The 49,560-nt window shown below is 44.2% G+C and carries 41 protein-coding genes and 1 other RNA gene (1 of these 42 cut by a window edge); 26 read left to right on the forward strand and 16 right to left on the reverse strand.

Annotation, left to right across the window (positions count from 1 at the left end):
- Positions 1 to 1,648 carry the 3' portion of a SulP family inorganic anion transporter gene (locus GL182_RS22935; protein WP_163382184.1) on the forward strand. The gene continues 92 nt to the left of window position 1, outside the view, so only the last 1,648 of its 1,740 coding nucleotides appear in the window; the start codon falls outside the window, past its left edge; the stop codon is at positions 1,646 to 1,648.
- Positions 1,649 to 1,791: 143 nt separating this feature from the next.
- On the opposite strand, the gene GL182_RS22940 is transcribed toward GL182_RS22935, so the two are convergent.
- Positions 1,792 to 2,151 carry a response regulator gene (locus GL182_RS22940; protein ID WP_163382186.1) on the reverse strand — a complete coding sequence of 120 codons (360 nt, stop codon included), beginning with the start codon at positions 2,149 to 2,151 and terminating at the stop codon, positions 1,792 to 1,794.
- Positions 2,152 to 2,333: 182 nt separating this feature from the next.
- On the reverse strand, positions 2,334 to 3,209 hold the full coding sequence (gene rfbA / locus GL182_RS22945) for a glucose-1-phosphate thymidylyltransferase RfbA (RefSeq protein WP_163382188.1): 876 nt from the start codon (positions 3,207 to 3,209) through the stop codon (positions 2,334 to 2,336).
- Between the two features lie 297 nt (positions 3,210 to 3,506).
- Between rfbA and GL182_RS22950 the strand changes: the two genes are divergently transcribed.
- Together GL182_RS22950 and GL182_RS22955 are read left to right on the forward strand one after the other, a co-directional pair.
- Positions 3,507 to 4,226: a hypothetical protein gene (locus GL182_RS22950; protein ID WP_163382190.1), complete on the forward strand. Its 720-nt coding sequence runs from the start codon at positions 3,507 to 3,509 to the stop codon at positions 4,224 to 4,226.
- 89 nt (positions 4,227 to 4,315) lie between these two features.
- A complete protein-coding gene (locus tag GL182_RS22955; protein ID WP_163382192.1) occupies positions 4,316 to 5,329 on the forward strand; it encodes a pirin family protein in 1,014 nt (337 codons plus the stop codon).
- Positions 5,330 to 5,365: 36 nt separating this feature from the next.
- On the opposite strand, the gene GL182_RS22960 is transcribed toward GL182_RS22955, so the two are convergent.
- Positions 5,366 to 6,241 (reverse strand): sugar phosphate isomerase/epimerase family protein, encoded by an 876-nt coding sequence (locus GL182_RS22960; protein ID WP_205603718.1) that lies wholly within the window; start codon positions 6,239 to 6,241, stop codon positions 5,366 to 5,368.
- A 189-nt stretch (positions 6,242 to 6,430) separates the two neighbouring features.
- Here GL182_RS22960 and ppgK point away from each other — a divergent pair, with 189 nt between their 5' ends.
- The 4 genes from ppgK to GL182_RS22980 all read left to right on the forward strand — a co-directional run bounded on the left by ppgK (position 6,431) and on the right by GL182_RS22980 (position 9,855).
- On the forward strand, positions 6,431 to 7,192 hold the full coding sequence (gene ppgK, locus GL182_RS22965; RefSeq protein ID WP_163382194.1) for a polyphosphate--glucose phosphotransferase: 762 nt from the start codon (positions 6,431 to 6,433) through the stop codon (positions 7,190 to 7,192).
- Positions 7,189 to 8,202, forward strand: coding sequence for a phosphotriesterase (locus GL182_RS22970; RefSeq protein WP_163382195.1), 1,014 nt, complete (start codon positions 7,189 to 7,191; stop codon positions 8,200 to 8,202). Before ppgK ends, GL182_RS22970 begins: the two co-directional genes overlap by 4 nt.
- A gap of 33 nt (positions 8,203 to 8,235) precedes the next feature.
- Positions 8,236 to 8,838 (forward strand): DUF1080 domain-containing protein, encoded by a 603-nt coding sequence (locus GL182_RS22975; protein WP_240469940.1) that lies wholly within the window; start codon positions 8,236 to 8,238, stop codon positions 8,836 to 8,838.
- 189 nt (positions 8,839 to 9,027) lie between these two features.
- Positions 9,028 to 9,855, forward strand: a complete 828-nt coding sequence (locus GL182_RS22980; RefSeq protein ID WP_163382197.1) for a universal stress protein — start codon at positions 9,028 to 9,030, stop codon at positions 9,853 to 9,855.
- Between the two features lie 132 nt (positions 9,856 to 9,987).
- On the opposite strand, the gene GL182_RS22985 is transcribed toward GL182_RS22980, so the two are convergent.
- Positions 9,988 to 11,637 carry a Na/Pi cotransporter family protein gene (locus GL182_RS22985; protein WP_163382199.1) on the reverse strand — a complete coding sequence of 550 codons (1,650 nt, stop codon included), beginning with the start codon at positions 11,635 to 11,637 and terminating at the stop codon, positions 9,988 to 9,990.
- Between the two features lie 327 nt (positions 11,638 to 11,964).
- Here GL182_RS22985 and GL182_RS22990 point away from each other — a divergent pair, with 327 nt between their 5' ends.
- From GL182_RS22990 to GL182_RS23000, 3 genes are all read left to right on the forward strand, one after another.
- Entirely contained in the window at positions 11,965 to 13,350 is a 1,386-nt protein-coding gene (locus tag GL182_RS22990) for a DUF1080 domain-containing protein (protein ID WP_163382201.1), read from the forward strand.
- Positions 13,351 to 13,785: 435 nt separating this feature from the next.
- A complete protein-coding gene (locus GL182_RS22995; RefSeq protein ID WP_163382203.1) occupies positions 13,786 to 16,809 on the forward strand; it encodes a SusC/RagA family TonB-linked outer membrane protein in 3,024 nt (1,007 codons plus the stop codon).
- 25 nt (positions 16,810 to 16,834) lie between these two features.
- Positions 16,835 to 18,493 carry a RagB/SusD family nutrient uptake outer membrane protein gene (locus tag GL182_RS23000; protein WP_163382205.1) on the forward strand — a complete coding sequence of 553 codons (1,659 nt, stop codon included), beginning with the start codon at positions 16,835 to 16,837 and terminating at the stop codon, positions 18,491 to 18,493.
- 140 nt (positions 18,494 to 18,633) lie between these two features.
- On the opposite strand, the gene GL182_RS23005 is transcribed toward GL182_RS23000, so the two are convergent.
- The gene (locus GL182_RS23005; RefSeq protein ID WP_163382207.1) at positions 18,634 to 18,804 is read right to left on the reverse strand and encodes a hypothetical protein; all 171 of its coding nucleotides are present in this window, start codon (positions 18,802 to 18,804) and stop codon (positions 18,634 to 18,636) included.
- A 244-nt stretch (positions 18,805 to 19,048) separates the two neighbouring features.
- Between GL182_RS23005 and uxaC the strand changes: the two genes are divergently transcribed.
- Positions 19,049 to 20,482, forward strand: a complete 1,434-nt coding sequence (gene uxaC, locus GL182_RS23010) for a glucuronate isomerase (RefSeq protein ID WP_163382209.1) — start codon at positions 19,049 to 19,051, stop codon at positions 20,480 to 20,482.
- Positions 20,483 to 20,579: 97 nt separating this feature from the next.
- Here the strand turns inward: uxaC and fucP are convergent, their stop codons facing one another.
- Genes fucP through GL182_RS23030 form a run of 4 tightly spaced genes read right to left on the reverse strand, consistent with a single transcriptional unit; the run spans position 20,580 to position 24,768 of the window.
- Complete coding sequence (gene fucP / locus GL182_RS23015) at positions 20,580 to 21,884, reverse strand: L-fucose:H+ symporter permease (protein WP_163382211.1); 1,305 nt, start codon at positions 21,882 to 21,884, stop codon at positions 20,580 to 20,582.
- Positions 21,885 to 21,909: 25 nt separating this feature from the next.
- Positions 21,910 to 22,944 (reverse strand): aldo/keto reductase, encoded by a 1,035-nt coding sequence (locus GL182_RS23020; protein WP_163382213.1) that lies wholly within the window; start codon positions 22,942 to 22,944, stop codon positions 21,910 to 21,912.
- 37 nt (positions 22,945 to 22,981) lie between these two features.
- The gene (locus GL182_RS23025; RefSeq protein WP_163382215.1) at positions 22,982 to 23,941 is read right to left on the reverse strand and encodes a GNAT family N-acetyltransferase; all 960 of its coding nucleotides are present in this window, start codon (positions 23,939 to 23,941) and stop codon (positions 22,982 to 22,984) included.
- Positions 23,942 to 23,946: 5 nt separating this feature from the next.
- Positions 23,947 to 24,768: a 1-acyl-sn-glycerol-3-phosphate acyltransferase gene (locus GL182_RS23030; protein ID WP_163382217.1), complete on the reverse strand. Its 822-nt coding sequence runs from the start codon at positions 24,766 to 24,768 to the stop codon at positions 23,947 to 23,949.
- A 307-nt stretch (positions 24,769 to 25,075) separates the two neighbouring features.
- Here GL182_RS23030 and GL182_RS23035 point away from each other — a divergent pair, with 307 nt between their 5' ends.
- From GL182_RS23035 to GL182_RS23050, 4 genes are all read left to right on the forward strand, one after another.
- Positions 25,076 to 25,909 (forward strand): SDR family NAD(P)-dependent oxidoreductase, encoded by an 834-nt coding sequence (locus GL182_RS23035; RefSeq protein ID WP_163382219.1) that lies wholly within the window; start codon positions 25,076 to 25,078, stop codon positions 25,907 to 25,909.
- An 86-nt stretch (positions 25,910 to 25,995) separates the two neighbouring features.
- Positions 25,996 to 27,336 carry a TolC family protein gene (locus GL182_RS23040; protein ID WP_163382221.1) on the forward strand — a complete coding sequence of 447 codons (1,341 nt, stop codon included), beginning with the start codon at positions 25,996 to 25,998 and terminating at the stop codon, positions 27,334 to 27,336.
- Positions 27,336 to 28,436 (forward strand): efflux RND transporter periplasmic adaptor subunit, encoded by a 1,101-nt coding sequence (locus GL182_RS23045; RefSeq protein WP_163382223.1) that lies wholly within the window; start codon positions 27,336 to 27,338, stop codon positions 28,434 to 28,436. Before GL182_RS23040 ends, GL182_RS23045 begins: the two co-directional genes overlap by 1 nt.
- Positions 28,433 to 31,597, forward strand: coding sequence for an efflux RND transporter permease subunit (locus GL182_RS23050; protein ID WP_163382225.1), 3,165 nt, complete (start codon positions 28,433 to 28,435; stop codon positions 31,595 to 31,597). Before GL182_RS23045 ends, GL182_RS23050 begins: the two co-directional genes overlap by 4 nt.
- A gap of 30 nt (positions 31,598 to 31,627) precedes the next feature.
- On the opposite strand, the gene GL182_RS23055 is transcribed toward GL182_RS23050, so the two are convergent.
- Together GL182_RS23055 and GL182_RS23060 are read right to left on the reverse strand one after the other, a co-directional pair.
- Positions 31,628 to 32,458 carry a DUF4249 family protein gene (locus tag GL182_RS23055; RefSeq protein WP_163382226.1) on the reverse strand — a complete coding sequence of 277 codons (831 nt, stop codon included), beginning with the start codon at positions 32,456 to 32,458 and terminating at the stop codon, positions 31,628 to 31,630.
- 4 nt (positions 32,459 to 32,462) lie between these two features.
- The gene (locus GL182_RS23060; protein WP_205603719.1) at positions 32,463 to 34,871 is read right to left on the reverse strand and encodes a TonB-dependent receptor; all 2,409 of its coding nucleotides are present in this window, start codon (positions 34,869 to 34,871) and stop codon (positions 32,463 to 32,465) included.
- A 201-nt stretch (positions 34,872 to 35,072) separates the two neighbouring features.
- Here GL182_RS23060 and GL182_RS23065 point away from each other — a divergent pair, with 201 nt between their 5' ends.
- The 9 genes from GL182_RS23065 (at position 35,073) to GL182_RS23105 (ending at position 42,665) form a co-directional block, all read left to right on the forward strand.
- Complete coding sequence (locus GL182_RS23065) at positions 35,073 to 36,038, forward strand: vWA domain-containing protein (protein ID WP_163382228.1); 966 nt, start codon at positions 35,073 to 35,075, stop codon at positions 36,036 to 36,038.
- A gap of 18 nt (positions 36,039 to 36,056) precedes the next feature.
- The gene (locus GL182_RS23070) at positions 36,057 to 36,716 is read left to right on the forward strand and encodes a tetratricopeptide repeat protein (protein WP_163382230.1); all 660 of its coding nucleotides are present in this window, start codon (positions 36,057 to 36,059) and stop codon (positions 36,714 to 36,716) included.
- Complete coding sequence (locus tag GL182_RS23075; RefSeq protein WP_163382231.1) at positions 36,694 to 37,323, forward strand: hypothetical protein; 630 nt, start codon at positions 36,694 to 36,696, stop codon at positions 37,321 to 37,323. The genes GL182_RS23070 and GL182_RS23075 overlap by 23 nt, the downstream gene beginning before the upstream one ends.
- Before the next feature lie 46 nt (positions 37,324 to 37,369).
- Positions 37,370 to 38,551, forward strand: coding sequence for an acetyl-CoA C-acyltransferase (locus tag GL182_RS23080; protein WP_163382233.1), 1,182 nt, complete (start codon positions 37,370 to 37,372; stop codon positions 38,549 to 38,551).
- A 39-nt stretch (positions 38,552 to 38,590) separates the two neighbouring features.
- On the forward strand, positions 38,591 to 39,385 hold the full coding sequence (locus GL182_RS23085) for a toxin-antitoxin system YwqK family antitoxin (protein ID WP_163382235.1): 795 nt from the start codon (positions 38,591 to 38,593) through the stop codon (positions 39,383 to 39,385).
- Positions 39,386 to 39,505: 120 nt separating this feature from the next.
- Positions 39,506 to 40,441 carry a phosphoribosylaminoimidazolesuccinocarboxamide synthase gene (locus GL182_RS23090; protein WP_163382237.1) on the forward strand — a complete coding sequence of 312 codons (936 nt, stop codon included), beginning with the start codon at positions 39,506 to 39,508 and terminating at the stop codon, positions 40,439 to 40,441.
- A 113-nt stretch (positions 40,442 to 40,554) separates the two neighbouring features.
- On the forward strand, positions 40,555 to 40,935 hold the full coding sequence (locus GL182_RS23095) for an STAS domain-containing protein (protein WP_163382239.1): 381 nt from the start codon (positions 40,555 to 40,557) through the stop codon (positions 40,933 to 40,935).
- 12 nt (positions 40,936 to 40,947) lie between these two features.
- Positions 40,948 to 41,862 carry a ribonuclease Z gene (locus GL182_RS23100; protein ID WP_163382241.1) on the forward strand — a complete coding sequence of 305 codons (915 nt, stop codon included), beginning with the start codon at positions 40,948 to 40,950 and terminating at the stop codon, positions 41,860 to 41,862.
- The gene (locus GL182_RS23105; protein ID WP_163382242.1) at positions 41,859 to 42,665 is read left to right on the forward strand and encodes a queuosine precursor transporter; all 807 of its coding nucleotides are present in this window, start codon (positions 41,859 to 41,861) and stop codon (positions 42,663 to 42,665) included. The genes GL182_RS23100 and GL182_RS23105 overlap by 4 nt, the downstream gene beginning before the upstream one ends.
- Here GL182_RS23105 and GL182_RS23110 read toward each other — a convergent pair.
- The 3 genes from GL182_RS23110 to GL182_RS23120 are packed head-to-tail and all read right to left on the reverse strand — an operon-like array spanning position 42,658 to position 46,006.
- A complete protein-coding gene (locus GL182_RS23110; RefSeq protein ID WP_163382265.1) occupies positions 42,658 to 43,638 on the reverse strand; it encodes a bile acid:sodium symporter family protein in 981 nt (326 codons plus the stop codon). The two genes, GL182_RS23105 and GL182_RS23110, sit on opposite strands and share 8 nt — an antisense overlap.
- Before the next feature lie 2 nt (positions 43,639 to 43,640).
- Positions 43,641 to 44,543 carry a serine hydrolase gene (locus GL182_RS23115; protein WP_163382244.1) on the reverse strand — a complete coding sequence of 301 codons (903 nt, stop codon included), beginning with the start codon at positions 44,541 to 44,543 and terminating at the stop codon, positions 43,641 to 43,643.
- A gap of 44 nt (positions 44,544 to 44,587) precedes the next feature.
- Positions 44,588 to 46,006, reverse strand: coding sequence for an SLC13 family permease (locus tag GL182_RS23120; RefSeq protein WP_163382246.1), 1,419 nt, complete (start codon positions 46,004 to 46,006; stop codon positions 44,588 to 44,590).
- A gap of 206 nt (positions 46,007 to 46,212) precedes the next feature.
- Between GL182_RS23120 and GL182_RS23125 the strand changes: the two genes are divergently transcribed.
- Complete coding sequence (locus GL182_RS23125; RefSeq protein WP_163382248.1) at positions 46,213 to 47,232, forward strand: hypothetical protein; 1,020 nt, start codon at positions 46,213 to 46,215, stop codon at positions 47,230 to 47,232.
- A 351-nt stretch (positions 47,233 to 47,583) separates the two neighbouring features.
- Here the strand turns inward: GL182_RS23125 and GL182_RS23130 are convergent, their stop codons facing one another.
- Positions 47,584 to 48,144 (reverse strand): helix-turn-helix domain-containing protein, encoded by a 561-nt coding sequence (locus tag GL182_RS23130; RefSeq protein WP_163382250.1) that lies wholly within the window; start codon positions 48,142 to 48,144, stop codon positions 47,584 to 47,586.
- A 1-nt stretch (position 48,145) separates the two neighbouring features.
- Complete coding sequence (locus tag GL182_RS23135; RefSeq protein WP_163382251.1) at positions 48,146 to 48,484, reverse strand: type II toxin-antitoxin system HigB family toxin; 339 nt, start codon at positions 48,482 to 48,484, stop codon at positions 48,146 to 48,148.
- A gap of 191 nt (positions 48,485 to 48,675) precedes the next feature.
- Here GL182_RS23135 and ssrA point away from each other — a divergent pair.
- Positions 48,676 to 49,080, forward strand: a transfer-messenger RNA (tmRNA) gene (gene ssrA, locus GL182_RS23140).
- Positions 49,081 to 49,560: the final 480 nt, after the last annotated feature.

Genomic DNA, 49,560 nt, shown 5'->3' on the forward strand with positions numbered 1-49,560 from the left:
TGGCATCATGTTAATTCCTCAAGGCATGGCTTATGCCATGCTCGCAGGACTCGAACCCATTCATGGCTTGTATGCCGTGACAGTACCCTTGATTTTATATGCGATATTTGGTAGCTCCAGACAGCTGGCAGTAGGTCCTGTGGCCATGGTATCCCTGCTAACAGCCGCAGGAATCAGCAGCCTGGGCCCTACATCCGCAAGCGAATACCTGCTTTATGCCCTTACCCTGGCATTTCTGGTAGGATTAATTCAATTTGTTATGGGTGCTTTCCGCCTGGGTTTTGTGGTAAACTTTCTTTCCCACCCTGTAATCAACGGTTTTACTTCCGCTGCGGCCATCATCATCGGTCTAAGCCAGATCAAGCACCTCTTCAATATTTCGCTTCCCAACAGCGAGCACATTCAGGAAATGGTCATGGCCATCGCCCAAAACATAGGCAACACCCATTGGCTCACATTTGGTATCGGTGTCCTTGGGATACTCATCATCAAATTTGGCAAAAAAATACACCCAGCCCTTCCGGCTCCACTCCTGGCAGTGGTCATTGGTATTATGTTGGTATGGGGCTTCGGATTAACAGATCAGGGAGTAAAAATCGTGGGAGAAGTTCCCAGTGGTCTCCCCAGCCTATCTTTCCCATCTTTTGATATGAACGGATGGGCAACACTCCTACCTATAGCACTTACCATTTCATTGGTTGGGTTTGCTGAAAGCTTTGCGGTAGCCAAAACCATACAGGCCAAGCATAAAAATTATAAACTAGATGCCAACCAGGAGTTAATGGCTTTGGGCATGGCGAACTTTGGGGCGGCTTTTTTTAATGGCTATCCTGTCACCGGAGGATTTTCCAGAACAGCAGTCAACAACCAGGCTGGGGCAAAAACCACCATGGCTTCGGTCATCAGTGCCATTTTGATCCTATTGACCTTGCTATTCTTCACCGGCCTCTTTTACTACCTCCCATCCGCCATTTTGGCTGCTGTGGTGTTGGTAGCAGTAGCAGGATTGATTGATCTCAAAGAGCCTTTCAACCTTTGGAAGAAAGACAAAACCGATTTTGCCATGCTGATTTCCACCTTTCTGATCACCCTAACCATGGGCATTGAAACAGGTATCATCACAGGAATGATACTATCCCTTCTGGTGGTAATATACCGGGCTTCAAGACCTCACATGGCCCAGCTGGGCCGGGTACCAGGCACCAAAATATTCCGGAATACCCGAAGGTTCAAAGACCTGGAAATCAATAAAAACTTACTTATCGTCAGAATTGACGGACCCATTTATTTTGCGAATGTGGAATTTATCAGAGATAAAATGGACCAATGGCTTTCGGAAAGAAAAGACCAAACCCGAATGATTATTTTCAACATGGAAAGCGTCACCAGCATCGATAGTACAGGTGCTCACGCTTTGTACGAATGGATCCAAACCTGGAGAACAAATAAAATAGACATTTGTATCACCGGAACCAAAGGACCTGTCCGAGATGTACTGAACAAATGGAATCTGATCGAATGCATCGGGGCTGACCACATGTTTATGGATGATGATTCTGCCACGGCATTTTTTGAACAGACACTGGATTCAAAAAGCATGGAAAAATATGCCCCCTATGCGCTGCAAAGCAACGTAGGAAAAAAATAAAGTGTCTTTCGTCTCAGTAATATAGAAAAAAGGAGCATCCCGGAAAAAAACTTTTCCAGGCATCAAATAACATTGGCCTCGGGCAAAGCCTGAGGCCAATGTGCTTTCGATCAAAAATTAATCTTAAACCCTACAAAAAAACTTTAATCCCGGAATATCTCCGGCATGCTTTCCTTAACTGAAAGTTTGGAAAGAAATTTCTTTACATTCTGATTTCTTAAGGCCTTTTCTTTATCCACTAAATCCATGGAGCCACTTAAAATATAGATCTTCGAATTAAGGTTTTCAGGATTGATGCTATCCAGAAAGTCCCATCCGCTCATTTGCGGCATAAAAAGATCCAAAAACAAAAATTGTGGCTGAATCTCCTGGATTTTATCCAAAGCTTCCATGGCTGAGGAAAACTTAAATATCCTGAACGGAGATTGAATACTTTTTCGGATGTATTTTTCAGTTACAAAAGTACTTACCGCATCGTCATCTATCAACACTATATCTACCATTGAAATACGTTTATCATGCTACAAAAATCATTTTGTACATGACAAACATAAAACAAAAAATAAATACATCCAAAAATCCGAAGCTTTATTTATCGTCTTTTCTGTTTTTCAAATATTGTTTTATGCACTTAATATCAAAATCAGGCCCGGAAACCCATCATCAAAAAAAAGATCTATTTTTTTTAAAAGCTAAATTTCTGGGTAACCAGGTTCTTGAGGTACTCTCCATAGCCGCTTTTTCCCAGTTTCCTGGCAGCTTGTAAAAGCTTTTCTTCATTGATAAAACCATTCCGGAAAGCAATTTCTTCAATGCATCCAATTTTCAGTCCCTGCCTTTCTTCGATTACCTCCACAAATTGGGCCGCCTGTAGCAGGGATTGGTGTGTACCCGTATCAAGCCAGGCAGTCCCACGGTTTAAAATACCTACATTCAGTTTCCCCTTTTTCAGGTATACGTTATTTATATCGGTTATTTCCAGCTCACCCCGGCTACTTGGTTTGATGTTTTTGGCAATTTCCACTACTTCATTGTCATAAAAATAAAGTCCGGGTACTGCAAAGTTGGACTTAGGGACTTTGGGCTTTTCCTCAATACTGAGCACCTTATTATCACTATCAAATTCAACCACCCCATATCTTTGCGGATCATTGACATGGTAGGCAAACACCACTCCCCCATCGGGATCCGTATGTTCCTTCAAGGTTTTATACAAGCCTGTCCCGTAGAAAATATTATCTCCCAGAATTAAAGCTACCTTTTCCTTGCCTATAAACTGCTCACCTATGATAAAAGCCTGAGCCAGCCCCTCTGGTTTGGGCTGAATGGCAAAAGTAAATTCACAGCCTACCTCCGATCCGTCTCCCAATAGTTTTTTAAATGCTTCATTGTCTTCAGGGGTAGTGATGATCAGTATTTCTTTGATTTCCGCCATCATCAATACCGATAAGGGATAATAGATCATGGGTTTATCATAGATCGGCATTAATTGTTTACTCACAGCGATGGTCAAGGGGTAAAGCCTGGTACCCGATCCTCCAGCCAAAATAATTCCTTTCATGAATACAGCGATTTATGAGACTTTCTATTAAAATTCCTACGATTGCCTGAACAAAAGTTTTTCTATGGCTAACCAGTTAAAAACTAGTCAATTAAATTATTTATTTCCCAACCATAAAAATATGATTAATACTAAATTATAAATTATTTCTTATCCGGGGAAATTTACTTTAAAAATCTTCAATTTAATGTAATTGAAGTTCAAATTTCAGGCAAGATTTAATAATTTTGAGGGTTAGTTAAGCGTTTATCAATAGCTTTGACAATCCATTGCCCAATCCTACATTAAATATTACTCATGAAAAAAGGAATCATTATAACTGTACTGGCCCTGATTACCGGGTCTTTTTGCTCTCATACCCTATTGGCTCAGAATTTTTACAAAGAAAAAATCTCCAGAAACCAATACCTTCAGGGGGGGTTGGGCCTGGGAACCATGTATGCTGACAATTACGGAGGAATCCGTAAGTTCAACGTTAAGTTTGGCCCTACGCTGAGCTTTGCTTACGGGCGAAAGCTACACAATAATATCGACCTTCGGGGTAATTTCGGCTTCCAAAACATGCGGAGTCAGGATCAGGATTATTTTAACACGCAGGTAATCGATTCCTGGCAGGAAAATGGTCAGGCCGTTGGGAGTAAAAACAACATGCTTTTTCTGGACCTAATGCCTACTATTTACGTTTTCGGATCTGAAAATCACACCAGTAGGAAAAAGGTCAATATCTATACAGGTACCGGTCTGGGACTGTTGCTCAATTTTAACGAAGAAACCCGGCTCGGGTCAAATGGTTCACAAACAAGTAATCACACCCACCTGGTACCCTATATCCCTATCCGGGGAGGAATCAGTTATAAACTCAATATATATACTGATATTTCGCTGGAAGGAACCCTTATGATGGCATTCTCAGATAAGTTGGATGGCAACATTGGTTTTAACCGCTTTAATGATCGCCCCCTTACCGGACAGATCGTCTTCCGTCGCTACCTTAATCCCATTAAAGCGGTCGACTAATACCCTTTCTGTCAAAACCATCTTTAAAAATGAACTTTTTACTTCCAATACAACTTATTAAATGTATATACATATAAAATAAATTGTTTATGAATGCTACAATAAAAGCTATCCGTCCATTGGGATTTCACTGGCAAACTCAGGACCCATTTTTGTTCTGTGCTCATCACCATGATTTCTTTCCCAAAGGTTTACCGGACATGTCCCCCGAAAGCGGATTGGAAAATCGAATGATTGGCCAGGACTTTTCCGGAAAAGATGGTTGGAGCATGTATCACGGCAGTAAGGTGCCTGGTTTTCCTGCCCATCCACACAAAGGATTTGAAACAGTGACCATCGTGGAAAAGGGATTGGTGGATCACTCCGACTCATTGGGAGCAGCGGGTAGGTTTGGCAATGGTGACACCCAGTGGATGACCGCTGGCAGAGGAGTCATGCATTCGGAAATGTTTCCACTTCTCAATGAAAAAGAAGGGAATGAATTGCATTTGTTTCAGATATGGCTGAATCTTCCCAAAGCCAAAAAAAATGTGCCGGCACATTTCAAAATGATGTGGAAAGAAGAAATTCCGGTAATTAATGTCCCGGATTCAAGTGGTAAGCATACGGAAATTAAATTAATCGCTGGAAAATATGGAGACCGGACTGCACTGCCGCCTGCTCCTGATTCCTATGCTGCAGATCCCGCCAATGAATTGGCCATTTGGTTGCTGAAAGCTGAACCTGATGCAGTATTCACCCTACCGGAGGTATCCAAAGGGACAAACAGGAGCTTGTTCTTCTATGAAGGTGACTTTATAGACCTGGAAGGTGAACGAATCCCCAATGACCATTCCATAGATTTGGGTGAGGAAAAGGCCTTCGAAATAAAAAACGGTAGTAAAACAGGTTATTTCGCATTCTTACAGGGAAAACCTTTATCGGAAAAAGTGGTTCAGCATGGACCCTTTGTGATGAATAGTAACCAGGAAATTCAGGAAGCGGTAAATGAATTTCAGCGAACGCAGTTTGGGGGATGGCCCTGGAAAAGCCATGAACATACCCATGACAAGCAAAAAGGGCGATTTGCCATTCATGCCGATGGCAAAGAAGAGGTTAAGTAATCAAAAGCCGGCAGGGAATGCTGCCGGCTTTTGACATTATTTGACATATTTCGCATTTGCCAGGTAATCATAACTCATGGCCACACTTTTTATGGGTTCGTGGTTATACCGCTCCACTTCCACATAATAGCCTTTCATCCCCTGTGCATAAGCAGCCTTGAAAATGGGATTAAAATCCATCTCTCCGCTTTGTCCGATTTCTTCCTCATCTTTGATGTGTAATAAGGGAAATCTACCCTTGTATTTTTTCAGATAGTCTACCGGGTCATAACCTCCCTTGGTAGCCCAGTATACATCCAGTTCCATACAAAACAAATCCGGGTCGGTATTTTCCAACATGAAATCATACATGACTTGCCCCTCAATCTTCTCAAATTCTCTGGCATGGTTGTGAAATCCAAAGGTCAGGCCATTGGCCTTTGCAATGGCACCCACCTGATTGTAATAATTGCACCATAACTCCAATTCTTTCAAAGTGTCTGGTATGGGCATGGAAGGCTTGATCAGGAATTCGGCCCCAACGGCTGCATGTGCCTCTGATGCTTTTTTCCACCAGTCCATTGCAACAGTGTGTTGCGCACCCTGGAAATCCCTTGGTCCCCCTACATGGGCACTTTGCATGGTCATTCCCAAATCAGCCACCATCTTTCTGATTGCTGCAGGAGCCATCCCGTATATCTTCCCTTCTGAATAGTTTGCCGCTTCCAGGTTCTTAAAACCAATTGCAGCTACTTGTTTGAGTACCCCGGCTACATTTCCCTTAATATCTTCTCTGAGGGAGTACAATTGCAGCCCGATTTCTTTTTTGGCGGGCATGGCTCCAAAAGACCATTGGCTCCCCGAAGAAGTTGCCAGGAGAGTCAAAGCTCCTATTTTTTTAATAAATGACCTTCTTTGATTACTTTTTTGCATAGGAAATTATTTGATAGGTGAATGGTGAAATGAAAATTCAATTGAAGCCATAAAGCTACCTGGAATTTTACATTTATTAGTCGAAAACATTTGTTTTTGGATTTTCAGGGTCCCCGGGAACAAAATCAAGCGATTTTTGCTAACTTGAAAGGCAAAAATAAAATTAATTGAATTATTAATGGAAATTGGATGGAGATATTAGGATTGGACATAGGAGGTTCCGGCATCAAGGCTGCTCCGGTGAATATTGAAACGGGGGAGCTCACAGCTGAAAGATTCAGGGTACCTACCCCGAAGCCCACTAAACCGGAAAGTGTAGCGGATGCAGTCCTAACTCTGATCGAACATTTTGACTGGAAAGGACCTATTGGTTGCGGATTTCCGACAGTAGTGAATAATGGGCGATGCATGACCAAAAGCAATATTCACAAAAGTTGGGTGGGAGTACAGGTAGATCAATTGCTTTCGGAAAAGACAGGACTCCCGGTTACCGTCATCAATGATGCCGATGCCGCCGGTCTGGCTGAAATGACCTTTGGGGCTGGAAAAGGAAAAATGGGATTGGTAGTCACGGTTACCATAGGTACAGGGTTAGGTACGGGGGTATTTTATAACGGTCAATTGATCCCCAATTTTGAACTGGGAAGAATATATTATAAAAACGGAGAAATCATTGAGTATTTCGCAGCCGACTCGGCACGCAAAAGTGAAAATCTCAGCTACAAAACCTGGGGAAAACGCTTCAATAAATTCTTAAAGCACACCGTAAGGATCATCTCGCCTGACTTGTTCATTTTGGGGGGAGGAGCCAGTAAAAAACTGGACAAGTTCGAAAATGAAATCACCGTGGATGTACCTGTTATCGTTGCTGAGAATAAAAATGAAGCCGGCATCATTGGAGCAGCAGTGGCTGCTCATCTGAAAATGCTCAAAGAACAATCCGTCATATGAAAATCAGGATACTGATCGGAGGACTGATTTTTTCCCTGGCCTCAGTTTCCTGGGGACTATGCCAAAACACCATCATGACAGTCAAGGGGCCCATACCTGCAGAACAAATGGGGCAGACACTGATTCATGAACATGTACTGGTGGACTTTATTGGTGCGGATAGCATCTCCCCTTCCCGTTGGGACCAGGCAGAAGTGTTGGAAGTAGTCAGCCCTTATCTGAGTGAGCTGTCAGATCTCGGCATCCAAACCCTGGTAGAATGTACCCCAGCTTACCTGGGCAGAGATCCGGAATTACTGTTTGCACTTTCTGAGAAGACGGGCCTTCAGATCCTAACCAATACAGGGTTTTATGGGGCCGTAAATAACAAGTACCTTCCTGAAAAAGCTTTTTCCTTATCGGTAGATGAGCTGGCAGACATTTGGGTGGAAGAATGGAATGGAGGCATTGAAAATACCGGCATCAAACCGGGCTTTATCAAAATTGGTGTCAATGGTGACAGCCTTTCCGAAATGCACGAAAAACTCATCCTGGCAGCAGGTCTTACCCATAAACAGACCGGCTTGACCATTGCCTCACATACTGGTCCGGCCCTGCCTGCCAGACAGCAGATTGAAACATTAAAAACCATAGGTGTCCATCCTTCAGCCTTCATTTGGGTGCATGCCCAAAGTGAGGAAAGACTGGAAAACTATTCCCTGATGGCCAATGAAGGTGCCTGGATAAGCCTGGATGGTATACAGCCATCCAACCAAAAGGATTATTTAAAAAAATTAAAGTTTCTCCGGGACGAAGGCCATTTGGACCGGGTTTTGATTTCCCATGATGCAGGCTGGTACAGCCCCGGTGAGGAAAAGGGAGGCAATTTTAGGGAGTACATCACCATACCCAGGGAATTCATTCCCCTGTTGCTTGCGAATGGTTTTACTGATGCAGACATCCGGCAGCTTATGGTCACTAATCCTGCCAAAGCATTTACCATTAGAAAAAAGCTATTAGAAAACAATTGAATCAATTACTCGATTTATAAAAACCCAAATACCATGAAAATTAAAAGCATTGTACCAGGCCTGATGATCATTTTCTTTCTGATCAATCACAGTTACGCTCAGGAGCCAAAAATGAAAACCATTTTTAACGGAAAAAACCTGAAAGGATGGACCGTTGAGCCGGAAGACAACATGTGGTGGACCGTTGAAGACGGAAAGATAGCGGCGGAGAATGACCCCACTAAAACGGGATCCATCCTCTGGACCAAAAAAAAGTTTGGTGATTTTGTCTTTCAAATGGACTTCCTGATGGGTATCGGCACGGTTGACTCAGGCATATTCCTCAGGTCCGAAAAAGACCAGATACAAATTGGAATTTCCGGCTCCTTGCAACGGGACATGACCGGATCACCTTATATCCCCGGAAAGTCTTACCCTGTAGAAGCTGAGGGGGTAAAGGATATCCTACAACTCAAGTCTTGGAATACCATGAAAGTAAAACTGGTAAATCAAACCTACACAGTTTGGATCAATGGAGAAGAAGTGATGACCTACACTTCGGAAAACATGCCTGATAAAGGCCCGATTGGACTGCAACTTCACCCCAATAATGAAATGAGCATCCAATTTAAAAATATTCAAGTTGGTAAATTATAGGTCTAAATCTGCCGTTAAAAAATAAAAGAAAGGAGATTATCATTTCTTTAAGTGACATTGATCATGTTTTTTCAAAAAGCATTTTGTTTATTTTGAAATACATCGACAAAGCATCTGTCCGTGTATGTCTGGAAACAGCACTTTAGCTGTTTAAAATTTGAATAAAGCTTTTAACCAAAAACTATAATCATGAAACGCATCATTGTTCCCGTGGATTTTTCTCCCTATTCAGAAATTGCCTTTCTAAGTGCTGCCAAAATTGCCAGTAAGGGAGACGCCAGCATTTCTTGTGTAAATGTCATCAACTCAGATCTGGACTGGAAAAACCTTTCAGAAAAGGAAAAATCCAAGTATCCTGAAGTCCTTGACCTGGAGGCAGAGGCCAAGGACAAGCTAAAATCATTTATCAGCACCCATAAGGTAAAGAGCACTCCCATTGAAGCCCTGGTGGAGGTGGGTGTTCCCAATCAGGTATTGGCAGAAATCGCCAACAAACAAAAAGCCGACCTTATCGTAATAGGTGCCTACGGTAAAGGCTATGAAGAAGGAAAATTTATTGGTTCTACCACGCAAAAAGTAATGCGAAACGCCAATTGCCCGGTATTGGCGGTTAAAAAAGTGCTGGATGGCAGGGCCATGAAAAAAATGGTCTTTGCCTCCTTGTTCAATGAAGTGAGCAAACCTGCTTTTACCAGAATGAAGCCTCTGATAAAAAATATTGGCGCTTCAGTGTATTTTCTTTTTGTCAATACACCTTCTAAATTTACAGATAGCGGCAGGGCAGAAGAGCAGATGCGCCAATATGCCACTGGCCAGGAAGACCTGATCATTCACCGGCACATCTTTAACCATGAAGAAGCTGAAAAGGGCATTGTGGCCTTTGCCGAGAAAGAAAAAGCAGGTATCATTGGAATCGCTTCCAATGTGAGGAAAACAAATGCTTCCTACCAAATCGGGGTAACCGATACTGTGCTTTACAAGACAGATATTCCCGTATTGAGTGTGAAGTTTGAATAAATCTTTTTCCTGCGGCCGGTATTTTTGACCATGCCGGCCGCATTTCCTTATCCAGGAACCATCCTTTTATGTTCCTGCCAAATGCCTTTTCCATGGCAGTAAGACAAGCCCAACCGGATAAGGGCTTGTTTTTCAGGTTTTGCTAATAGCGTCGATTTCCTGTTTCCGGATAGATGAGATACCTTCCCAAATCAACTCCAAACCGGAAAATACCTGCTGGATCACATTGGCCATGGTAGAAATGCTAACATCAGTCTTTCTTGATTTAAGCTGTGTGTACAGCAATTGAAGCAGGGTTGAATAATTGGATTTTAATTTTTCTTTTACACTTTGGATGATCTCCGGATTTGCTTCATTCATGGCTAAATACTCCTCAAAAACGGTAAGGAAATCCTTTACCTCTGACTGCAGGCTTTCCAGGATTTCAGTTACAAAAGGTTCTTCCGCATTTTCCATTTCCACTAAATTATGCACAATATCTTTAAACTCTTTGGCCCCAACTACCAGGGACCTGAGGGTTTGTGTCAAATTACCTAGCAGGGCGGCATCGTTCAGGCTAAGTTTTTTCTCCTGCAAATACATGACAAAAAGGTACAGTTCTTCCTCCAGGTTTTTAAGGTTTTGGTAATCCTGCAACAAATCCCTTGGCTGGTAGGTTATTTTCTTCCAAACCGAAGCATCCTTTTTAGGCCCTTTATGCTTGTTAATGATTTTTCGAACAAATTTCAAAGCGTCTTTTAAGACCCAGTCCAATTCTTTTTCAAAAGCAAGAACTGCTACCGAAGGCACATCTAAAGGGACATTCTTAATGTACCTGGACCTACCTTTGGGTACATCGGCTTTAAATTTTTTAACCAGCCACCTTTCAAGGGTAGGTAAAAAGGGGAAAAAGCCGAGAATCATGATGAGGTTGATTAGGGAATTTAAAATTACCAATTCCATTAATGGATCCAATATATTAAACCAATGCATGGTCAGGTAGATCAATTGATCTATCCAAAAAAAACAAATCAAACCTGCTATCAAATTAAACATGAGATTAGCCAGAGCCAGTCGCTTTTTATCAGCTGAACCATCAAATGCCCCCAGGATCAGGGTAAATGTTGTCCCAATATTAGCACCAATGACCATGGCCAAAGCATGGTCTGTCCCTATCATCTGCGCATTTACGGCACTCAAAACGATTACAATCATGGCGGAGCTGGATTGGATCATCGCTGTAATGATTATTCCCGTAATTAAATACACCCAGAGTCCATAGGATTTAAGGGCACTGAGATCCATGGCCGCAGCATACCCCTCAATAGCCAGTTTCATATAATCCAATCCCAAAAACAATAAACCGAATCCCAATAAGAAAATCCCGGAGTTTTTCAGAACGGGCCTGCTGTTCATAAACAGGTAAGTCATAACCCCAATGGCCAAAAAGGGAAAAGCAAAATCAGACACACTGATTTTGAACCCAAAAGTAGCTACTATCCAGGCGGTGAAGGTAGTCCCCAGATTGGCTCCCAGAACCACACCCAGGGAATTCCGCAAACTGATCATCCCTCCACCTAAAAATGCCAGAACCAAAAGGGTAACCAGGGAGCTACTTTGGAGAATGGCAGTAATACCCGTACCTGCCAAAATGCCTTTCCAGGATTTATCGGTAAATCTATGTAACAGATTTTTAAAAGAATTACCGCCCAGTTGCCGGATAGCCTGTTCCAATTGGCTCATTCCCCAGAGAAACAGTCCTATACCTGCCAGAAACTCCCAATAGTCAAATCCTTCTTCCATAGTATCAATGATTTTAATTGGTAAAAGCAAAAAGCTTATGGCTGATTTTACAATACATGCGTGCCATTGGAATCAACAGCTGAAACCCGCAACAATTGACGCCTGAAGGCAAAATACCAAACCTTTTTGGTAAAATCAGCGCATTCCACCATTCTACTGGCGAAAACCAATAAATTAAAGTAGTTTTAAAGACTTTTTCTTCCTTGATGCAATCGATTGTCTCAGGATTATAAAATCAAAGTATAATGTTTATCTTTACTGCATACAAATTAAGAATTGATTTGATCACCAAATAATTACTATAAAACACTTAAAATGACCCCTATTATGAACAAACGAAATTATAGCCTGCTCATTTTGGTTTGCCTGCTTATGGCGGCCTGTGGGAAACCCACTGTAGAAACAAGGGAAGGATGGACCAACCTGTTTGATGGAGAAAGCCTGGATGGATGGAAACAACTGGATGGGGAAGCCGAATTCAGCATTGAAGATGGCGTCATTGTCGGATCGGCAGTTGCCAATACACCCAATACCTTTCTGGTGACAGAAGAGACTTTCGAAGACTTTATCCTGGAACTGGAAATCAGGGTAGACGATGAATCCAGTAATTCAGGAGTGATGGTAAGAGGGCAACATAATCCGGATGCCAATGATGGCAAAGGAAGGGTTTTTGGTTACCAGGTGGAATGTGATCCAAAAGAAAGGGCCTGGTCCGGAGGTATTTATGACGAAGCCCGCAGAGGCTGGTTGTACCCTTTGACTTACAATCCGGATGCAAGAAGTGCATTTAAATTAGGCGAGTTCAATACGTACAGGGTTGAATTCATTGACAACACTTTGAAAACCTGGGTCAACGGGCAGGAAGTAGCTTACCTGGTAGATGACATGGACCGTTCAGGTTTTATTGGCCTTCAGGTTCACGGAATAGGAGACAATCCCGAAAATGCGGGCAAGAAAACCTATTTCAGAAATATCCGCATCAAGACAGAAGACCTGTCCCCTACTCCTTTTGAAAACGATGTGTTTGTCGTCAGTACCATTGATAATGAACTCACTCCCCATGAAGAGGACAAAGGCTGGAAGCTCCTTTTTGATGGAAGGACCAGTGAAGGGTGGAGAAGTGCCAAAGCAGAAACTTTTCCCGAAGGAGGATGGACCATCAATGATGGTGTGTTGACCATTGAAGCTGCCGATGGCAGAGAATCCGCCAATGCCGGCGACATTGTCACCGTGGACAAGTACAGCGCATTCGACCTGGCCTTTGACTTTAAACTGACAGAAGGAGCCAATAGCGGGGTCAAATACTTCGTTACACTCAATGAAAACAATTCTGGCTCAGCCATTGGTTTGGAATACCAGATCCTCGATGATGAAAGGCATCCTGATGCCAAGCAGGGAAAAGATGGCAACAGAACCCTGTCCTCTTTGTATGACCTGATCAAGGCAGACAAGCAATCCCGCTTCGTCCGGCCAATTGGGGAATGGAATAAAGGAAGAATAGTGGTCCGTCCGGACAATACGGTGGAGCACTACATCAATGGCCTGAAAGTGGTGGAATATACCAGAGGATCTGAAGCCTACAGAGAGCTGGTGGCCGATAGCAAATACAAGGTTTGGGAAAATTTCGGAGAGGCTGAAGAGGGCCATATACTTTTACAGGATCATGGTGATGAAGTTCATTACAAAAACATTAAAATAAAAGAATTGAACTGAGTGCCAGCATCAAATGCTGTTTATCCTGGAAAAGGCAAACCGAATGGTTTGCCTTTTCTTTTTTCATTAATGTCCAGGATGCCAACAATTCTTTACACTTACCTTCAGTTGATTTCAAAAAAAAATCTAGCGATACCAGCTGGATCACAATTAAACATAAAACCTTGCAATTGTTCTGAAAAATTTATTAATTGCCTTTCATGTATAGAATATGCCGTTTGTGTATTAACATGCAATCGATTGCATGTTCTTTATTTTAAAAAATAGTTTTTATCAATAAATTATTAAATTCAAACCTGAAATAAGTTTAATACCTAACGAAAAGTTAATACATGTAAGAAAAAAGCAAGTAAATCAATGCAGGCAGGCTGGTATTTTACTTTAAGTACAAGCTTTGCGAAAAATTATCATTCAATTAACGTCAAACCAAAAATTATGACCTCGAAAAATTACCTGAAAACAGGGCTATTATTGTTTCTGATGGCCTTTAGTACCCACCTGGCACTGGCACAAAATGTGCAGGTCAGCGGGCAGATTACAGATGAAAATGAAATGCCCATCCCCGGGGCATCCGTGTTGGTAAAAGGCACCTCCACCGGTGCAGCTGCAGACCTTGATGGCAACTATAACATTTCGGCACCGGCAAATGCAACCCTGGTATTTTCCTTTATTGGTTATTCACCCAAAGAGGTGGCCATTGGCAACCAATCCCAAATAAACGTTCAGCTTGAACCTGATGTTTCAGATCTTGAAGAAGTGGTTGTAGTAGGCTATGGTACTACCCGAAAAAGCCAGCTGACGGGAGCCATTTCCTCCGTTGGCAGCAGAGAAATAGCTGAGCAACCCATAGTAGATGCAAGGCAGGCCCTTCAGGGTCGTGCCACGGGAGTAGATGTGACCCAGGCGGGTAGTAAGCCCGGTTCCGCTCCTCAGGTCAGGATCCGTGGAAGGCGATCCTTTAATGCCGGAAATGATCCCCTGTATGTAGTGGATAATATTCCAATTGCAGGTGGAATAAATGACATCAACCCCCAGGACATTGTATCCATGGAGGTATTGAAGGATGCTTCTGCTACTGCCATATATGGTTCCAGAGGAGCCAACGGTGTGGTACTTATTACCACCAAAAGAGGCGAGGTAGGAAAAACTGTAGTTTCTTTTGATTCTTATTATGGAGTCAACCAAAGTCTGGGAAGAATCGAAAACTTTAACGGCGAGGAATTTGCTGAATACAAGAGGGAATCCAGAAGAGCCGTAGGAGAATATCCTGAAGGTCCTGCCACCCAGGAAGCAGACGAAGGACTTTTTGAGCCCAACGAATTGGAAAGCATCCGACTTGGTAGGAGTTTTGATTATATTGATGCACTGACCAGAACCGGGAATATCCAAAGTCACCAAATCAGTGTTTCAGGTGGAAGTGACAAAACTACCTTTTTCCTCTCCGGAAACATGTTCCGTGATGTGGGTGTAGTGAAAAATCAGGATTTCAGTCGGTATTCTTTCCGGGCAAATGTAGACCATAAGATAAACGATAAATTCCGAATAGGTACTTCTACCCTCTTTACCTACAGTGAGCGAAACGGTGAAAATTTTAATCCTATCGGTGGAGCCCTTCAGGAAAACCCTTTGGGCAAAACCTTTAATGATGATGGGACAATCAATTTCCAGCCTACCAATGATGGCCTGAGGACCAATCCCCTGGCTGAAATTGTACCAGGTGCCCATGAAGACCTGACCAAAAGGTACAGGATCTTCAACAGTGTCTACGCCATGTGGGATATTGCCCCAGGCTTAAGTTACAGGGTCAATTTTGGTCCGGACATCACGATCAGAAGAAGTGGAAGGTTTATCGGTTCTCAAACCAATGCTCGCCGAGGTGGAGACCCAACCGGTAGTGTCAATGAAGAGTTTCAGGTCAATTATACCCTGGAAAACATTATCAATTATTCCAAAACATTTAACGACATACACAACTTTCAATTTACGGGACTACAATCCTTGCAAAAAGATAACCGGGAATTTACCAGCATCAACGTATTGGGAATCCCTGCAGAGAGCCAATTTTTCCACCGGCTGGGTGATGCCAGCCAGATTACAGGAGCCAATACCAACCTGATCCAATGGACATTAATGTCTTTCATGGGAAGGTTGAATTATGATTACAAAGGCAAATTTCTGTTAACAGGTACCATCAGGGCTGACGGATCTTCCAGGTTTGGAGAAAACAACCGATACGGTTACTTCCCCTCTGTGGCTTTTGGTTGGAACATAGGAGATGAAGATTTCCTTTCCGGAAGCGAGTTTCTGGATCAACTGAAGTTAAGAACCAGCTATGGATCTATAGGAAACCAGGGTATCGATCCTTACCAGACGCAACCTTTGCTGGCCAGAACTTCCTATGAATTCGGAGGAGATGCGGCATTTGGCTATCGGCCAAATACTATCGGTAACCCTGACCTGAGGTGGGAAACTTCTACTACCGCCAACGCCGGTTTGGATTTTGCCTTTTCACAAGGCCGCATATCCGGTACATTAGAGTACTACGTAACCACCACTTCAGATTTATTGGCTCCTCAGCCATTGCCCAATTCTACAGGATTTGGTGGGTTTATCACCAATATTGGTAAAACCCAAAACAGGGGTATTGAACTTACTTTAAATACCATCAACATCGACAGGGGTGGTTTCAGGTGGTCAACTGATTTTATTTTCAATAGAAACCGGGAAGAGATCCTTGAACTTGCCGATGGAGATGATATAGGTGCCGGAAGATTTATCGGAGAACCACTTACCGTGTTTTTCGACTGGAATAAGGAAGGTATCTGGCAATTGGATGAAGCAGATGAAGCAGCTGTCTACAGTGACCAGCCTGGTATCATTAAGGTGGAAGACATCAATGACGATGGACAGATCAATGCCGATGACCGACAGATTCTGGGTTCTGCCGTTCCTGATTTTTCCGGTGGTATCACCAACAGGATATCTTATAAAGGCATTGACTTTTCGTTCTTTGTCTTTGGCAGATTCGGCTCCATGATCAGAAGTGATTTCCACACCGGAGGTTTCAATGCATTGGCAGGACGTTATAACAACCTGAATGTCGACTACTGGACGCCAGACAACCCTACCAATGATTATCCGCGCCCTAATGTCAACCAGGAATTCCCCAAGTATTCTACTTCTTTAAGGTACTTCAATGGTACTTTCCTGAAGGTAAGGAACATCAACCTGGGTTACACCTTCCCTGCACCAATAGTAGAAAAACTTAAACTGAGTAGCCTCAGGGTTTATTCCAGTATTCAGCAGCCATTTATCTTCTCTGAATACAGAAGCAGGCATGCAGGTATTGACCCAGAAACATTCATCGATGGTGAGCAAGGCGTAGAGGGTGGTGTAGTCAATTCAAACATCGCCCCTGCTGTGACACAGATTACATTTGGCATTAACGCGAAGTTTTAAGCGGAAACTAAATTACTGAAACAACATGAAATCAAATATCAAAAATATATTTTCAAAATACTCCAGGATTGGCATGATGGGAGCTGCATTGTTTGCTGCCGCCAGCTGTGAAGGAATTCTTGAAGAAGAGGTAATATCCAATATCGGCAATGATTACCTCAACACCCCAAGCGGATTGAATGATGGCTTACACGCTGCCTACAGTTCATTAAGGGCCTGGTATGGAACCGAAAGGGGAAATAATTTCACCATATTCGGTACAGATACCTATACCAATGGTGCTGATGGCTCCTTCAAATACATGAATTTCTATACCTCAGATTTTGACTCCCAAAATTCTCACGTCAGGGAAATATGGGACCAGTTCTATCAGGGAATCAACACCTGCAACGCTGTGATAGACCGGGCACCTGAAGTCGAAGGATTGTCTCAGGAAATCAAGGACCAAAGGGTAGCGGAAGCCAAATTTATCAGGGCACACCATTACTTCATATTGGTTCAGCTCTTCGGGCCGGTTGACCTCCAACTGTCCGAATCTGTTATTCCTTCCACAGAAGTGACCCGCACTCCGGTTCCAGATATTTATGCAGCCATTATCAGTGATTTGGAAGATGCCATTCCTTTATTGGACCCTGTCTCTCAGGCAGATGATTATGGTAGAGCTACCAGGCCGGCTGCTGAGCACCTGCTGGGTAAAGTCTACATTACCAAGGCTACGTCAGAAGCTGCCGCTAGCGATGATTATGCCAAGGCAGAGCCACTATTACAGAATGTGATTAACAATTATGACTTCAGTTTGCTGGATAATTTTGGTGATATCCACGCATTTGGTAATGAAGTAAACGATGAGGTAGTTTTTGCAGTGCAATACGGAAGGAATCCCCTTACAAACGGAGGAGGTAACAACTCCCACGTCTTTTTCCTGATGGAATATGACGTTCAGCCAGGAATGAGAAGGGATACCCAAAACGGACGTCCATTCAAAAGGTATAAGCCTACTAATTATACCTACAATGTGATCTTTGCTGACCGTGAGAATGACAGCAGGTATTTCAATACCTTTCTGGACGTTTATTACTCCAACAATCCCGGCACCTACAACACCAACTTTGACCAGTCAAAGGATCAGGTAACGTTTGCTGCCGGGGATACGGCAATTTACATCCCAGGATACGAAATGCCGGAAGCCGAAAGGGCTCAAAAGCCGTATCAGGTGCTGGTACCTTCTGCTTACAGTGAGCGACTATTTACCAGCCTGAGAAAACACATGGATCCGGGAAGAGCTGATTTGACCCAATTTCAAGGTGGAAGGGATTATATCGCTTTCAGACTGGGAGATACTTACCTGCTCCTTGCTGAAGCACAGCTAATGCAAGAAAAAGTAGCTGAAGCCACTGAGACCATCAACGTTATCCGCAGGAGAGCAGCATTTCCTGGTAAAGAAGATCAGATGGAAATCACTTCTGGTGAAATGGACATGGAAATGATCGTTGAAGAAAGGGCCAGAGAATTACTAGGTGAGCAACAAAGATGGCTGGACCTGAAAAGGTGGGGTATCTTATTGGAAAGGGTAAGGGAGCACAACCCTCAGGCCTCAGGGCTGCAGGATTTCCACCTGCTTAGACCGATTCCTCAAAACCAAATCGACCGCGCTGACTCATTTAGCCAAAATCCGGGATATTAAATCATTTCCCATTCAACTGCAAAAGGGCTTGAAATTATTTTCAAGCCCTTTTTTTAATTTAAAACCCAGCCACAAAATGATAGGATGCCATAAATATTTACATGGTATACCTGGCCTTAGCCAAAAATCTACTGACTTTTTCAAAGGGATCCCTTGGATAAAGCCGTATTGAAAGAATAGGCATTCAGACTTAGTTTCAGGTTATTTTGGCTAACCGCAGGCTTCTCAGGTAGAGTAAGTGGATAAATTAACGGCAAGCCGGCAAGCTGTACTCCTTTCTTGACAAAGTCTCTTCTTTTGAATAAAAGCATGTTTCCTGGGTCAGACAAATATTTTGTGTGAGGATAGCAGTAATAAAATCAAATAAAAACATATTCCAGCTTTTCTCCATATTAATATACCGGCTATAAAGATTTAAAGGTAATAAAAATAAGAATAAGTAGATTTTCATAAAATTTTAATTTAATTTGTGCAATCGATTGCCTAAACCCGGAAATTACTGGCTTAAGATAAAATTAATTTTTATTATTGCTTTGACTTTAAAATTTATAGGAAATGGAGAACATATTGAATGCAACAAAAAATACATTTTTAACCGATGATTTTCTGCTAAAAAGTGATTTTGCCCGGAGACTGTACCATGATCACGCCAAAAAAATGCCCATCATCGATTACCATTGTCATTTGTCCCCGCATGATATCGCCACCGATCGTCAATTTAAAAACATGACTGCCATTTGGCTGGAAGGAGATCACTACAAGTGGAGGGCCATGAGAACCCTGGGAGTCAATGAAAAATTCATTACCGGAGAGGCATCTGACAAGGAGAAATTTGAGAGTTGGGCCAAATCTGTTCCCCATACCATGCGAAATCCCCTGTATCACTGGACACATCTGGAGCTATTGAGGTATTTTGGAATTGACCGCTTACTTGATGAAAGCTCTGCCAGCCAGGTTTATGAAGAAACTACCGGTTTGTTGCAGGAGGATTCCTACAGCACAAGGGGCTTGCTTTCCAGAATGAATGTCGAAGTGGTCTGTACGACGGATGACCCCATCGACTCCCTTCAATACCACCAAATGGCAAAAAACAAAAACCTGCCGCTCAAGCTCTTGCCAGCCTTCAGACCCGATCAGGCTTATGCCGTAGAAAACCCAAAAAACTATCTTTCCTACCTGGATAAATTATCGCAGGTGTCAGGAGTGGAAATAAACAAATACGAAGACCTGCTTTCGGCTCTGGAAAACCGGGTAGCCTACTTTCATGAAAATGGAGGCCGACTGGCGGATCACGGCCTGGAACAGTTGTATTTCTTTGATGAAAACAAATACGCCATCGCCTCCCTCTTTTCTAAAATCAAGGATGGGAAATCACTGGAACCTGACGAAGTGAGATTTTTTAAATTCAAAACCCTGACAGCATTGAGTAAAATGTACCATGCCAAAGGCTGGACACAACAATATCACCTGGGTGCTTTAAGGAACAACAACCGGAGAATGTTAAAGGTATTGGGACCCGACACAGGCTTTGATTCCATTGGGGATTTCCCTCAAAGTGTGGCCCTATCAGGCTACCTGAACAACCTGGACAGCAGCGATCAACTTGCCAAAACCATACTTTATAACCTCAACCCAGCTGACAATGAGGTAATGGCTACCATGATAGGCAACTTCAATGATGGCTCCATCAAAGGAAAAGTGCAGTTTGGATCGGGCTGGTGGTACATGGACCAGAAAGATGGCATGGAAAAACAAATGAACACCCTATCCAACATGGGCATTCTCAGTTGCTTTGTGGGCATGCTGACGGACAGCAGGAGTTTCCTTTCCTTTCCCCGCCATGAATACTTCAGAAGAATCCTTTGCAACCTTATTGGTCAGGATGTGACCAATGGCGAACTGCCTGCGGATGAAAAGTGGTTGGGCCAAATGGTGGAAAATATCTGCTACAACAATGCCAGGGAATACTTCGGCTTTTACGAATCCTGAAAACCTACCCGTAACCCCATAAACTTCACCAGAGCGCCCCCCGAAAGGATGGGGCGCTTTATTTTTTCCTCCTACCCGATCAAGTTGTAATCCGATCCTAAAGCACCATGTTGGCTGCCTTTGGTTCAGGTTTATGGAAATAGTGAGCAATGCCAAAATACATTACCACCACAAAACAAATCATAGGCACATAATAGGAAAGATGAATATTGCCGGAGATATCAGAAACCTGACCCTGAGCAGCGGTAATCAAGGCTCCCCCAAGAATGGCCATGATCAACCCCGAACCTCCCAATTTGGTGTCATTCCCTAATCCCTCAGCGGCCAGGCCATAAATGGTAGGAAACATCAAAGACATGCATACCGAGATTAAAACCAGGGCGACAACAGCTACCATTCCACTTGCATAAATCACCACAAAGCTCAGCAGGATAGCCAGAAAAGAGGAGGTAGCCAAAAGCAGGGAAGGCTTAAAGTACTTCATCAAGGCGGTAAATAAAAAGCGGCTGGCAGCAAACAGTATCAGGGAAACCAGGTAATAATCGGAGGCGTCACTTTCCATCATGTCCAACTCTGCCATCACATACCGGATGGTGAAAGACCAAACGCCAATCTGGGCTCCTACATAGAAGAACTGGGCCATTACACCCCGTACGTAGTTTTTGTTTTTCGACAGTCTCCTGAAGCCGGCTATGATTCCGTCCTTCTCTACCGTCTCAGAAGCCACCGGCATCCGCACGGCCTTGATTACAAACCAGACGAAAATCAGAAAAAAAGCCACTCCCACATAGGTACTCACTACCCCGGCCAACTCATCTGCCTGAATGGCTTTAAGGGCTTCCGGACTCATGCTGGTACGGTCTGAAGCTTCTGCGGTATTCAGTTGAGACAAAATAAAAACCTTACTGAGAAAAACACCTAAAACCGACCCAATAGGGTTAAAGGACTGCGCCAGGTTCAATCTCTGTGTCGCCGTTTCCGGAGGACCGATCACCAATATATAAGGATTTGCAGCAGTCTCTAAAATGGACAAACCTCCGGCCAGTACATACAAAGCCAATAGAAAAAAACCATAAGACATCATCATGCCTGCCGGGTAAAACAACAGCGAACCTATGGCAAATAAGCCCAGCCCGAGGAGAATACCCGACTTGTAGGTGTATTTTCTAATAAAAATAGCCGCCGGCAATGCCAGACAGAAGTAGGAGCCGTAAAAGGCCAATTGAATCCAGGAAGTCTGGAAATCAGTCATACTCATGATCCTTTTAAAGGCTGCCAGTAAAGTATCGGTCATGTTGTGGGCCACTCCCCAAAGCATGAATAGGGAAGTAAGCAGTAGAAAAGGCCAGAAGTCTCTCTTGGAAATCAATTCGGCTTTGGCCGGTGGTATTTGTTGACTCATGGGTTTATATAATTAATTTTTTAGGTTATATGAAGGACAATGCGGAAATTAAGGATTTATCTTTTAACTCCTCCCAAAATCGCTCAGGAATTTTATTTTCGGCTGCCTGTAGGTTCTTTTGGATCAAATCGGGCTGATTGATGCTGAGGGCTACACTACAGATTCCAGGAATGGAAAGGGCAAACTGAATGCAGGCATGAAATGGGGCCACATCATGGGTCTCACATACTTTAAAAAATTGCTCCCTCCACAGGTATTTTTCTCTTCCTTCAGGACTTTTTGGATCTAATTTTCTGTAGTCAAAATAGTCTTCCCCGACCAAAAATCCCGATTGAAAGATGGCAGCATTGATGATGCCGACTTGGTCTTGGCGAAGCAAGGCGATAAAATCCATCAATTCCGGAGGATGAGTGTAGAGGGACAAACTATTCGCCAGCATGATATAGTCCAGGGGAACCTCTCTATAAATCTTTCGGATGATGGTCCAATCCTTGGCTCCCACGCCTACTCCCTTGACTTTTCCTTCTTTTTTAAGTTTGATAAGTGCCCGAAAAGCTTCCATAACCTGCTGCCAGCGGAGCCTTTCTTCCTGCTCATCCCTGGCTGCACTTAAAAATTCATCCGGATCATGCAGGGAAACCAATTGAGGACTATATCCCCGGAGTAGCTGATTGTCCTTTTCGAAACATTCCAAAATCCCCTCATAACCGATTTTCTGCACTGCATCATGTTGTAGACCTTTCCAGATTCCCGGTTCAAAGCTGGGCTCCTCCCCCTCAAGTGGTACCCTCACCCAGCCCAGTTTGTTGGTAATGATTACCTGATTCTCAGGAATGGCAGATTCCCTTAAAAACTCTCCTAAAACTTCCAAAGCAAGTCCGGCACCATATTTTCCCGCCGTATCAAATACGGTATAGGGGGCTGTTTGGCGGAAAATTTCCTTTAAAATGGATTTTTTTTCAGCTTTGGGATAGGCATGAAAAAGATTGCCCAGGGCACTACTCCCAAATATGACAGGAGGGAACTTTAAACCGGTCTGACCCAAAGGTTTTACTTTCATTCGATTATATGCTCAAAGCCGATCCACGGTAATTTACTCAGTCTTTTTTATTTTTTACACCAAAGTGCCTGTCCCGTTCAAAGGTTTCCAGGTGCCGGTGTTTTTTGGATTCATAAATATCTGCGATGGTAATCAAAATCCCTGTTTCCTCCACGGCTCCAAATTCATAGTTCATGGCGGTCCCAAAGGTTTTCATGGTAGAGGAAAGGTTCATGTAGGTATTGATAAGGGGTGGGATATTTTCTCCCAGTGACCTTACAGTGGAATTGAGTAGCTTATACCCTTCTTTATAACTGAGTCCATCAAAAAACCCTTTGTAGTTATTTTCCTCTGTCTTATACCCCAGTGGATCAATGGGTACTATCAATTCATCCTTGTCAGGAAAATAATGGTTCATGAAATAAATCAGCAAATCCCTTGCCTTCGCCTGGTAATGGGGATACATGGTCACTTTGCCAAAAAGGTATTTCACATCCGGGTTGAGCATCACTACTGCACCGAGGCCATCCCACAAATTGTCCAAAGAAAAGATCCCTTTTCTGTTGTCTACGCTGGGCTGATATTTGGGCTGGACAAATGACCTGCCAAGCTCGATGGTATAGGGCAGGTAGTCCTTTACAAACCGATCTGAAAAATTAAATAAGTGGGCGGTAGAAAGGTTTACGGATCCATTGGAAGCAAGCCCTGCATTTGCACATTTGATCAGCCGGTAACCTGCTATGATCTCTTTATCTTCCGGGTTCCAGGCGATGAGCTGCTCGTAACAATTTTCACAGGTATCATTCTCATCAATATCCAGCGGAAGGCCCGTACCTCCACCTGCTGCTCTGAAAGACACCTCTCTTAACCTTCCGATTTCCTTGAGCACATTGGGCGCATTGTGCTGGTTCACCAGGTAAATCTCATTCTCTCCATTGTTTACATATCTCAAAAACCGCTCCGGCGTCAATTCACTATGTATAACCTCCCGGTCAATCGGGTTGATAATATCTTGCATAAATCCTACTTGTCTTGGACAATGTTGTAAACTATTTCTTTGACCTCTTCTGCCCAGTATTTATCCGTTTTAGAAGCATCAAAATACTTGTAAGAAATCGGTTTTCCTATGTGAACTACAATTTTTTTATTTTTTTGCCCGAACATTTCGTCAGCCAAATAAAACATTTCAATATTGGCCTTCACACCTATTTTTTTTCTAAGGTTGGCCAAATTATAAAAAAAAGATGAGTTTCTCCCCTCAATGTAAACGGGTACCACATCTTTTTTATATTTCCTGGCCTTATTTACGAAACTTTTCTTCCATTCCAGATCCCTGATCCCGTTCTCCTGCTTTCTGGACACCAAGCCGGCCGGAAATACAATTACGCCATTTTCAGAGGCATAGGTGTCTTCTATTACCTCTGCACCTTTCTTTCCATGAGTCCCGTGTTTGTTTACCGGAACAAAAAGTTTTCCAAAATGAGGAATATGCATCAACACATCATTGACAAGAAATCTCAGGTCTTTCCTGTACTTTCCCAACACATGCATCAACACCACGCCATCCAGTCCGCCGAGTGGGTGATTGGAAGCAAAAATCACACTTCCTTCCCTTGGAATATTTTCCTCTCCCTTGATTTCTATTTCTACTCCAAATTCCTCAATCAAAGCGTTTACAAAATCCAATTCTTTCAAATCCCCATGTTTCGACATGATTTGATTAACCTCAGATTCATGCACTATCCTTTTTACATAGCTCAAAACAAAACCTGGCATCCATTTAATCAAGGCAGGATTTTTGTCTCTGATTACTTTTTTAATGTCTATGAATTTTTTATCTTCCACGTAAGGTCTTATTGTCAGTCGGTTGGGCTACCACCTTTCAGTTCATATATGCTCTGATTCACAATCCCCTGTCATATATCCAACGCAATAGTAAAGCATACCAACCAAAAAGGCGTATTTTTTTCTAAGCAAAAATAGGGAAAATTAATTTATTGCCTTTGGTATTGATCAGTAACCTTCTGGTAAATGGTCCTGTCTATCCATCAAAAATGGGTATTGTAATCTGCCAAACCAGGATCAATCCCATAATTCTGTGAACAATCAACCGCCATACCGTGTTCTTTTACTTCACTTAAACTCCATCCACATGCAACTCGCAATTACAGGTCCCACCTCAGGTATTGGTGTAGAAAAAGTCAAGGCATTGGCTCCCAAATTTGATCAGGTATTTCTTTTGGTACGAGACATTGAAAAAGCCAAAGCACTTGTAAAAAAAATTAGTACTGAAGATACGGCGGGGAAATTCATCCCTGTTTTTTGTGACCTGGCCGACCTGGCTTCTGTAAAAAAAGCAGCAGAGGTGATCCGTACCCATACCGATAGCATTGATGTATTGATCAACAATGCCGGTGGCATTTTTCCGAAAAGAACCACTACCAAAGATGAATTGGAGCTGACTTTTTCGGCCAATCACCTGGGACATTTTTTACTAACAAAGGAGTTGATGCCCCTGTTGACAAATGGCAATGGCGCCAGGATCATCAACGTCAGTTCGGAAGCTCACAAAGCAGCTTCCGTAAATTTGAATGACCTTCAATTTGAAAAGGGATATAGCTCCTTTAAAGCATATGGCAATGCAAAACTTTTCAATATTCTTTTTACAAAATCGCTGGCAGAGAAATTTGGGGAACAACATATCGAAGCCTACGCCCTTCACCCGGGAGTGGTCAACACCAATTTTGGTCAGCAAAGCAAGGGATTTTTCAAAATGCTTATATCCCTGTTCAAACCCTTTATGATCAGCCCCGGAAAAGGAGCTGAAACAGGTATATTCTTAGCCAGTACAGCTGAAGTTCCAGGAAAAAACGGAGATTATTTCAAGAAATCCAAAGTGGCATCCCCCTCCAGGAAAGCCGAATCAAAAAAACTAAGGGATCAGATTTGGGAGAAAAGTGAAGAACTGGTGAAAAAACTGGCCTGAAATTTCGATTTTGGTAAATTCAATTAAATTTGAGAAAATGACCTTCATAAGTCCTTACCAATCTACTTGCCATTAACCTCCCCTTAATGAGAACACTGTATACTTTCCTTACTTTTTACTTGTGGTTTACAGTTCAGGTTTTCTCACAACAGGAAGAGGTGATGGAATTGAATTTGGAAAGTGCCCTTTCCCTGGCCTTTGAAAACCAACCTCTTTTGCAGCAGTTTATCAACGAGAGGGAGAAAACAACCTTCACCGTAAAGTCAGGAAAATCGGCCTGGCTGCCCCAACTGAACCTGGATGGGGCACTCAACCGGTATTTCCAACAGCCGGTGGCGATCTTTCCTGATTTTGATAACCCGGATTCCGGTGAATTCCAGGAAGTCAGAACCGGGGTTCCCCATAATGCCAATTTAAATTTTTCATTGAGCCAAAACCTGCTTAATAATGATCTTTTCCGGATAAGCGAACAGGCACCCTATTTAAACCAGGAAGCGTCACAAACACTGGAAGACTTTAAAATACAAATGGTGGCCGGGCTAAGCAAAGCATTTTATGAGGTGTTTCTGGCTGAAGAACAGGTCAGGTTGGCAGAAGAGGATATCAAAAGACAAAAAAGACAATTAGAAGACGCTGCCTTACAGCTGGAGGCAGGTTTAACGGATAATATAGATCTTAAAAGGGCAACCATAACCCTTCAAAATACCCAAAGCCAGCTGTACCAATACCTGCAAGAAAAACGAATAAAAATAGCTGCCTTAAGGTATTGGCTGGGCATGGAAGAGGACATTGAGATACATGTTCAGGCATCTGTCAGCCAACTGGAAGCGCAACTTTCGCCAGACACCCTGCTTGTATTTGAGGCAGAAAATCGCATCGAATACCAGCTATTGGAAAGTCAGAAAGACCTTCAAAAGGCGGAAATAAGCTATCAAAAAAGGCGATTTTTACCAGATATTTCGGCTTTTTATGATTACAATTTTCTTTTTTTAAGCCCTGTGGGTAGTCAACTTTTTGATCAGGTATATTCATTTTCTCTGATTGGCCTGCAACTCAACCTCCCCATTTTTTTAGGTGGAAAAAGAAGCTATGAAGCCAAAATGGCGGCTCTGGACCTGCGAAATTTACAACTGGCCCAAAAGAATCTTGTATTGGAGGTAAACCTGGAAATGCAGGAGGCCCTAAGTGCCTATAAGAACAGTGTTTACCTGTTGAAAATGCAAAAGAGCAACCGGGACCTGGCAGAAGAAATCTACGACACCATAAGCTTGCAATACGAGCAGGGGATCAAAAACTTTCTGGAAGTAATACAGGCAGAGACAGATTTGAGAACGGCAAGGATCAATTACCTGCGCTCCCTTTTCAATGCCATTACGGCGAGGATCGATCTGCAAAAAGCCCGTGGAGAAATAAAAACCGACTATTGATGAAAACAAAACTGTTACTTATCGGGCTGTTGGTCCTACATTATTCCTGCGATGAAAAAGAAAATACGGAAACCCAGGAAGTCAGGGTAGAGACCGCAGCCGTAAAAAAAGAGAAAATCGAACTATCGGATCAATATCCTGCGGTCACAGTGGCCTTGCAGGAGGTTGAGCTCCGGGCTGATGTTAGCGGTTACATCACCAATATCCTGTTTAAGGATGGGCAAAAGGTAAGAACTGGCCAATTGCTCTATGAAATTGACAAAAGTAGGTACCAGGCTACCCTGAATCAATCAGAGTCAAGACTCAAGATTGCGGCTTCCAACCTGGAAAGGGCGCAGAGAGATATGGACAGGTACCAGAAACTCAAAGAGGGGAATGCCATAGCCGGACAGGTATATGACAATGCACTAACGGACCTGCGCAATGCCGAATCGGAAATGCTGGCAGCCCAGGCTCAGGTAGACAATGACCTAACCAACCTCCAATATGCATCTGTTCGGTCTCCATTTACGGGTACCATTGGCTTTTCCTCCGTCCGTTTGGGAGCTTTGGTAAACCAGGGAGAAACACTCCTCAATGTCATCTCCTCCAATGACCCCATTGGTGTTGATTTTTTTGCCGGAGAAAAAAACCTTACAAAATTCCAAACCATGATGGAAGATAAAGAAAGGGTAAAGACGGATAGCACCTTTATGATCAGATTGCCCGGCGGAGAAATGCATCCCTATCCAGGTACCCTTGAAAACATGGACAGGGCTATCAATAGGGAAACTGGCACCATCCACATCAGGCTTCATTTTCCAAATCCGGATGATGTACTCAAGCCTGGCCTGAGTACCACCCTCAGGGTAAAAGCCATCAATGGCGATCCAGTGCTAACTATTCCTCAAAAAGCCACCATGGAGCAAATGGGGGAAATATCGGTTTTTGTCAGGGAGAATGACACTGCCCGGGAGAAGAAAATTGAATTGGGTAGAAAGTTTAAAGACCGGGTTATTGTTGAAACTGGTTTGGAAGAGGGACAGTCTATCGTTATCAGCGGCATGCAGAAATTAAACGACGGGGATAAAATCACCACGCAAAACAGGAATCCCGAATGATCTCATCCACTTTTATCCAGCGGCCCAACCTGGCCATTGTCCTTTCTTTGGTCATACTGCTTTTAGGAACGCTGGCCATAGTCAACCTACCCGTTTCTCAATATCCGAATATTACCCCTCCCATTATACAGGTGACGGCCACCTATACCGGTGCGGATGCCGAGACCATAGAACAAACGGTCGCTACGCCTTTGGAAACCCAGATCAACGGAACTCCGGGGATGGCATACATAGAAAGCACCAGTAGCAACGAGGGAAGAATGACCATGAACATCACCTTTGAGGTGGGGACAGACATTGATATAGCAGCAGTAGAGGTACAAAACCGGATCAATGTGGCAGAGGCTTTGCTGCCGGAAGAAGTTCGGAGACTGGGCATCACCATCCGAAAGCGAAACCCCAGCCTGTTGATGATTGTATCCATGTTCTCTCCGGAGGGAACCCATGACATTGATTTTTTAAACAATTATGCCAACATATTTGTCAAAAACGAATTACTCAGGGTGCCTGGGGTGGGGGATATTTTTACCCGGGCGCAGGATTTCAGCATGCGCATTTGGCTGCAGCCGGATAAACTATTTCAGATGGGCCTTTCGGCTGGTGAAGTCATCAATGCCCTCAGGGAACAGAACATACAGGTGGCCGCAGGGGCATTGGGCACCCCTCCGCAGCAGGGATTTCAATCCTTTGAATATACCTTGTTTACCAATGGGAGGCTAAACAGTGAGGAGGAGTTTGAAAATGTCATTGTAAAATCCGCAGCAGAGGGGGATCAATTGGTTTATCTCAGGGATGTGGCCAGGGTAGAATTGGGGAGGTTTGACTACTCGGTAAATAACTTTACCGATGGCAAACCAGCCGCTTACCTTATCGTCTATCAAACGCCAAACAGCAATATCCTGGATGTAGAGGAAGGAATAATCCAGGCCATGGATGAAATTCAGGAAAATTTCCCCAATGACATGGAATATGTCATTCCTTTCGAATCTGCCTCTGTGGTACGGGTATCCATTGGTGAGGTAGTGGAAGCATTGATCCTGGCCCTTTTACTGGTCTCCCTGGTTGTTTTTATATTCCTTCAGAACTGGAGAACTACGCTGATTCCGATCATTATTATCCCCGTCTCCATTATCGGCACATTTGCCCTGTTTATACCGCTGGGATTTTCCATTAATAACCTGACGCTTTTTGGTTTTGTGCTGGCCATAGGAATAGTCGTGGATGATGCCATCGTGGTAGTGGAAGCGGCCATGGGTTACATGGAAAAGGAAAAGCTAGCTGCCAGAGAGGCAGTCACCAAGGCCATGAAGGATATCTCAGGACCCGTCATTGCCATGTCCCTGATCATTGCCGCCGTCTTCATCCCGGTGGGCTTCATTCCAGGTATAGTGGGCCGACTGTACCAGCAATTTGCCATGGCCATCGCTGCTTCCGGCCTGATTTCAGGATTTGTGGCATTGTCCCTGACCCCTGCCCTTTGTTCTCTGATACTGAAACCCAAAAAAACATCCCAACAGGCCAAAGGCATTCAACGTTTTTTTAACTGGTTCAACCGAAAATTTGAAGCTTTTGGCAAGGGCTATATCCAAAGCATCGAGAAAAGTTTTTCACGTGCCAGGTACTATTTAGGGGGTCTGGTCCTTTTGATTCTGCTGACAGTGTTTTTTTTCAACATCAAACCATCCGGGTTTATACCCAATGAAGATGAAGGAAGGTTGTTCATCACCTATGAATTACCAGAGGGAGCCTCCACCGCCAGAAGCCTGGAAACCATCAAAAAATTGATGGAAATTCTGGGAGAAGAAGAGGATATTTTTCATTTTACTGCTGTGACTGGACTCAATGCGATTAATTTTTCCAGTAAATCAAATAGCGGAACGGTATTTTCCCAGCTTCAACCCTGGAGTAAACGGGAAGGCGAAGGACAAAACGCTTTTGAAATCCGGGACAGGCTGTTACGGGAATTAAACGAAAAAGTACCTGAAGCCAAAATAGTTATTGTAGCACCAGCTGCTATTCCGGGATTGGGCAGCACCTCCGGATTTTCGATGGTGGTGCAGGATCTTGACGGAACCTCAAGCATCACTGAGTTTGAAGCAGAAGTAAAAGCATTTGTTTCCAAAATGAACCAGACAGAAGAAATTGACAATGCTTTCACTTTCTTTAGTGCCACCACACCCTCCTACCGGGTGGAACTGGACCGGGAAAAAACGGCCAGGCTTGGTGTCAACATAGGTGATGCCTATGCCTCCATGCAAACCTACCTGGGAAGCACTTACGTCAATGATTTTATCCTCTATGGAAGAAATTTCAGAGTAATAGCTCAGGCAGATACCTCCTTCCGGGAGGATTTATCCGGTTTAGAGCAGATATTTGTCAAAAACAGCTCGGGGAACATGCTGCCATTGAGCAACCTGGTCAGTACCGAAGTCATTGAAAATGCCCCTTTAATCAGTCATTTCAACCTTTTCAGATCCAGTACCATCAATGGAGATGCAGCCCCGGGATACAGTTCAGGACAATCGATTGAAAAAATCAATGCCCTGGCAGCTACCGAACTTCCCCTGGGCTACGGCATTGATTTTGCCGGAGTAAGCAGGGAAGAAATCAAATCCGGAGGAAATACCCTACTGATTTTCGTCCTGTCCATTGTATTTGTATTTCTATGTCTGACGGCACTCTATGAGAGTTGGTCTGTGCCTTTTTCCGTATTACTGGCCGTCCCAACGGGGGTGTTTGGTGCCATTGTCACCCTGCTCCTGTTTCCCTCACTTACCAATAATGTATATGCCCAAATCGGTTTACTGACCCTTATCGGTCTGGCAGCAAAGAATGCCATCTTAATTGTGGAGTACGCCAAAGAGCGGGTAGACAAAGGCATTCCTATCCACAAAGCTGCCGCTATGGCTGCAAAATTGCGATTAAGACCCATTTTGATGACTTCTTTTGCCTTTATTCTTGGCGTTTTGCCACTTGCCTTTTCTTCCGGTGCAGGATCGGTAGCCAGGAGAACCATTGGCTGGACCGTAGCTGGAGGGATGTTTTCAGCTACCTTCTTCACCTTATTTTTGGTTCCGGTATTGTTCTTCCTGGTCAGTAAATTAGCCTATAGCAAAAAGGAATTGGCTCAGCTGGCAGCTTCGGCTAAGAAAGATAATTAGCAGCTAAATCAAAAATCTCCATTTGCCCATTCAGTCTTCTTCCTGTATGACTACTTTCCGGGTAAGCACCGGAGCAGTCATAAAATAACCCAGCACCCTGCCCTCTCCCTGCATCAGCGAAATATTCGATTGAGGATTTTCCGGGGGAGGGCTAAACAAGCCCCCATCCGAAAACAATAGAGAAACCACCTGATTCAGGTAATCATAGGCAGGTTTATTTAATCTGAGCATCTGCAATTTCACTTCATCATCCTTTTTAAAAGAAAAAGCAGTTAATTCAAAGCCATTGTTCAAGATGGAACTGCCAAAGGTATCATCAAAAAGAAAATAATCAGACCGGCGGTTCAGAATGGTATCGTTTCTGGTGAGTATCAACCTGTAATAATTATTCTCCTCAAAGGGAATTTTTCCATACAGTGTGAGGTAGTATCCTTCACTGGCAAAAAACCGCTCCTCCTTGAATTCATAGGTAATGCTGTCCAGCACAGGAGCCTCCAGGGTGGTACCGCCAGACACATAATCCTTTCCGTCCAGAGAAACATTCAATTGGTATTCCTGACCTATGGTGGCTGCCTTCCCGTTTACCGGCAGGTATCTGCCAAGATCTTCCTCAAACCTGAAAGGCACTATTTCACCGGTCTGCATGTCCTCAATATCAACTTCCGCATGGGCGGCTATCTCATTGGGCAAGGTGTCGTAATAATCCCTGGAATAAGCTACAACAACTCCATTCAAAGCGGCGTCATCTGTCCAGATGGCTTCAATTACGGGGGTTTTTCCGACATTCTCCAAATCAAGAAACACCTCCTCCTGACAAGCTTGCAAAAGCAGCACCATTGATAGTATTTTTATCAGCCTCATGAACTCAAAATTTAAAATTGTATGTAACCGAAGGCAGGATGCCGAACAGATAGGTCATCACCACCCCTGGCCGAACAGCGCTGACTTCCTCCCCCAGGCCAGGATCAAAACCGATATCGTTATTGTAAATATCCGTAAATTCGTAGGAAAAGGGGTTTTTCCTGCCATAAGCATTGTAAATACTAAAATTCCAACTTCCCTGCCACCACCTTCCCTTGTCCTTGTTTTTTAAGGTCAGGGACAAATCCATGCGGTGGTAATCCGGAAACCGATCACTATTTCTTTGCTCACCATACAGGGGGACCCGTTGCTCATCCACCTCGTAGGATCCAACAGGGAAAGTCACCGCAATTCCCGTGGTATAAATAAAAGTACCGGACAAGGAAACCCTTTCACTCAGTTGATGGGAGACTACCAGGCTGACATCATTGGGGCGGTCATACCTGGGCGGATAGGGAAAGCCGCCATTGATGCCTCGAATTTTCCTGAAAACCCTGGACCGGGTATAGCTCAGCCAGCCGGTGGTTTTTCCTACATTTTTCCGGAGCAAAAACTCCAACCCGTAGGACCAGCCGTTACCGGAAAGGATTTCGGTTTCAATATTATCGCTAAACAGCACATTGGCTCCCTGCTTCAGGTCTACAATGTTCCTGAAATCCCTGTAATAACCCTCAACAGAAACTTCCCACTGATTGTTGCTCAGGTTTTGAAAAATACCGGCAGAGACCTGGTCTCCCCTGATGGGGAGGATGTATTTCCCGGCAGGGACCCAACGGTCTATGGGAAGTCCGGCGGAACTGTTGGAGGCCACCTGAATGTATTGGTAATTCCTGTTGTAACTTCCTTTAATTGCGGTTCCTTTTCCTGCCAGGTACCTTACTGCCAGTCGTGGTTCCAGTCCCTGGTATTGCTGCATTTTTTCACCCAGCCTGTATTCCAGGGTATCTGTTACCTGCCCGGATCCCCCGGGATCATTGTTTTCGTACAGGTAGTTAACCCCTTCTCCTATTTGCTGGTAAAGCCCATAGCGCAGCCCTCCCTCTATACTGATCCGCTCAGAAATCTCCTCCTTCAGGGCGATGAAAAAGTTGTTTTGCAGACCGACCCGTGGATTCGTGACCAGAGGTTCTATCCCGCTCCCTTCAGCAGGTTGTAAATCCACAGGGGCGAAATAGTACAATTGACTGTGGATACCTGTCTTGATTTCTGTGCTCTCCCGGGGCAGATAAGTTAAGGCGGCCCTGATACCCGTCTCAGAAAAATAATTGGACCAATCAAAACCATTGTCCTCATCGCTAAAACCAATCAGGTATTTGTAATAGCTGTAATAGGCCGTTACATCCAGGTACAATTGCTCATTGATTTGCCTGTCCCAATTGAATGAATTGATCCAATTGTTCCATCCCAGACCAAACTGACCGCTCAGCCCCAGAAAGTCACTGCCGTAATAGGTAGAAAAAGTAAATTTGTTTTTCGTGCCTTTCCTCCACATCAGTTTGCCACTTAAATCATAAAAGTACAGTTGATTGTCCCGGATGTCTTCGTTGGGGGAAAAAGCCAAAAATATATCCGCATAAGTTCTCCTCCCTGAAAGTACAAAAGAGGAATTATCGGAAAATAAGGGTCCGTCCACAGTGAGCCTGGAACTGATGCTTCCTATGCCTCCCTCTCCTTCGATTTTTCGGGTATTCCCTTCTTTCAGAGAAATGTCCAACAGGGAAGAAACCCTACCTCCAAACTGGGCAGGGATATTGCCTTTATACAGGGATACATCTGTCAGGGCATCCGGGTTGAATACGGAAAAAAAACCAAAAAAATGAGAAGGATTATAAATCGGAGCCCCATCTATCTGGATCAGGTTTTGGTCAGCTGATCCGCCTCTGACAAACAAGCCGGTGGTCCCTTCCCCTGCGGTATTTACTCCTGGTAACAATTGTATCCCCCGGAGCAGGTCTACCTCTCCAAAAAGGGCCGGGATACGTTTTAACTCCTCACCTGAAATTTCATTGCGCCCGATTTCCGTACTGAGGACATTGTGATCCTCTCTCCTATCCGACACCAACACCTCCTCCAGGGCCATTTCCTCGGGATTTAGGAAAAATTTCAAGTCATCGGTCTTATTGTTGATAGCTCTGCTGACAGGCTGGTAGCCCAAAAAACGGATTTCCAGTGTGGATGGAAGGGCATTCATGGCAATGGAAAACCTCCCATCCACATCCGTAACAGCACCTTTGGAAGATTGGTCTTTCCAGAACACTGTAGCTCCCGGTAAGGGCTCCCCCGAAACCTTATCAAGCACCTGCCCCATCAGGTTATCGGCATCCTGGCCCATCACCCTAACTGAAAACACTGGCAGCCAAACAAGGACCACAAAAAATATATTCCAAAATGGTTGTGAACGGTATTTAAACATTACTTTTGACTTGGTGTTTTTTTGAAAAGAAAGTACTATTGGTTGCCTGTTGCGTTAGGATCAAAAAAGATAACGGTATCTGCTAAAAATAGTTAAGCTTCCCGGGGAGTAATTCATGAAATGAATTTCAATATTCCCGGGGCTTGCCAATAATTAACCAATAATCACTTCGTTTTAAGTATAAATGATTAATTTCAAGCCATGATTTGGGCCTATTCTGATAACAATTCCATTCTGATACTGTCAGCAGTTTTTATACTGCTATACGCCATTTACCTGTACCGTTTTTGGAAAATCAACCAGAAGATTAAGGTAAAGAAAAGGAGGTTGGTCTGGAAAATGACCTTAAGAACCCTTTATTTTACCTTGTTTTTGATTGCCTTTGCCGGGCCTTCCATAGGAAATGCCATGAAGGAGATCAAACAGGAAGGCAAGGATATCTTCCTGGCCATAGACCTTTCCAGGTCCATGAATGCGGAGGATATCAAACCCAGCCGGCTTCAGCGAGTAAAATTCGAATTGAAAAATCTGGTAAAAAATTTCAGTTCAGACCGACTAGGAATCATTATTTTTTCTTCAGAGGCATTTATTCAGTGTCCGCTCACCTTTGATCAAAATGTCATACAGCTTCACCTGGACGGGTTGAACAGTGGTTTGGTACCGAATTCGGGCACTGATATTGCAGCCCCGCTTAAGATGGCTTATAATAAATTTCTGACAGACGAAAGTCAGGAGCCCAAATCCAAGGCTATCATCCTGATCAGTGATGGAGAAGATTTTGGAAATGAACTGGAAGAAACCCTGGAGCAACTCAATAGTTCAGGAATAAAAGTATTCAGCATGGGTGTAGGTACGGCTACCGGCAGCACCATACCCAGAGGTAGCGGTGTAGTCATTGACCAGGAAACCAATCGCCCGGCCATATCCAGACTGACTTCTACCAACCTGAAAACAATTGCCAGCCGGACCGAAGGAGATTATTTTGAGCTCAGTGACGAGCTTCAGGAAATCCCCCAATTGATCGATGCCATCGCCAAGTTAGAAGGTACGGTAATGGCCAGCCGTACGGTGGAGGCATCTTCCAATAAATATTTCTACTTCTTACTGGCGGGCTTGATTTTGGCAATTATTGACTCCATTTTGCCTGTCAGAACTTTATCCATTTAATCTACCTAAACCAACAGTATGTTGTCCAGATATTTACTTTGGGTTTTATTAATCTTGCCTGCTGACTGGAAAAAAATAGCGGCCACCAATGAGGCAATCGCGTCGGCAGAAAAGTCCTTTAAAGAAACGGATTTTGAAAACTCCATTCGAAATCACCTTTCCTTAATGGAAGACCATGGCTTAAATCAACCCGAAGTCCGTTTTAACCTTGCCTTAAGCTACCAAAACAACGGGCAAGAGGAAGATGCCAAAAAAACCTACGAGCCGCTGGCCGGTGTTCCGGGTAACACCGTCCCGTCCTACGCGGCTAACCAACAGGGGGTGTTGTTAGGTAACGAACAAAAGTACAAGGAAGCCCTTTCCTATTTCAAAACTGCCTTGCTTAAAAACCCAAACAATGAAAAAGCCCGTTATAATTATGAACTCCTGAGCCGCTGGCTGGAGGGCAATGAGGAGGAACAGGAAAACGAAGAAGACCGGGATGATGAAGACCAGATTAAACCCTCCAATTATGCCAAGAGGATGAAAGCTCAGGCCGATGAGATGGTAGACCGGTTTCAATTTAATGAAGCCCTGCAAACGATGGAAAGCGCATTGGAAATTGACGAAACCGTGGCTTATTACCAAAAATTTATGGATCATTTAAATGAGATCAATGAAATCAATAGCAACCCATAAACTACTCCTTTTTGCCTGCCTTTTTTGGGTTCCAATTGCTTTAATGGCCCAATCGGAGACAGAATATTTCAACAAGGCAGCCAGGCAATATGTCAATGAAGATATTCCCGGCACCAGTCAGTTACTGGCTGAAGGTCTGGAAAAATACCCTCAGGATCCCAAATTAAATGCCCTGTGGGAAAAATTGCAGAAAGACCAGGAGGATCAGGAAAAAAAAGACCAGCAAAGCCAGGAACAGCAAGACCAGGAGCAGGATGAATCCCAGGAACAGGACCAGCAGGAGCAGGACAGCCAGGAACAGGAAAGTGGAGAAGGAGAAGAACAAACTGAAGAAGATGGGGCAGACGAATCTGATGAAATGGAAGAACAAAGGGGCGAACAATCAGACAATAACGAGGAATCTGATGAGCCCAATGATATGGAAAGTGACCTGAGTGAACGGGAAGAAGCGATGGAGGAATTGCGGCAACGGCTGGAGGAGATGAACATTACTCCGGAACAAGCCGCCCAAATACTGGATGCCATGAACAGTAATGAACTCAGGTACATACAGCAAAACAGGAAAAAACCCACGCAACAACCCAAGCGGGGATTACCTGACTATTAAAAGCTTTTCGCCACTGAATCTTTCCTCCACCTAAATATAAGAAGACATGCAAGAGGTATTTATCCTATCCGCAGCAAGGACTCCCATGGGTGGCTTTGGAGGAAATTTGTCTTCACTTTCAGCCACCTCCCTGGGTAGTCTGGCCATAAAAGGGGCCTTAAGCAAAATCGGGCTGAGTCATGATACCCATTTTGATGAAGTTCTGATGGGCAACGTATTGTCGGCAAATTTGGGGCAGGCCCCAGCCCGACAGGCAGCCTTAGATGCAGGCATACAGGTAAGTACCCCCTGCACCACCATCAATAAAGTTTGTGCTTCAGGAATGAAGGCGGTGATGCTGGGCGCACAATCCATCATGTGTGGGCAGACTAATCTGCTGATAGCCGGCGGAATGGAAAGCATGAGCAACACCCCCTATTACCTGCCCAACGCAAGGTTTGGATACAAATTCGGACATGGCAACTTAATTGATGGGCTGAGTAAAGATGGCCTTCAGGAGGTGTACCATGATTTCCCTATGGGAAACTGTGCCGACCATACGGCCAGGGAAATGAACATCAGCCGGGCAGCACAGGACAACTATGCTGCCAATTCATACCGGAGGGCGGCTGAGGCCTGGGAAAAAGGCCGCTTTACCGCTGAAGTAATCCCTGCCAGCATCAAAGACCACAAAGGAAAGGAATTGCTCATTGATAAAGATGAGGACTACCTCAAAGTCATCATGGATAAGATCCCACAATTAAAACCCGTTTTTGAAAAGGACGGAACGGTGACTGCAGCAAATTCCTCCACCATCAGTGATGGAGCTGCTGCCTTGATCCTCGGTAGCAGGGAAATGGCCGAAAATTTAGACCTGAAACCCATTGCCAGAATTCGGGGATTTGCCGATGCTGCCCGGGATCCCATGTGGTTTACCACAGCTCCTGCCCTGGCCATTCCCAAGGCCCTGAAACAAGCAGGATTGGACATCACAGACATTGATTATTTTGAAATCAATGAGGCCTTTGCAGTGGTGGCCCTGGCCAACCAGCGATTACTGAATATCCCGGAAGAAAAACTGAATATTTACGGTGGAGCCATTGCCCTGGGACACCCTTTGGGTTGTTCCGGAGCCAGGATACTCACCACCCTACTATCTGTACTACGCCAGGAAAATGGGAAATTGGGGGTGGCTGGCATCTGCAATGGAGGGGGAGGAGCCTCTGCCATGGTGGTAGAAAAGATTTGATTTTATGCTTTTCCAAGACCCAATCAAACCTATCAAGCCATGAAAACATGCCTATTCCTTCTGCTGCTATCCTTCCAATTTCTGGGAACACCGGGAAAAGCACAACAAGGCACCACCTATTACGATGAAGAGCAAACACAGGTGAAGGAACGGTTTCAAACCAAAGGTGAGGTACCACATGGCGCTTACAGGCACTACGATCCCTTTGGAAACCTGACTCAAATCGGACAGTTTCAGGAGGGGCAAAAATCCGGTACATTTTATGAATTACACCCCCAAACAGGGGACACATTGAAAGTAACCCCTTATGTGGAAGATCAGGTGGATGGCGTAGTGACCTCCTTTTTCCCCGACGGTACCGTGGCGCAGAAGGCCACATTTCAAAAGGGAGAGATTCAGGGAACCCTGGAAACCTTTTATCCCTCCGGATCCCTCAAAAGCAGCACCCGTTTTGAAAATGGAAAACCTCATGGCCTCAACGAAATATTTTTTGAAAACGGGGAAATACAGGAGACACAGCAATTCGATCAGGGGCTTTTGAATGGTGTGCAGAAGACTTATGATGAAAACGGACAGCTTCTGACAGCACAAGACTATAAAGATGGCAGCCTGGAAGGCCGGTACACCAGTTATTTCCCTGATGGCACCCTCTCCTCAGAGGTAGAATATAAAAATGGGGTAAGGCATGGAAATTACGCCACCTACCATGAGAATGGTAAATTGAAGGAGCAGGGCAAATACAGGATGGGCTTACGCCATGGCGTATTTTCCACATTCGATGAACGCGGAAAGCTGCTGGATGAAAAGGAATTCAAAAGGGGAAATCCAAATTGATTTTTTGACAGCCTCTGGTACAAACTTTGTCAGCCCGAGCTACATTCTAAAAAGTGATTGGGAAGGAATTTCCCGTTGCTGGAGATTATTTCTTACTTTTGTGTTTAAAATTCGAAACCCATGAGTCAAGGCATCAAAAACACACAATACCAATTTCCTGGTCAGGTTGATTTTTACCGTGGAAAGGTGCGGGATGTATATATTTTCGAGCATACCATTGCCGTGGTAGCCACTGACAGGATTTCTGCTTTTGATGTGGTATTGCCGAAAGCCATTCCGTATAAGGGACAGGTTTTAAATCAAATCGCCTACCATTTTCTCTCGACCACAGCCTCCATTGTACCCAATTGGGTTACCATCTCACCTGATCCCAATGTCACCATAGGAAAAAGGTGTGAGCCATTCAAAGTGGAAATGGTAATCCGGGGCTATTTGGCCGGCCATGCCTGGAGAGAATACCGGGAAGGGAAAAGAAGCATTTGTGGGGTATCCCTGCCGGAGGGATTGAAGGAAAATGACCCCCTTCCGGAGCCCATCATCACCCCTACCACCAAAGCAGATCAGGGCCATGATGAGGACATCTCCAGGGAAGCTATTTTGTCACAGGGACTGGTACATGAGGATGATTACGCCCTTTTGGAAAAATATACCCGTGCCCTTTTTAACCGGGGAACGGAGATGGCCAGGGAGAAAGGCTTGATCCTGGTGGATACCAAATATGAATTTGGCAAATATGGCGATGAAATACTTTTGATCGATGAAATCCATACTCCGGACTCCTCCAGGTATTTTTACCACGAAGGTTATGTAAATAGGCAGGAACAAGGACTTCCTCAAAAACAACTTTCCAAAGAATTTGTCCGGCAATGGCTGATTGAAAATGGATTCCAGGGGAAAGAAGGGCAATCCATTCCTGAAATGAGTCCCGACATCATTGAAAGTATTTCCAACAGGTACATTGAACTCTATGAACACATCACGGGCAAAACTTTTGTGCCTGCAAATGGTTCCGATATAGCATCCAGAATTCAACGGGCCATTTTGGAAAGCATATAAATGGAGGGATCATTTTGGCCCCAAAATATTTTAAGCTAATTTTAAAACAAATTTGAATGATCAGGAGGCAAATTTTGCTGCCTGCACATAATGACTGGTAAATAAATTTTCAAATGAAATACGCTGTAGATAAAAAAGAACAATTTGTACTTTTCACCCTAATGGAAGAAAAACTGGATTCCACCCTGTCGCCGCAGTTGAAATCCGAACTACTCACCGTTCATGCGGAAGGATATAGAAACCTTATTTTGGATATGGCAAGCGTGAAGTATGCGGATTCCAGTGGACTCAGTGCCCTCTTGGTTGGCAACAGGGCCTTTGGTGAAGAAGGGGGAGTTTTTATTTTGTCATCCCTTCAGGAGCATGTGATGAAACTGATGAAAATATCCATGCTTGACAAAGTCTTCAAAGTGGTGGATGACAATGAGGCTGCTGCAGAAGCGGTATTTATCCATGAAATTGAGCAAGGTGCAGAAAAAGACGAGGAGGAGTAAACACTAAGCTACTTGGACTTCAATATCACCATTCTGGGTTCCAACTCAGCAGCTCCTGCCCATGGCAGAAACCAAACTTCTCAAGTGGTTACCTGGGGGAGTTACACGTTTTTGTTGGATTGCGGAGAGTCCACGCAGCACCAGTTGAGAAAATACAAGATCAAGTACTTTAAGATCAACCATATCTTTATTTCCCACCTCCACGGAGATCATTACCTGGGCCTGATGGGGTTGATTGCTACCTACCACTTGAATAACAGGAAGCACCCCCTTCATATATTTGGGCCAAACGGGCTGGATGAAATCATTACCATACAATTAAAGTATTCCGGCACCATACTCAAATTCCCACTGATCTTTCATCCCACCCTGCATTCAGAAAAAAACAAATTGCTGGAATTGGGGGACCTGGAGGTTTGGAGTTTTCCCCTGAAACACCGGATCCCCTGTACAGGATTCAGCTTTGAAGAAAAAACAGGCCGGGTGAGGCTCAATAAGGAACTGATTATCAAAAACAAACCAGGCATAGAGGCCATCCGCACCCTGCTCAGGGGACAGGATGTCCGGGACATGACGGGTAGGGTGTTGTATCCCGCAAAGGACTATTGCGAGATCAAAGCTCCACGCAAATATGCTTTCTGCTCGGACACCATTTATGATCCTGAGCTTCCTCAATACATCCGGGAAATGGATATCCTGTACCACGAATCTACCTTTATGGAGGCTGAAAAAGACCGGGCAAAATTGACCAGGCACAGTACCACCAAAGAAGCTGCCTCCATTGCCCTGGCATCAAAGGCCAAAAACCTCCTGTTGGGCCATTATTCGGTAAGATATGCCGACCTGACCCCCCTTTTGGAGGAAGCCCGGGAAACATTTCCCAATAGTTTTTTAAGCGAGGAAGGCACCACATACCGTATCAAATGAGCACAGAAAATATCGACAAGGTCTACCAATCGAAGAAAACCAATTTGTTCATCATCCTTGGAGGCATTTTTCTTACCAATGCCATCCTGGCGGAAATCATTGGCGTAAAAATATTTTCCGGGGAAGCCACGCTGGGCCTGGCTCCCGCCAACTGGACATTTTTTGGGGATTATGTACTGGATTTTAATCTGACGGCAGGTGCTGTCATCTGGCCGGTCGTATTCCTTACCACAGACATTATCAATGAATACTATGGTAAAAAAGGCGTTAGAAAGATCAGTTTCATCACCGCAGGACTGATTGCCTATGTCTTTATTGTCATTACCCTGGTAACCGGCTTGCCACCTGCTTCTTTCTGGCTGGAGGTAAATGCAAATGACCCCTCGGGAAATCCATTCAATATAGATTATGCGTTCAATACCATCTTCAGACAAGGTTTGGGTATCATCATTGGTTCCCTGGTGGCCTTTTTACTGGGTCAACTCCTCGATGTTTTTGTTTTTCAGAAACTCAGAAAAATTACCGGTGCCAAAATGATTTGGTTGAGGGCTACAGGATCTACGCTGGTGTCCCAGTTTATCGACTCCTTTGTGGTGCTTGGCATTGCCTTTTATGTGTTTGGCAATTGGTCCGTAGAGCAGGTTATTGCCGTGGGAATCATCAATTATATTTACAAATTTTCAGTGGCCATACTGCTTACACCATTGCTCTACGTGGGGCATGGGCTGATCGATCGCTACCTGGGTAAATCCATTGCAGAAAAGATGACCGCTGAAGCCTCCCGGGACACCTCCTTTATTTAGCGTCTGCTGCCAGTTTTTCTGCCAAGGCAGACCCCAGTATCAACTGAAGGGTATGGTAAAGCATTAAGGGCAACAATACCACCCCAAAAATGACCGGGTCGGGAAAAAGAATCTTCCCCATCACTGCCCCCTGTACCAGGGATTTTTTCGATCCGCAAAACAATACCGTAATGCCATCCTCCCTGTTGAATCCCAACCATTTGGCAAGGACATACATGACCCCCAGCATAAACAAAAACAAGAGCAGCATCCAAAGCCCCAGACCCAAAACATTCTGTCCCGCAAACATATCACCGGCAAATGATTGCGAAAAAGCAGAAAAGACAATCAGCAAAATGACCGTCTGATCGAAGGATTTCAGGACTTTGCCATACCGCTGCACCCAGTAGATCAGCCATCTGTGCAGCATAAAACCAATCAGCACCGGAAGAAAGATTTGTTTCACCAGCTTCCAAACGGTAATCAATAACTCAAAATCTCCCTGGTTGCTGCTTAAAAGCAAGCCCATCCATAAGGGGGTAATCAGGATGCCAATGATGCTGGAAATACTGGCATTGAAAATGGCTGCCGGAAGGTTACCCCTGGCAATGGATACCATGACGACAGAAGAAGATACCGTAGATGGAAGGGCGGCCAGATAAAATGTACCTACCCAGAAAAGGTTTTGCTGATTTCCAAAAACGCCGTACAACGCTAAAATGATCAGGGGAAACACCAGAAAGGTAGTACCTTGTATGAGCAGGTGCAACTTCCAGTTGGAAAGGCCTGTTTTTAAGCTGGCCGGACTGATCTTAACCCCATAAAAAAAGAAAATAAGGGATACCCCATAATAGGTCAGGTTATCCAGGTTGACCATAGCCCTGCTGCTATCTCCCCATTCCGGAAACAAATACGCCAGCAAAATGGTCAGGAGCAGTAAAAAGAAAAAAGTATTGATCCCGGCTTTGGCCAGGCGCTTTTTAATGGATGCCATCATCAGGAATTTTCCCCACTTACAAAATCATAAATCAATTTGCTGATGGCTGAGATGGCCTCCTTACCAGCAGGCAAATCTTCCAGGTTTTTGGTTAAAATGACCAACACATAACTTCTCCCATCCGGGAGGGTCAGGATGGCGGCATCATGTTGCACGCCGGTAATGGCCCCCGTTTTATGAGCAATTTTCACTGTCTCAGGCAGCAACTTCGGGATCAGGTCTTTGTAATACTGATCGTACAGGATATCCATCATCTGGCGGCTTTCCTCCTGCCCGACCGCCTCACCGGTAGCTATGGCTTTCATGATCAGCATCATGTCCAGGGCAGTGGTGGTATTGCTGAGCCCGGCATCAAAAGCCTTCAGGTCCTCCACTCCCCGAAGCACCTGTATGTCTGCCGCTCCCAATTCCCTCATGGTTTGGGTCACATTTTCTGCCCCTACCCTTTCGATCAGGATATTGGTGGCCAGGTTACTGCTTTTGATGATCATCTGATACATCAGTTCATATACCGTGGCCTTTTTCCCGATACGCTCGTAAAGCCCCTCCTGGCTATCCACTCCCAGGTCCATACTATAGGAGCTTCCGTCAACAATACTCTTGAATTCATTGAGGATCAAAATCGAATCATCCAGGGCAATCTGACCAGAACCGACCTGCTTATAAATCTCTATCATTACCGGCGTTTTCATGGTGCTTGCCGCATGGAACACCTCTTTCTCATTGATCAGCAACTGCGTCTCCGAACCGTCCAATAGGCTAAAAGCAACACCAAAATCTCCTGCTGTGCCGGCTATTACAGCCTGAATATCGGCTTCCAGTTCTTCTGTGGAATTGGTCCGTTGTTGCTCCGCACAGCCAAAACAAAAGTAAAGGGCAATAATCGAAATTATTTTTTTCATCGATGGATTATTTAGTGGTTGTTTTTTTACAGCTTAAACATGCCTCAGAACATCAGCCAAACCCAGGCCATCACGGCAAGAAAGGCGATGAGCGGTCCCAGAAAGATAAAGAATAATCCACCGGTACGGAAATCTTTTTGTTCCACCAGACCGGTCGCATAGGCAATGGCATTGGCAGGCGTCGAAACCGGCAGCAGCAGGGAACAGGAACAGCTGATGGCTACCATCACCGGCCCGGCAAGGCCATAGATTCCCGGCAAGGCCAGGCTCAGGGGCACTAGAATGGAAGCGGCTGCGGTATTGCTCATGACATTGGAGAGCAGAACCGCTACCAGGCAAAAGAAAATGGTAATAAACAGCATGGGCAGGGGCAAATTATTGATTTTGGCCATGACGATTTCAGCCAGACCTACCTCTACCAAAGCTATACCCAGGGCCAGTCCCCCTGCCACCAGCATCAGGGTATCCCAGGGGAGACTCCTGACCTGTTCGGAGTGAATCACCTGGGTCATGGTGAGCAGGACTATGGGAATGGCAGAAGTAGCGGCAACGGGAATTCCATGTAAGGGCTCGGTCAGCCACATCAACACGGTGAGGGAAAGGGTGAAAATGACGGCATATTTCTTAAATGGATCAACTTCCCCTACGCCTTTTGGCAAAAGTGACAGGTCCAAAACAACGCCCGAAAAATCATGTTTTTTACAAAGGAATTTCCAAAAAAGCCATACCAGCAACAAGCCACTGGGAAAACCAACGATCATCCAGTCCACAAAAGTAATGGTGATTCCTTTTTCCTGAAGGGCCCCTACCGCTATGGCATTGGGGGTACTTCCAATGATGGTGCCTATCCCTCCCACCGAAGCAGCTGCCGGAATGGCCGTCAGCAGGGCCTTGGCATACGCAGATTTTTTACCGATCAATTGTATCAATGGAATGATAGAGGATACCATCATCGCAGTAGTGGCCGTATTGGACATGATCATGCTCGCAATAGCAGTAGTCATCATCAGCCCCAAAAGCAAATGTTCCGGCCTTTGACCAAAACTGCGTACGGTAAAGCGAAAAAGCTGACGGTCCAACTCCACCATACTCATCCCTTTGGCCAGAAAAAATCCGCCCAACAAAAGCCAAACCACATTGCTGGTCCAGGTACTTACATACAGATCGGGGGGCATGGTCTTTTCAAAAAACCAATCGGTACTGAATCCCGTCAGCAAAGCCGCAATGATAAATATCCCCACAGCAAATGGAGGCATGGCTTCAGTGATCCATAGGCCTATGGCCAGAATGCTGATAAAAAAAACAAAGTTAACCGGAGGATCATAACCGATTTTTCGGAAAAAATAGCTCACCAGCAATGCCATCAGGAAATTACCAATAAAACTGGAAGTGCTGAAAATCCAATTCAACCTGAGTTTTCTGTAAAGAATCTGGGCTGCACTCCTGGAATCTGAATAAAACATTATTTATTGGTTTAAGCGGTTCAAAAAGATGCGGTCGTTTAAATGTACTTTTTGCAAAAAACAAGCAGGCTTACCTCCTGCCTACTCATCAGGCAATTTACAGAAAATTTAAGAAAATTTTACCCGGCAGTGATCCAAAGCCAGAGGCAAGCTCGTAACTACTGCCAAATAAGAAAATAACACAAACGACTAAATTTTAATTGACCATGAAAAAGTATTGGAATGTAACGAAAACAATGAGTTTGGGATTGATGGTAGCCGGACTGGGGCTCTTTTCGGCCTGTAACGATGATCCGGAACCGGAAATGCCTTTTACTCCCGGCATGGAAACCTTTGATTATGCCTTTAACGAAGGGCAATTGCTGGACAATCCAGCCACAGCCTATAATGGAGACGGCGAAGGGGATCATCCGAGAAACCTATCCGCCCAACTGGAGATCACAGAAATGGAAAACGGCAATGCTGAAGTAACCATCCGTCTGGAAAACGGACTGGATGGCATGCAGTATCCGGTGCATGTACATGATGCGGCGGATCCCAGCACCACACCCAATGGCACTCCCTATAATGAAACGCCTAATGGAGACATTTTTGCCGGGATGATCAGCGTAAGCAATGGCATGGGCAGCGGAAGCATGGAAACCGAGATGGACTATCAGATGTTGCTGGATACCTATGAAGGCTTTTTGGTGGTGCACGATCCTACCCAGGACCTGAGCACCACAGACCTGGGCACCTACCTGGTACTAGGCGTATTCGGACAGGACCTTGCAGAAGCAGAGGCAAATTTGCGTACCGAAACCTTTATGTATGACTTTAATGAGGGGCAATTACTGGACAATACCGACCTGGCCTACGAAGGAGATCATGCCCGTGACCTGATGGCAGAGATAATGGTGGAAGAAATGATTGACGGAACCTCCAAGATCACCATCAGTCTGATGAATACCATGGAAGGCATGACATACATGGTACATGCCCATGATGCTGCTGACCCGTCTACTACACCTAACGGTACTCCTTACAATGAAACACCCAATGGCGACATCTTTGCCGGAGGCATTGAGGGCAATGGAGGAACCGTGATGGCCGAGAATGAGTTGGAGATTTCTTACAATGAATTGACAAGAGACTACGAGGGCTTTCTGGTGGTGCATGATCCCACGCAGGAAATCAGCACGGTAGATTTGACCACCTACCTGGTACTGGGTGCCTTTGCAAGATAATTTTTTAATAATAAATGTTGGTCAAGAGGTCATGGGAGCGATTCCATGGCCTTTTTTTGTTCGTTCTGGCAGGTTGCTGACTTACTTTTCGGACTGACCTCCCCCGGTCCCCTCCTGTTTTCAGGAGATTGAGGATGGGAATTAAAAATTATAGTTATTGGAACCAAAGCCGCCTTTATTCAGGCTTTGGCTTGACATGTAATAGTGAAAACCCTCGGAGTCGTTTTCCTCCAGGCCCTGACCAACTTCCTTAAATGTACCAAAATATTATTTTAACCAGGCAATTCCTATCCGTCTGCCGAATAGAAGATTCCTCCCAAATTGATAGCGTCCAAGGTAGACACTTCGTTGTCAATCTATTTGTAAATCAAAATCCCTTTCTTTAAGCCTGATTTTATTTTTTGAAAGCGACGCTAATGTCTTATTAATATAAGAAGCTCTCTCTTGGTTTATAAAAGCTGGTATTAAATCCTCAAATTTTATCTTAAACAGTCGATTAATTACAACTAAATCATCCTTGGAAAATGGCCTTAACCCATTTATCAATTCAGACATGTAGCCTTTTCTATGCCCAAGAATTTTGGCCAAATCATTTTGATTTAATCCTGCCTCCTTGAGTTTCATTTTAATCAGCTCTTTTCTTTTTTGAGAAAACATATTTTCAGCCTCAACTAACGTTTCAGCTAAATCACTCTCTTTGATCTGATCTTTGCTTAAACGATCCTCATCTGACCAATTATCCTTTTCGTAATTTTTAATCAAATCACGTAAATGGTTCCTTATTGGTTCATATAATTTATTGTTTTTAACCAGCACCCGAAGCTGCAAAAACAGCGATGATGCTTTTTCATATTCCAGCTCACTTGTCAGAGAAGTAATCTTTTGTATGTTTTGTATTGAAAATTTATCCATTTTATATCAGTTTTTGACCACATAGCCACTTCTCAATTGTCGTCTTATTACCTTTGAAAGTTTTATCATATTCCTCATGGGAGCCAGTCCAGATAACGGTTGCCTCGCTGTCCTCAAATACTATCAAAATCATAGTACGATGGAAATTTATATCAAAAAAGTAAAATCCATCACTATGCACACAATCGCAATCAGGTCGGGCTTCTTTAATTTCAGTCTGCTTTGTCCAATTGGCATTTTCAATAGATGAAATTAATTTATCAATGGCCTTAATCAACTGCGTATTGCCACGGTTTTTGTTTTTGAGCTTAATCAGCTTATGTTTTCGTAATAATTCCAAAATCTTGCCAGTACTCAACGCAAAGATGAAAAATATGTTCCATATATTATAGAACTCAATCTATTTTTTTGCCTTTGAATTTCGGAAGGGGTTTTACGAAAGTCAGAAAAATGGGCCAACAAAAACCCTGGTGATAAAAATTTAAAGGTTTGGAACCAAATTTGTGCTACTTTTGTCTATTCATTTCAAATGGGGCTGACCGGTTTTGACAGTAGGTGTAAGGACTGGGCTCGCATGCAGGCTGGAGTATGTACGGCCTTGAAAGATTCATACGAACCATACTTGGCGAATCTAATTACGCCATGGCTGCCTAATCTTACCCTTCGGGGAATAGATACTGCTTAAAGGGTTGAGCTTCGATAGATGCTCCCCGGCCACATCCCACTACCCGTTGCACTGTCCGGGTAGAGTTGGGGTGTCGACTTGACGGTGCTGCTCCCTGTGAGGCTACTAAGCAGGGCTAAGACAAGTGGCTAAGCCGGAAGTAGGTGTGTCACCCAGCAGCTTTCGGCCGACAATCCAATCGGTGACTAAGCATGTAGACGGTACGGTGTTTCCCTATCTGGACGCGGGTTCGACTCCCGCCAGCTCCACACCCTCAAACCCTAACTAACTTTAAATAAGGTAGTTAGGGTTTTTGTTTTTTAATAGGGTGTGAATTGGGGTGTTGATTTTAGCTTTTTGGAGGACAAAATAGAAATAAATAGGAATGAGCATTTTTCAGGCTAACCTGCTCTTGGCACAACATCCCTTTTTCTTCTTTAGAAGTTTTTCAGTTGACGTAAAAAAAGCAAATCCAGCCTGCTAATGCTGAAATTAAAAATACTATTTTTACCGTTACTCATAAAAAATGTGCAGAACCCGCTTGATTCCTTTTACGAATTCCTTATTTTAACCAATTAAAATTGGCAATCGGGGGCATCACAGTACGTATACATGCAGCCCCCAACCCCAGGAAATAGTTTATTCAGATGTTAGTGGATATAACGGTTCGTCTTGTGCCACCCATTCCGGTTTTTGCGTGCCAGTGATTCCGGTCCAAACTGTGCCAGTTTACTGAAGCAGGTCCGGACCTA

Origin of the sequence: Cyclobacterium sp. SYSU L10401 (assembly GCF_010993705.1) — a bacterium.
GTDB lineage: Bacteria > Bacteroidota > Bacteroidia > Cytophagales > Cyclobacteriaceae > Cyclobacterium.

What these genes read in the sequence shown, in the direction of transcription:
- GL182_RS22940 (WP_163382186.1), bottom strand. Translation starts at nt 2,151, where the DNA reads ATGGTAGATATAGTGTTGATAGATGACGATGCGGTAAGTACTTTTGTA.
- rfbA (WP_163382188.1), bottom strand. Translation starts at nt 3,209, where the DNA reads ATGAAAGGAATTATTTTGGCTGGAGGATCGGGTACCAGGCTTTACCCC.
- GL182_RS22950 (WP_163382190.1), top strand. Translation starts at nt 3,507, where the DNA reads ATGAAAAAAGGAATCATTATAACTGTACTGGCCCTGATTACCGGGTCT.
- GL182_RS22955 (WP_163382192.1), top strand. Translation starts at nt 4,316, where the DNA reads ATGAATGCTACAATAAAAGCTATCCGTCCATTGGGATTTCACTGGCAA.
- GL182_RS22960 (WP_205603718.1), bottom strand. Translation starts at nt 6,241, where the DNA reads ATGCAAAAAAGTAATCAAAGAAGGTCATTTATTAAAAAAATAGGAGCT.
- ppgK (WP_163382194.1), top strand. Translation starts at nt 6,431, where the DNA reads ATGGAGATATTAGGATTGGACATAGGAGGTTCCGGCATCAAGGCTGCT.
- GL182_RS22970 (WP_163382195.1), top strand. Translation starts at nt 7,189, where the DNA reads ATGAAAATCAGGATACTGATCGGAGGACTGATTTTTTCCCTGGCCTCA.
- GL182_RS22975 (WP_240469940.1), top strand. Translation starts at nt 8,236, where the DNA reads ATGAAAATTAAAAGCATTGTACCAGGCCTGATGATCATTTTCTTTCTG.
- GL182_RS22980 (WP_163382197.1), top strand. Translation starts at nt 9,028, where the DNA reads ATGAAACGCATCATTGTTCCCGTGGATTTTTCTCCCTATTCAGAAATT.
- GL182_RS22985 (WP_163382199.1), bottom strand. Translation starts at nt 11,637, where the DNA reads ATGGAAGAAGGATTTGACTATTGGGAGTTTCTGGCAGGTATAGGACTG.
- GL182_RS22990 (WP_163382201.1), top strand. Translation starts at nt 11,965, where the DNA reads ATGAACAAACGAAATTATAGCCTGCTCATTTTGGTTTGCCTGCTTATG.
- GL182_RS22995 (WP_163382203.1), top strand. Translation starts at nt 13,786, where the DNA reads ATGACCTCGAAAAATTACCTGAAAACAGGGCTATTATTGTTTCTGATG.
- GL182_RS23000 (WP_163382205.1), top strand. Translation starts at nt 16,835, where the DNA reads ATGAAATCAAATATCAAAAATATATTTTCAAAATACTCCAGGATTGGC.
- GL182_RS23005 (WP_163382207.1), bottom strand. Translation starts at nt 18,804, where the DNA reads ATGCTTTTATTCAAAAGAAGAGACTTTGTCAAGAAAGGAGTACAGCTT.
- uxaC (WP_163382209.1), top strand. Translation starts at nt 19,049, where the DNA reads ATGGAGAACATATTGAATGCAACAAAAAATACATTTTTAACCGATGAT.
- fucP (WP_163382211.1), bottom strand. Translation starts at nt 21,884, where the DNA reads ATGAGTCAACAAATACCACCGGCCAAAGCCGAATTGATTTCCAAGAGA.
- GL182_RS23020 (WP_163382213.1), bottom strand. Translation starts at nt 22,944, where the DNA reads ATGAAAGTAAAACCTTTGGGTCAGACCGGTTTAAAGTTCCCTCCTGTC.
- GL182_RS23025 (WP_163382215.1), bottom strand. Translation starts at nt 23,941, where the DNA reads ATGCAAGATATTATCAACCCGATTGACCGGGAGGTTATACATAGTGAA.
- GL182_RS23035 (WP_163382219.1), top strand. Translation starts at nt 25,076, where the DNA reads ATGCAACTCGCAATTACAGGTCCCACCTCAGGTATTGGTGTAGAAAAA.
- GL182_RS23040 (WP_163382221.1), top strand. Translation starts at nt 25,996, where the DNA reads ATGAGAACACTGTATACTTTCCTTACTTTTTACTTGTGGTTTACAGTT.
- GL182_RS23045 (WP_163382223.1), top strand. Translation starts at nt 27,336, where the DNA reads ATGAAAACAAAACTGTTACTTATCGGGCTGTTGGTCCTACATTATTCC.
- GL182_RS23050 (WP_163382225.1), top strand. Translation starts at nt 28,433, where the DNA reads ATGATCTCATCCACTTTTATCCAGCGGCCCAACCTGGCCATTGTCCTT.
- GL182_RS23055 (WP_163382226.1), bottom strand. Translation starts at nt 32,458, where the DNA reads ATGAGGCTGATAAAAATACTATCAATGGTGCTGCTTTTGCAAGCTTGT.
- GL182_RS23060 (WP_205603719.1), bottom strand. Translation starts at nt 34,871, where the DNA reads ATGTTTAAATACCGTTCACAACCATTTTGGAATATATTTTTTGTGGTC.
- GL182_RS23065 (WP_163382228.1), top strand. Translation starts at nt 35,073, where the DNA reads ATGATTTGGGCCTATTCTGATAACAATTCCATTCTGATACTGTCAGCA.
- GL182_RS23070 (WP_163382230.1), top strand. Translation starts at nt 36,057, where the DNA reads ATGTTGTCCAGATATTTACTTTGGGTTTTATTAATCTTGCCTGCTGAC.
- GL182_RS23075 (WP_163382231.1), top strand. Translation starts at nt 36,694, where the DNA reads ATGAAATCAATAGCAACCCATAAACTACTCCTTTTTGCCTGCCTTTTT.
- GL182_RS23080 (WP_163382233.1), top strand. Translation starts at nt 37,370, where the DNA reads ATGCAAGAGGTATTTATCCTATCCGCAGCAAGGACTCCCATGGGTGGC.
- GL182_RS23085 (WP_163382235.1), top strand. Translation starts at nt 38,591, where the DNA reads ATGAAAACATGCCTATTCCTTCTGCTGCTATCCTTCCAATTTCTGGGA.
- GL182_RS23090 (WP_163382237.1), top strand. Translation starts at nt 39,506, where the DNA reads ATGAGTCAAGGCATCAAAAACACACAATACCAATTTCCTGGTCAGGTT.
- GL182_RS23095 (WP_163382239.1), top strand. Translation starts at nt 40,555, where the DNA reads ATGAAATACGCTGTAGATAAAAAAGAACAATTTGTACTTTTCACCCTA.
- GL182_RS23105 (WP_163382242.1), top strand. Translation starts at nt 41,859, where the DNA reads ATGAGCACAGAAAATATCGACAAGGTCTACCAATCGAAGAAAACCAAT.
- GL182_RS23110 (WP_163382265.1), bottom strand. Translation starts at nt 43,638, where the DNA reads ATGGCATCCATTAAAAAGCGCCTGGCCAAAGCCGGGATCAATACTTTT.
- GL182_RS23115 (WP_163382244.1), bottom strand. Translation starts at nt 44,543, where the DNA reads ATGAAAAAAATAATTTCGATTATTGCCCTTTACTTTTGTTTTGGCTGT.
- GL182_RS23120 (WP_163382246.1), bottom strand. Translation starts at nt 46,006, where the DNA reads ATGTTTTATTCAGATTCCAGGAGTGCAGCCCAGATTCTTTACAGAAAA.
- GL182_RS23125 (WP_163382248.1), top strand. Translation starts at nt 46,213, where the DNA reads ATGAAAAAGTATTGGAATGTAACGAAAACAATGAGTTTGGGATTGATG.
- GL182_RS23130 (WP_163382250.1), bottom strand. Translation starts at nt 48,144, where the DNA reads ATGGATAAATTTTCAATACAAAACATACAAAAGATTACTTCTCTGACA.